Genomic DNA, 56,868 nt, shown 5'->3' on the forward strand with positions numbered 1-56,868 from the left:
GTGCTCGATCACTTCGGTCGGCTACGTGGGGAAAAGCGCCGCGAGGAACTCCTCGAGCGGTTCCCCGTTCCGCTCGATCGGCCCGTGGCGACCTACTCGAGCGGCAACGAGCAGAAACTCGCCATCGTCGCGGCGTTCATGCACGAACCCGACCTGGCGATCATGGACGAACCGACCTCAGGACTGGACCCGCTCGTCCAGAACGAGTTCTACGAACTGCTCGACGCTCGACGGGACGCCGGCCGGACGAGTTTCTTCTCCTCGCACATCCTGAGCGAGGTTCGTCGCGTCTGCGACCGCGTCGGGATTATCAGAAACGGTCGGCTGATCGAACTCGACACCGTCGACAACCTGCTCTCCGAGGGGGGGACCGTCGTCACCGTCCGACTCGCCGAGGAGCCACCGGCCGACGCGCTCGAGTTCCCCGGCGTCGCGACGGTCGATCGGCTGAACGGCGAGTACCGGTTCGTCCTCGCGCGGGAGTTCGACGCCCTGATCGATCGGCTGGGCGAGTACACGGTCCTCGATCTGTCGGTCCGCGAGGCGTCCATCGAGGACGTCTTCATGCACTTCTACGGGGAAACGGACGACCGCGACGGCGACGCGGCCGACACGCCGACGAGCGACGGCGGTTGACCAACCCGCCCTCTGCTGGTCGCGCCCGCTGACCACGTCACCATCGATCGGATTTCAGCGCCGACGGACCCACCAGATCGCCGCGAGCACGAGAACGAGCCCGACGGCGATGAACGGCCCGACGGAATCGACGTCCGCGTCGTCGTCCTCCTCGACGATCGCAACCGGTACCTGGACGGGATCCGCGCTCGCTCGCTCGCCGGATCCGGCGTCGTAGGAGAGCGAGAGCGCGACGCTGGTCGTCGTCTCAACGGCGTCCGAGGACGACTCGAGACCGAATCGAACCGTTTCCGACTCGCCGCCCTCGAGCGCTCCGACGTACGCCGTCGGCGACTCGCTCGATAGGGGCGGGCCGGCCTCGATGGTGGCCGTAACGCCCGTCACCCGTTCGTCGTCGACGTTCTCGATTCGGACCGCGTAACTCCGCTCTCCATCGATCGGGACGCCGTCGCCGACGGGAGTCACGTCGAACGACGGGGCGTCGGTGATCTCGACCTCAAGCATCGTCGGCCCACTCGTCTCGACGATTTGGTCCGATTCGGCGGGCGCACTGACGTTCTGTCTATCGATTTCTCTCGAGTCGGCATCGACGCGATACTGCGCGGTGGCGAACAGCGGGTACGTTCCGGGATCGACCCTCGTCGCGACGACATCGACGCCGACGGTCGCCGCCTCGTCCGGCGAGAGATCCTCGACCGCGATCGATCGAGTCGGTCGGGGCGTGGCGAGCGGTCCGAACGCGATGGCTCCGTCGGACGCTTGGAGCGACACCACGATATCGGTCGCCGATCGGTCGCCGTCGTTCGTTACCTCGAGTTCGATCGAGCCACTCGTCCCGGCGCGGATCGATTCGTTCTCCGCGACGGCCACGGTGACGGCTCCTTCGGGACCCTGCACAATCTGCGTATTCGCCTCGGGGGCGGCCTGTGGCGACCCGGACGAGGGCGTGTCATTCTCGGCTGACGGCGGGAGCACGGTCTCGTTTTGAACCCCCACAGGGGGCGATACGAGGCCATCTTCTGTCGGAGCCCCTCCTTGTCCGTCCGCCGACGTCTGATTTTGTGATTCGATCTGTGTCGGCGTCCCCGTCTGCGCTCCGACCGGACCCATCACAGCGACGGCGCCGAGGAGGAGTCCGCAGGTAAGCAAAAACACGCCCGTCGTTCGGAGCGCTCGAGACCGCCCGCTCCGTCTCGTCGCAGACCCCCGCATGTCCCTGCCGAAACGACTGAGCGACCGATAAATCGACCCGCTCGTTCCCCGGTTTGAAAGCCCGGTTACCGGATCGTTACCGCGACAACTCCGCGTTACCTCTACGATTTCGCCCACGTATATGAGCCCTGCCGTTGTCGGGGGACGGAACGGTCCACACCCGATGCTCGAGCTCACTTCGTTCGAAGCCGGTCGACGGGTCCGCGGGTCCCTGCTACTGGCGGGCGCGATGGTCGCGCTGATCGTGCTCACCGTGGCGCTCTTTCCGTCGATCCAGGAGACCGGCGCCGACCTCGACGCCTATCTCGAGTCGCTCCCGCCCGAAGCGACGCGCGCGTTCGTCGGGAACGTGACGACGCTCACGACGATCGAGGGGTATCTGGTCTCACAGCTCTACCAGTTCGGATGGGTGATACTGCTCGCGATATACTACGCGTACGCCGCGGCCACGACGGTCGCCGGGGAAGTCGAACGCGGAACGATCGGGCTCACGCTGTCGCTGCCGGTGACGCGGTCTCGAGTCGTCCTCAGCAAGTTCCTCTCGCTCGTTCCGAGCGTCGCGGTCGTCAACGCGATCACGTTCCTCGCCGTCTACGCCGGCGTGGTGTTCGTCGGCGAATCGATCGACGTCACGGATCTGTTCGTCATACACGCGTACTCGACGGTCTATCTGCTCGCGTGTGCGGGCGTCGGCCTGCTCGCCTCGGTCGCGTTCGACTCGATCCGGCGAGCGCAGACGGTCGGCGCCGGTGCGGTGTTCGCGCTCTTTTTGCTCGATACGTTCACGTTCGATACCGACTACGAGTGGCTCGGTGCCGTCGCGTTCTCCCGGTACTTCGATCCGGGCGGAATTCTCGTATCCGGCGACCGATCGTGGTCCGATCTCTGCGTCCTCCTGAGCGCCGTCATCGTCCTCGTGATCGTCAGCGCCGAGTACTTCGAACGCCGCGACCTTTCCAGTTGACAACCCGTGAGCGGACTACATGTACATCCGATCCTCCGGAAAGTCGCGGCTATCGACCGATTGCTGTCGTTCTTTCAGCGCAGTGAGTCGAGACGTGAGCTCTTCGTAATATCGCTTCATTTCATCCGATTGCCGGCGCAGTTCCCGTTCGTCGACCTCGATCGGATAGCAGGTTTCGACGCCCTCGAGAAGTCGAAGGGCGGCCTCGAGGTCGGGTCCGGGAAGGTGGACGGGCGTGACGAAGACGCCGACTGACGGCTGTCTCGCCTCGAGTCCGTCTCTGAGTAACTCGCCGGCGACCCCATCGAGGACGCCCCCAGGGAGCGGATCGATCTGATCACTCTCCCCATCGTCCCAGTGTGACCGTCTGAACGATGGAGTCGCGGCGTAGAAGACGTGATGTTCCGCTTCGGCGTGGGGAAACGGCGTCCCGTGAACGACGCAGATTTCGTCGATGTCGTGACCTCCGGCCCACTCCAGGAGGGCACCCACGAACCGATCGGCGACGGTGACGGGGATGAAAACCTCGCTCACGAGTATCGTCATCGGCACGTCGTCGACGCGGTACAGCCGAATCGGGCGACGGGGGACGCCGCCCTCGATCGGGGTGACGCTCGGGACGTTCGAAGTTTCGATAAAGCCGATCTGTGTCGTCTCGAGGTGGCTGACGAGATAGTCGACCACGGTGAGGTTCGCCGCCCCGATGTCGGCGAGTCCGACCAGAAGGATGTCACTCGAGTCGATCGCGGCGGCCGTGTGGACATCGAAGGACGGTTCGCGAGTCATACGCCGCGTTCGTTACTGAGTAACATAGCTGTCTAGGCCGTTGTTCCGTCGTCTGTTCCGAAATCAGAGCCGTCGGTTTCTGTCGCGCGATTTTCGCCCCGTTCGCCGACGTTCTCCGAGAATTCGTCGAGAGTGTGGTTTCGGTCGCCGTCGACGCGGTCGCGCTCCGGGCCCACTAGAGCGGGAAGGATCGTTCGGATGAACGTCACGATGAACAGCATCAGGAACGGACCGAGAAAAACGCCCGACCAGCCGAAAAGCGGCGGGCCGAACAGGTACGCGAACATGACCAGCCCGGTGTCGAGCAACCGCCCGGAGAGGTACGGTCGGATGTACGTCCGGACGAGGGTGTCGAACGCGACGATCATAACTACGAGAAACGCCAGCGGGAACCAGAGGAGTCGGGGGTCGACGGCGATCGCTTGCACGGCGAGGATAGCAGCTATCGTGAAGTACACGACCGAACGCCCGACGAGCGGCACGAGCGTGAAGAGACCGGTAACGACGGCGAAAAGCACCGCCGAGGGAATCGCCATATCGGCTGGCGCGAGGAGATTGAATCCCGTGTAAAGCAGCGTCGTGAGGAGTATGACCACGAAGATGGTCATCGTGTACCCGAAGTAAACCGAGCTGAGGCCGCGATCGATCTTAGAGAGGTACGCCGCTGCGGCGCTTCCCTCGCCGAACACGTTCGACTCGAACCACGCCGCGATGTCGCGATCGCTAATCAACAGGAAGAACGCGATCAACAGCGATACGAACGCGTTGAATAGGACCGCACCGATGCCGCCGAGTATGCCGCCGACCGTGCCGAGCAGGTTCTGAACCGACGGTTGCTGTATCAGTACCACCGTCGTATCGTACACCTCCGTCGGCGTGTTCGGGAGATCCGAAACCTGAACCGGGAGCTGCGAGACGATTCTGTCAATCGGCAGATCCGCAATCGCCGTCACGAGTTGCCCAAGGGCGACGAGCAGGAGGACGCCGACCACGCCGATGATCGGCACGATGATCACGAGCAACGTCAGGGCAGCGACGAGCGTCGGCGAGTCGATTCGTCGCTCGAGTCGTCGGGTAATCGGCCGCGCCACGTAGTAGACGAACAGCCCGAAGACGAGCCACGGGAGATAGCGATTGACCACCAGTCCGACCACGGCCAGTAACGCGAGCCCCAGAATCCACCAACCGCGGCGCTGCCGTGTCGACCAGTCGTAGCTGTTTCGTACTCGAGAATCGTTCCGGACCATGTTTTTGTCTGCCACGCAGAGCGTATTAACGGGGTTGCACTTTCGATATGATAAGAAGGGAGCATCCGTTTCCGCCCGATTATGCAGGCATGAGACTGCGTCAGACCCGTCGAACACATGATCCAGTGGACGGTTATCGACCCAATCGTCGTCCGTCGTGGCTGCGCTCTTAGAACGTGGCGGCGATGCGCTTGCCGGCGGGCGTCGGCCCTCCTCCGTCCATCGCGTACCTCGTAAGGATCGAACTGATTGGACTACTTTTCCCTACTTGAGCAGGAGCTACAATCAGATACTTCGAACAGAGGCGAGACCACTCGATCCGACGGAACAAGATATGTGTCGTGTATCACCGAAGGATACTAGACTGTACACTTCAGGTTCGCGTTCGTAAAATAGACACTGGATTGTGAGGTCCGCAGTTGTCAAATTCACTATTGATAGGGTCCTTTTTCTGCCTTCACGTCGAAACTGACAGTGATGTCTTCGTCGCTCGGTGCTTGCGGGGTCGAGGGACGGTCGAGACGATCTCGCCCTCTCTGAGTCCGCCAAGATAGTGGCTGGTTCCTCGAGCGTCGGTCTTAGTTGCTAATAATTCATTGGTGCCGCTACTTTCCGTGTTCTGTTTAGTCGGCGGCGTACGGCGTGTCACCGTCTATGTTCTCCGGATAATACTTCTCTACTAGGTCTTTGACTTCGGCGATGGTCGGCACTTCTTCGGGATCGGGCTTTACGATCTCCGTGGGAGCAATTTGGAAGATATTTTCGCCGATTAGTCGCTCATCCTCCGTGTACGGCCAGAAGATGGCGTGCCGGTTCTTTAACACGTACGTAGCATCAGGGTTGTCGATTTCGACATCTTGGTAATACCATGCATCCAGATCTTCCTCGTCAAGGATTCGCTGGCCGGTCTTGATTTCGATCTCAGTTGCGAACTCGGCGAGTCCGTTGTCGTTGACGAATAATTCGTGGTTGCCTTCGTCGATGAAGAGGAGATTCTCGTCTATGAGACCTTTATAGAAGCCCTTAACGTCTTCCGTGCCGTCGAGCCTCAGCACCTCGTTGCCATCGCGGATCTGGTACTGAGGGTTGTCGATAATCATTTCGGGATCGAAGATGCGTTCCCAGTCCTTGCCAGTCTCGAATGCGCCGTGGTGCACGTAGTTCCAGAGGATCTTACTCCGGTGTGGGTCCGTTTCTGCTTCCGCTGCTCGCTTGATGTTTCCAAGGTGGTTGTCAAGCTGCTCGAGGTAGAGTTTCATCCGTATTGCTTTTCTATTCTTCATTCTAAATATCTTATTGCCGCTTCAATCATGATTCGTTGGATATAGCTGGCGGAGTTTGATGCGAGCTTCGTCAGTCGTGAACTACCAGTCAATCGTGGATTCGTTCCTGTTGCGTTCCCACGCAGCGAACTCCGATCGTCGATTTCGGTCTCCCCCCAACCATCAACGAGATGAGCGTTGACGATGCTCGAGGAACGCTCGAGGGGATTTTTCGTGACACCCATTACGACGATCCAAGTGAGGAATTTGTCGAAGGGATGCTCGCGCCCTGGGACTCCCAGGCGGCAATCATTTCGCTTTCGTGCAACGCCATCGGTACCAACACCAGTCATACGACTGAGACCGATACGAGCGAGGTTACGACTCGAAGACGACATCCCTGACGCCGAACTCGTCGAGTTAGACGAGGCGAGTCACTGGGTCATTGCCGACCGACCCGACGCCTATGGTGATCGACTCCGCGGATTTCTCGAAACGCCCTAATGGGAGTTCACCGTCCCTCTTTCTCACAAATCTTTCTAAATCCGCGTCATAGCGCTCGCTAGGTGAATTTGCAAGCATCTTCGGAACTCAGCGACTTGCTCGGTCCTCAAACTGGCTCAACTAGGTAGCGCCTGCTGATTCAAAAGAGCTGATGTAGACGCTGTAAATATCACTTCTGGAGCCCGCCCATGCACTTGCAGCCCAAGCATTAGTCCCTGTTGTTATAGCAGCCTGTTGTATGGAAGCGCACAACCTCGATGATTCGACTGCTATTGTTACCGGCGCAGTGGGTGATATTGGCGGAGGTATTACGCGTGAACTAGCAAAAGCTGGCTGTAATATCACTATCGCGGACATTGGTATTTCAGAGCAAGCGGCCAACAGTGATTCCAAACCCGATAATCGACAACACGCACGTGAGCTCGCAGACGATCTCGAATCGTTAGGCGCGGAAACACTGCTTGTTGAGTGTGACGTTACCAACGCAGAGCAAGTCGAGGAGATGGTCGAAACAACAGTTGATGAGCTTGGAACTCTCGATATCCTCGCGAGCAATGCCGGAATTATCACCTACTCACCCGTAGAGGAGATGGACGAGGATGCATGGGACTCCGTCATGGACGTCAATGCGAAGGGAATCTTCCTCTGTGCGCGTGCAGCGATCCCTCATCTCAAAGACGGCGGCGCGATTATCAACACCGCCTCAATTGCGGGTGAAATTGGATCGGAAGGGATTGGACACTACTCAGCGTCAAAACACGCTGTGATTGGGCTCACGAAGACGCTTGCTCTCGAGTTAGCAGAGGACGATGTGACAGTCAATGCGCTGTGTCCCGGTATCGTCGACACGCCAATGTGGCGTGACGTGCTCACGCCCGCCAGTGAGGAAGCTTACGAGGACACCATTCAACGGTCCATACCACTTCACCGAGATCAAAAGCCAGAGGATATGGGACGTTTGGTAGTCTTTCTCGCCCAGAATCGCAATATTACTGGAGAAGCGATTAAAGTCGATGGTGGTATCACTCAGGACGTGCTCTAAGACAGTTGACTATCCTGATGTGAGATTGATTTATAGGCGGTTCAGACGACAACCCCTGTACCCTTCTCAAGGATCAACGACAGTTCCTTATCGAGACTGTTGGCGACAAAAGCAAGCAGGTACACTTCTTTTAGTTCGTTGTCTGCTGGGCATGGTTGCACACCTTCACCAACAAATACTTGTCCTAATCCGAGGAGATCGCCTAAACATTGACCAATGGTTCAAATCATCGAGAAATAAATGCCGTTTCCTGTCTATCTCTCCCCTTTCCAGTGATCCACCACTGACAACCGGACCAACACTTCCCACGATAGGCAGTCTTTGATGGCCATGACGGTCATTGTTCGTTGTGGCGATACCGGTACACAAGTTCAGACCAGAAGTTGTCGAAACAATGGATTGAGAGACCGAACTCGGTCGTCATTGTCCGTAATACCTGTGCGTACTCAGAAACCTCGATGTCAGCGAGGTCCGCACCTGCTCGAGCGCTTACTCAGAGATCAGGTGAGCCGACCTGATAGCCACACGGCGAGCAGATATGCTCCGTTGGCCCGCGACTTGTGACTCGAGTAACCGGTGTGTCACATCACGGACAGCGTGGGAGTGACGAGACCTCGTACTCGTCTGTATCCGGTGGCTGGTCGCTCCTTGGTCCCTCCAGTGCAGCTTTTTGGGAGCGCCGGCTAGTTGATAGCGGTACGGCTGTCGTGCGAGACGTTTATATCTCGGTATAAGCAACGCAAATATAGTTTTCTAGCCGCATCGCTGCTACACATCAGCAGATTCAGTATAGAAAGGTGCAAAGGCAAGAAACTAGATAGAATTCATACTATTATAGTAAAATATGATGGGGTAGATGCTTTAATTGTCCTCAGATATGTGGAAATCTGGAGGTTCAGAACGTGGTGCTGCTTCCGTAAGGAACCCGATCGAGGGACTCGCTACAAATGCAATGAGGGATGCAAGAAATATGGGTGTGATGCTTGCACCGTCAGTTAAGGCGATCGCTATCAGGGCTGATGATAGCGGTGTTCCAGTCACCACGGAATTGAATGCGGCCATCCCTGCGAGCATCGCCAACATCGGTGGTAGACCGGGAACAATTAATGCTGCAACTTGACCAACAAGTGCGCCCATAAACATATGTGGAATGATTAGTCCTCCAATCCAGTTTCCGTGAATCGTCACTGCCGCAGCAACCATAACTGCACCAAGGGTTAGCAGGAGTGTTGGCACTGAAAAGCTGCCCTCCAGTAGAGTATTCATCTTTGTTCCCCCGTAGAAATACGAGAGTGGGACAAGCCATCCAAGGATCCCAATAATAGTACCTGCAATCGTTGTGCGAATATATATTGCCACAGATAGATTTCGAAATGTCGTTCCGATTTTAGAGAATAAACGTGAATACACAAGTCCAAACGGGATGCAGACAACTCCAATACCGATCGCCCAGCTTAATTTTCCAAGTGTAGGGGGAACGAGTGAACTTGTATTCCATGCTGGAAATAACTCCATTCCTCCAATCGTTGCTTCAGTTAGATAACCTGCAAAAGATGCAACAAATGTTGGGATGATTGCTTCATAATATTCTAGCCCACGCTTATGGGGAAGTTCCAACCATAGAAGTGCGCCGCCAATTGGCGCTCCTAAGATGGCCCCAAACCCTGCACCCATGCCCGCTAAAGTGAGTAGCTTTGTTGAGTTCTCGAATCCGAATAGCTCTGAAACGTACGTTCCAAACGAGCCACCGACAACTGACATTACACCTTCTGGTCCAGCATTTTGCCCTGAAACCAAGCCGATTAGGCCAACAGGGAGTATGGGTATGTTCTCTTCGAGTTCAACACGCCCTTCACTGTGAAATTGCTGGACAAGTGCAGAGAGAGCGCCTGGATAGAACGTTGAGTAGAGTATTATACCGATGAGTATTCCTGCGCCAATACTAACTGGGACACGCCAATACGTCGCAGTCAATGTCATCCAAAGATGATGCTTGATAAATAGCCAAGTGACACGAAATGCGGTTGCCACGAGACCAACACCGATTCCCAAGATAGCGGCAACCACTAGCATATGCTGGAATCGCTGCTCTGTCAAACGGGGATGTTCCATTATGTGGAGATAGGAATAGGGACAAGGCGTGATTTGCGTTTTCTTCTATACTCTCCGAACCATTGTGATGTTTTATATGACACTATCTACTAGATTGTTCTAAGGATATCATCGTTGAATAGCAAGAACGGGGATTTCTCCGCCTCGAATCACCTGTTCTGTGATACTGCCCATGAGGAATCGACCAACACCTGAGCGACCGTGTGTGCTCATTATAATCATATCGACATTGTGCTCGTCGGCATAATCGAGAATTACCTTATCTGGGTCACCGACCTTCACAGCACCGACTGTTTCAATATCCCGCGAGAGGCCCTCTTTAATGATTTTTTGAGTTGCCTCTGTGCCATCTTCTTGGAGTGTTTCAAGTTTCTCATCACCTTGGCCAACGATAGACGCACTTTCACTATGCTCAACGACGGCTAAAACGTGGACAGTTGCATCGTAGCGCTCACCGAGACTATAGGCGTGCTTGGCCGCATCCATCGCAGCCTCGCTGCCATCAGTTGGGACAAGAAGGGTATCGTACATAGTTTATATTCCCATGGGTGGGAACTAATAGACTGCTACAGAGAATCGGTTCATTTCAGGGAGGAACTCCGTTGCTCCACCCACCAATATCTTGAAGGATTGCATGGAGGCCTGTGAGTAATGCGACGCCGACAATAAGCGCCCCAATTGCTGGTAGAGAGGGGAAGGTGTCAAGATAGCGATTGCTGCTGTAACATAGGCAGTTACGACTTGAGAAGTAAATCGAACGAGAACGATTGCTGTTAACCGTTAGCGAAAGTCATCTCGCAATAACGCGGAGTGATTCGATAGACTGAGGGGTAACAGTCGTTGGCCCAACCCCTTGGGCAAGTAGTAGATAGCGTTCTCCTCTGTCTCAAAGTTCGAACGGACACAACGTATCGAACACTCCTCGACGAACTCATCGCAATTCCCTGTATTCGGAACGCTACCAATCTCACTGAACTGTCTGCTCCATCAACACTGTGCAAAGCGTTCGATAGACTCGATATGGCTATCTGGCGAGTGCTGTTCAATCTCTCTGTTTGACTGCTCCCGACCAACGGCTTTGCGGGGATTGATGCTCGAGATTCGACCTCTCTCGAGGATTCCAACCTCGGACAGCGGTGGGAGACTACAAACCCTAATATCCCAAACGTGGTCGGGACCTCCGCCTTCAGATGGAGGACGTCAATCACAGTTCGTTCGTAGAGTCACCGTATTCCCTGACGTGTAAAGCAGACCACGACTGACAGGAACAGACCTCGTCGCAGATGTCTCAGACAGAGCCCACAGCTCGCTACCGTCCTCGATACTCAACCCCATAATCCGGTCGGTCGTCGGAACGACGACCGACTCCCCGACGACTAATGGCGAGCCGTCGACCTCGAGAGTCCGCTCCCAGTGGACATCACCATCCTCCACGGCAAGTGCAGACACAGTTTCCTCATCCGCGCTGAAGACACGGCTATGCCCGATTGCCGGTGAGAACAGACCACCATCGGACATCGCTCTCGACCACTGTCGGTCTCCACTGGCAGCATCGAACGCCGCGAGTTCGTAGCGGTCGTAGCTCGCGAGGACGACGTCCTCCGTGCGGACGAGCGGTTCCGGGATGTTTGGCCCCGTAATTTCCCACTGTGTCTCACCGGTCTCGCGGTCCAGCGCATAGATTCCCTGCGCGGCAGAGCCATCTGCCGTGATGTACACGGCGTCGTCGTCGACGGCTGGCGGTGCAGGGATGCTTGCACGCTGGTGATCGTCACCAAACGTCCGCGTCCACTGCGTGTCGCCGGTGGATGCCTCGAGAGCGGTTACATCTCCCTGATCGCCCGTGGCGACGAGGAGGTCGTCGGCGATAGTCGGTGGGTTGGGCCGGCCAGCTGTATCATGTGTCCAGGTGGTTGTCCAGCTAGCGGTGTCGAGTGCGACGAGCGCGCCGCTCGAGGGCTCGGTATACTCCCCGAGTACGGGCGTAACAGCGACCGAACCTGCGAGGGCTGGCGGCCCAGTTGGACGGCGAGTGAGTTCGTGGGTCGTATCGGAGGACCCGTCGTCGAGTTGGACGGTGGTCAGGATGCCAGTGTGCTCGCCGGACGTGCGGCCGACGACGACAGCCATATCGGTTGTGGCAACGAGTCCAGTGATGTCGATATCGTCGGCAAGGGTACTCGTCCAGTAGTCACCGCCAGCTGTGAGCGTCGGCTGATCGGGAACGGCGTTCGTATTTTGCGGCGAGGCACGTGTCTGTGACCACTGTGCCACGCCAGGATCTGTCGGCGTACACGAGTTGATCTGGCAGCCTGAAGTTGTCACGAGAGCCGTCGCAGCCGAGGCCGCAAGGTATTCGCGGCGAGAGAGGGAGGGCATCCCATCGAAACGTCGGATACGGAACCCATAGGAATTTCGGAGGTCTATCGATGGCCGATTTACTCGGAGACAGCTGCTGTTTTTAGGGAAGAAATGGGTGAGCACGGCCATAGGCTCGTGATCCGATGACCACACACACAACGACGATCCGTTTCCCGACCGCGAGTTGAATCCCGATGCGATCCTCGAGACCGCGTTCGAAGACCTCCTGTTCACCGACGACACGTAACGACCCGGGAAGGGTACAGACCGAGTGCGTATCTCGTGGTGTCGAACGAACTCGAAAAAGCCGTCGACAGCAGGATCGAGGTCAGAACAGGTTCCGCAGGGTCATGACGAAAAAGAGCCCGATCACGGCCTCGGAGACGAGCCACGAGTTGTCGTTCATCCAGTCGCGAATCCGGGGAAGCACGGCTTCCGCGCGCTCGCCGAGTGCGAAAACGGCGAGGGCCGGAAGCGCCAGAACGAGAAGCGTGAGCAGGACGAACCCCGCCGCGTCGGTCACCGGGTCGTCGTTCGCCGCGAGGTAGGTGCCGACGCTGACCGACGTGACCACGTCGGTCGGAAAAAATCCCAGCAAGAGAAATCCCAGACGGAACGAGAACCGGGGCGTCGCACTCGTCAACGTCCCCATCCACTTCGGGGGTTTGGATACGTCGCGCGTTCGGTAGGTGTGGACCGCCGCGTAGACGAGGAGGACGAGAACGAGGACGTAGAGTAGCTGGTGTGCGCTCGAGCCGAGCAGACCGCCACCACCGCCACCGACACTACTGCCGAGAAAGTAGACGATACTGACGACGAGACTAATAGAGAGGGCCGCGCCGAAGACGTAGGCCGCCGAGTTCGCCCGCCAGCGCTCGCTCGTGGCCAGGAAGATCGTGGAGAGTAACTGCGGTCCCGCGACCATCACGACGACCAGCGGAAGCACTTCGAGGAAACTCATCGGTCGTATCCGGTCGAAACGGATCCGCCAAACCGCTCGAGAGCCAGATTTTGGAACGCGCCAGCGGTATCGGATACCATCGTGATTTCGTTTCGAATAGTAGTAGGAAGCCTAACACAATGAAAGCTACATCAGTCGAAGGAGAACGTCTCACAATTCGACGGGTACGGGTGCTATCGACGTTCGCCGTCTGACCGTTCGTGGTTGGGAGCCCAGCAGTTCGAAACCGGCTCGGACCACCGAGTCAAATCACTCGCCGTCGATCCACGGCGTTCAGCTCGGACGCGGGCATACCCAAATCGGCCGCTTGCCCACCCAACTCGGACGCGAGACGGGTCACGCCGGGTCGACCGAGACAGTGGTTACGTCGCGGCGAAGGAACGGATCGGCGACCGCCGCGGGAACGTACAGCGTCCCCGCTCGAACGCTCTCGGCGAGCCGCGCGGTGACGCGGATCGAAACGTCGCCGCTCGAGACGACGACGGTCTCGTCGGCGTCGACCCCGATTTCGCGGGCGTCGGCCGGATTGATGCGGAGTTCACTCGATGTCTCCGCGTCGTGCGAGCCACTCGAGCGGCCGCCGGTCACCAACCAGAACCCGTCCGTCGAACCTCGCACAATCGGCGGCTGGGCCGATCCGAACTGGGCCCGTCCGTCCGGGGTCTCGAAGGTCTCGCGGTAGAGCGCGCCGGGGCTACCCGCCGGCCACCGCTCGCCCTCGAGTCCGAGGTCGTCGTAGCGAAGGCCGGCGTACGGCGGTGCGATTCGGCGGAGTTCGCCGAACGCCTCCGATACGTCTTCGTACTCGAACGCGCTCGGATTCTGTGTCAACTGACCGCCCAGTTCGGCGAGTATCCTGAAGTCCGACCGCGCTCGCGCTGGCGGCGTGGCGATGGGTGAGAGCCGCTGGACGCGCCGCTCGAGGTTCGTGAACGTCCCTGCCTTTTCGATGCCAGCGGCGGCCGGAAGCACGACGTCCGCGTGCTCGGTCGTCTCGTTGGCGGCCAGTTCGACGACGACGAGCGTCTCGAGCGCCCCCAGCCGTTCGCGAACCCACTCCGGGTCGCGCTTGGAAACGCCGGGGTTCTCGCCGACCACGAGCGCCCCGCGAACGTCGTTGCCGAACGACTCGAGGAGTTCCGTCGCCGTCTTTCCCGGCGTTGACGGCGGCTCGACGCCCCACTCCGAGGCGATTCGAGCGCGGGCTCGCGAATCGGTCACCGGTTGGTGACCGGGGAGCCGGTCGGGAACGCACCCGGCGTCCGTCGCCCCCTGTTCGTTGGCGAGCCCGCGCAGGACGTATAGACCGGCACCTCGACGCCCGAGGTTCCCCGTGAGCAAGAGCAGGTTGAGGAGCGCCCCAGAGGCGTTCGTCTCGCCGGCCGAGTTCTCGATACCGGTTCCGACGAGTCCGGCGACCCGGTCTGCAGCCGTTATCCGATCCGCGATCTCCTCGAGCGCACTCGACTCGACGCCCGCGGCCAGACGCGTTTCGTCGCGCTCGAGGTCGGTGATAGACGCTTCGAACTGTTCGAATCCCCGCGTCCGATTCTCGACGAACTCCCGGTCGATTCCCGCCCCGTCGTCGACGATTCGCGCGCTCAACAGATCGAATACCAGCGCGTCAGTCCCCGGTCGAGGAGTTAGATGGATATCGGCGAGTCGCGTCGTCCGGTTCCCGACGGGATCGACGTGAACGAGCGTCGCTCCGTCGGTGACCGCCGGCCTAACGAAGCTGTTGAACGCGATCGGCTGTCGTTCGGCGGGGTTGGCACCCGCGACGACGATCACGTCGGCGTCGGTGAGGTCCTCGAGACCGTTCGTCGTCGCCGGCCAGCCGACCCGCTCTGAGAGCGCTCGAGTGGTCGAGACGTGACAGAGCCGCGAGCGGTTATCGACGTTGTTCGTCCCGAGGATCCTCGCGAGTTTCTGGAGGAGGTAGTTCTCCTCGTTCGTACAGTGGGGCGCACCGAGAAACGCCAGCGCGTCGGGGCCGCGAGCCGCCAGTATCTCCTCGAACGATTCGGCGATCCGCTCGTAGGCGGTCGGCCACGAAACCGGCTGCAAGTCGCCGTTCTGGCGAATCAGCGGGTCCTCGAGTCGATCGTCCGGTGTCTCGAGTGCGCCGATTCCCTTCCGGCAGAGCCGACCGTTCGGATTGGCCGGCCCGACGACGCCGTTTGCGCGCACGCCGTTGGGCCCGGCTTGCAACCGACAGCCAACGCCACAGCGCGGACAGACGGTGTTCGGTTCGTTCGATTGGTGGTCGGGCACGGTGTTGCTATCGTCTTCGAAGGCGGCGCCCTTGTGCCTTCAAGATCGCGACGACGTACCCGAGTCCGGCGCGGACGTCTCGGTTCGTGAGCTGTTTCAAAAACTCGAGAACGCCCACGGGCTTTGCGTTTCGCTCCGCCTCACCGACGGCTCCGAGAAGGCTGTTCAGCCCCCTCGCGGTGTCGTCGTCGATCTCGAGGGTCGAGAGGGTCTCCCCGAGGGCGACGAGGTCCTCGAGGTGGCCGTCCCGCTGGAGGGCGAGAACGACATCCAGTGCCTCGACGATGTCGCTGCCGTCCGCCTCGAGCGTCGACGAGAGTTCCTCGACCTCCGCCGCGGAGAGCGAGTCGCCGAACCCGGTCGCGATCGTCGCGAAGTCCTCGAGGTGGCCCCCTCGCTGGAGGGCGAGGACGGTCTCGAGGGCGGCCGAGAGGTCGTCGGCGTTCTCGCCGAGATCCGTCGCCAGTTCGGCCGCCTCGTCGGTCGAGAGGCCGTCCGCAGCTTCGATGAGGTTCGCCGTCGAAGACGTTATCCGGTCGAGTTCGGCGTCGTCGGCGCTCGCGGCGATCAAAATTGCGGTCGTGAGCGCGTCGTCGAGTTCGTCGGTCCCCTCGACGAGTTCGGCGAGGTTCCCACCGTGGGCCTCGAGCGCCTCCTGCAGCGCCGCTTCTCCGCCGGTGTCGGGTTCCTCTTTGCGTGCAGCGTTCGTCGCCGAGTCGGGGTAGGAAGACTGTGGCTTTGCCATCTCAGTCGTCACCCGTGCTGGCTTCGAAGTCGGGGGTTCGAATCGGTTCGGACTCTCCCTCGTATGGGCTGATGTTGACGGCCGAGACTTTGAACTCCGGCGTCGCTGCGGCGGGGTCTAAGTGCTCCTCGTCGGTGAGCTGGTTCACAGCGCTCTCGGCGAAGTGGATCGGAACGAAGACGTTCTCCGGGCCGACCCGGTCGGTCACCTGCGCCGGCACGACGATCTCGCCGCGCCTGGATTCGACGGTCACCATGTCGCCGCCTTCGATGCCGTAGTTCGCGGCCGTGTCGGGGTGAATCTCGATGAAGTCACTCGGCATGTACTGCATGATTCCCTCCTCGCGGTGGGTCATCGTCCCCGTGTGGTACTGGTAGAGGACTCGGCCGGTGGTAAGCGTGAACGGATACTCGTCGTCGGGCGTTTCGGCCGGTTCGCTGTAGCCGATCCCCTGCAGGTTCGCCTTTCCGTCGTCGGTGTTGAACTCCTCCTCGTAGAGGCGTTCGGTGCCGGGGTGGTCCTCGTCCCAGCAGGGCCACTGGAGTCCGCCCTCGGCCTCGACGCGCTCGTGGGTCACGCCGCCGTACAGCGGCGTCAGGGAGTTTACCTCCTCCATGATCTCGGCCGTCGAGTCGTAGTTCCAGTCTCGCCCCATCCGGTTTGCAAGGTCCTGCAGGATCTTCCAGTCGGGACGGGAGTCGCCCTTGGGCTCCATCACTTGCTTGACCATCTGGACGGTGCGGTCCGTGTTCGTGAACGTCCCTGTCTTCTCGACGAACGAACACGCGGGGAGGACCACGTCTGCGTACTGGGCGGTCTCGTTGACGAAGAGGTCCTGAACGACGAGGAAGTCGAGATTCTCGAGGACCTCCTCGGCGTGATTGACGCCGGGTTCCGACACCGCCGCGTTCTCGCCGACGATGTACATCCCGCGGACGTCGTCGTCGTCGGCCGCGAGGAACATCTGGGTCGTGTAGTAGCCGTACTCCGGGGATATCTCGCAGTCCCAGGCGTCCTCGAACTTCGCGCGGATCTCGTCGTCGGCGATGTCCTGATAGCCGGGGAAGTTGTCCGGGAGCGGGCCCATGTCGCCGCCGCCGCCCTGGACGTTGTTCTGGCCGCGGAACGGCGAGACGCCCGCGCCGGGTTTGCCGAGGTTGCCGGTGATGGCGGCCAGGTTCCCCATCGCGATGACGTTCTCGGTCCCGTGGGAGTGTTCGGTGAGGCCGAGCGTCCAGCCGAAGACGCAACTGTCGGCCTCGGCGATGGTCTCCGCCGCGGAGACGATCTCCTCGTGGGGGACGCCGGTGACCTCCTCGACGCGCTCGGGCGTGAACTCCTGGACGGCCTCTCTGACGTCCTCGAAGCCCGTCGTTCGGTTCGCGACGAACTCCTCGTCGTAGAGGTCGTTTTCGATGATGTACCGGGTGATGCCGTTGATCCAGACAGCGTCGTAACCCGGTTTGACGCGGCTGTACTGAGTAGCGTACTCGGCGATCTGGACCTCTCGCGGGTCGAACACGACCAGATCGGCCCCGTCTCGGACGTTCTGTTTGATCCGGGTCGCGAGGACCGGATGCGCCTCCGTCGTGTTCGAGCCCGTGAGCAGGATGCAGTCTGCGAGCTCGAGGTCCTCGGTGCTGATCGACGCCGCGCCGTAGCCGTAGGTCTGGGCGAGCCCCGCCACCGTCGAGGAGTGACAGAGGCGGTTGCAGTTGTCGATGCTGTTCGTCTCGAGGACCTGCCGGGCGAACTTGCCCATCAGGTAGTTGTCCTCGTTGGTCGCCTTCGAGGAGGCGATCATCGACAGCGCCTCGCCGCCGTGTTCGTCCTTGATCGAGCCGAGTCCCTCGACCACCCGCGAGAGCGCCTCGTCCCACGTAGCTTCACGGAACTCGCCGTTCGCGTCGCGAACCAGCGGCGTCGTCAGCCGGTCGTCGGAGTTGATGAAGTCGTAGCCGAACTTGCCTTTCACGCACGTCGAGATGCCGTTGACCGGCGCGTCCTCCTCGTCGGTCGGGCGCGCAGCGAGGATCTCCTCGCCGTCGGAGTAGAGGTCGAACCGGCAGCCGACGGCGCAGTAGCCACAGGTCGTGTCGGCGACGTTCAGTTCCTCGAGTCGCTTGTCGCCGATCGACTGGGCGATCTCGAACAGCTTCCCCTCCGGGAGCGTTTCGGCGGCGACCCCCTCGGCGACGTGTTCGACGTTCTCGAGCGCCTGAGATTTCGCGCGTTCCATGTAGCCGGCGACGCCGTCTAAGTCGTCGCTCATGGCCAATCACCGTCGCGGTCGAACGCCCAGTCATCTGTGTCGTCGGTCCCGCGTGTGTCGTCGGCCCCACTCTCTGCGGAGGAAGCCGATTCACCGTTGGTCGTCTCTTCGGTCCGTTTTTTCGGGGTCATCGGCCCCTTGATCGCGCCGGAGTTCTCGTAGCTCTTGCCGACGCTGTTTTTCTGCGTGAAGCCGGGGAGGGGAATCGTCGTCGCGTCTTCGATCCCCTTCTCGACGAGCGAACCGGTCGGGCAGACGGTCGCACAGTGACCGCAGGAGACGCAGGTCGAGTCTTCCATCGTTTCGGCTCCGTTCTGGAAGCCGATGCGCGTGTCCTGGCCCGATCCCTCCATTCGAAGCACGCCTTCGACCTGCACGTCGTTGCAGGCCTCGACACAGCGGTTACAGAGGATGCACTTGTTGCGGTCGATCTGAATGAACGACGAGGAGTCGTCGAGCGGTTCGTACTCCTCGCGGTCGTCGAGGACGCCGTAGCGCGGTTCCTCGACCTCCTGTTCGATCGCGGCGTCCTGTAGCTCACAGCGGCCGTTCTTCCCGCAGGTCGTACACCGCAGGTTGTGATCCGACAGCACCAGATCGAGGTTGACATCGCGCGCCTGTGAGGCGTCCTCCGCGTCGGTTCGTATCGTAAGGCCGTCCTCGGCGGGGAAGCTACAGGCCGGAACGGTGCCGTGTTCGTCGGTTTCGACCATGCAGGTTCGACACTCGCTTCGCGGACCGATCCCCTCTCGCCCGTAGTGACAGAGCGCGGGGACGTACTCGTCGGTCTCGACCGCTTCGACGGCATCGATCAGCGTCGCCCCCGAGTCGACCGACACCTCGGTGCCGTCGACAGTGACCGTCGCGGGCGCGTCGCCGCCGACCGACGGATCGGTCGCGGTTCCCGGTGCGATTTCCTCTGTGAGCGGCGGTACGTCGACTGTTTCCTGGCGTTCTGAACTCATGTGATCATCCCTCCACGGGGTCGAGACAGCTGCCGGCCGGACACTGTCCCTCGGCGTGCGCTTCGAACTCCGATTCGAACTCCTCGAGTGCCGTCCGGGCCGGCCGGCCCGCCTGCACGCCGAACGAGCAGAGACTCGAGGTCGTCAGTACGTCGGTCAGTTCCTCGATTCCATCCGTATCGTACTCGCCTTCGTACACGTCTCGCAGGAGCCCGACGAGTTGTGTCGTGCCCTCGCGACACGGGACGCACCGTCCGCAGTTTTCCTCGGCGGCATACTGCGTTCGCTGACCGACGAACTCGACGACACAGTGGTCGTCGGTGAGCAAGTGAACGACTCCCTCGGTGCCGAGGTCGGCGGCCGACAGCGCGTCCGGTCCGACGCCCACGTCCAGATCGCTCGTAATGCCGCCGAACGTCCCGCCCACGGCGGCCGCCTTGAACGTCCCAGAAACGTCGACGGCGTCGACGGCGGTCTCGAGCGTCTCCGTCTCCGGAACTTCGACCGTCGCGGTGGGCGTATCGTCGCTCGTCACTGTCACTAGGCGCGTTTGCGGGACGGATCCCGTCCTGAGTGCCACCGCGAGGTGGGCGACCGTTCGCGGGGTGTGAACGAGCGTCGGCTGGCCGAAGAGTCCGACCTCGTCGAGGCCCGGCGGTCGAATCCGAGCCTCGAGTCGGTGGTTGCCTTCGATCGCTTCGATCGCCATCGACGGCTCGGCCGCCCGGTACGCTGCGGGACCTGTAGCGACGTCGATATCGATCGGCGCGTCCGGATAGTTTTCGATCGCCTCGCGAACCCCCTCCACGGCGCGGTCGTCGTCGGCGGACGCGTAGACGACGATCCGTTCGGCGTCGACGGTGCGAGCGAGCGCAACAGCCCCCTCGAGCACGTCGAAGGGGGCGCTCGAGAGCAGGAGGGCGTCCGCGGGGTTCCCGTGGGCGTTGACGACCACGGCTTTGTCGCCGTCGCCGGACCGGACGGACCGCCACGTCTCGCCCACCGGGTCGTCGTGACAGATGTCGCCCCAGCCTCGCCCGCGGAGGGTCGCTCCCGTCTCCAGTACCGTCTCCGGACTCGAGTCGACGAACCCTCCCGCAGCCTCGTGGTCGGCCGGGTCGGTCGGCCGACGCCAGCCGCAGGCACCGAGGACCTCCCGGTCGCCAGCACGAAGGCCCGGTAGCTGCGCGGTCGGCAGACTCGAGGGATTCTGCTCGTGCTCGACCACGGCGTCCGGTTCCGCCGACACGACGTCGCCGGTTTCGTCGACGCTCGAGACGACCGCCTCGAGCCGTTCGACCGAACACTGTTCGTAGAAGGCAGTGGTTCCCGCACGCGTAGCCACAAGGAGAGGTTCCAGAGCCGCTATCCCCGTCGATCCGACGCTCACGACTGTACTGTCGGTTTCTGAAACCGAACGCAAAAGATCCTGATCCGGGTCAGAACCGGAAATCCGAATTACCGGTCCGTTACCTGATATGATAGCAGTCATTTGATGCCGTCTTTTTGAGTAACGGCGACGCATTATCATAAATTAATGGGGTAGGACACATCTGCAATAACTGAAGCTATACTGGTAATATCACTTACAACTGAAGCTATATTAGTAATATCACTGTCTAGTTGAGCCAGTGTGAGGAACGAGCAGGTTATTGAACTCCTTATTTAAAAATGTTGCCAGACCTGCTTAGCGATGGAATGACGCCGATCGAGGAGGTGCAGAACTAGACAGTGTGCTGGTAATAGCCGGTACAAATGAAGTTTTGGGAATAGGGTATTTGTGCAATGGATGGTGTCATTTATTCTACCTCGTTTTCCATAATGATTGATGACACCAATAACAGCCAACAAGAATCGATGGCTGATCGCAGCGTCCGCGATCGCGATCCACCTGTCGATCGGGAGCATATACGCGTACAGCATCTATCAAAACCCGCTGAACGAGACGCAGGGCTGGAGCACCTCGAGCGTGACGCTCGCGTTCTCGATCGCGATCTTCGTGCTCGGGCTGACCGCCGCCTTCCTCGGTAAATACGTCGAGAAGTACGGGCCTCGAGCGGCCGGATTGGCGGCGGCAGTCCTGTACGGTCTCGGAATGATCGGCTCGGGGCTCAGCATACGGCTCGGGAGCCTCCCTCTGTTCCTTTTCACCTTCGGCGTCGTCGGCGGGATGGGACTGGGGATCGGATACATCTCCCCCATCGGGACGCTCGTCGAGTGGTTCCCGGATCGGCGCGGAATGGCGACCGGACTCGCGGTCATGGGCTTCGGGGCGGGTGCGCTGGTGACCGGCCCGCTCGGGAATTTTCTGATACAGAACGCCGGCGTCGCGACGACGTTTTTCGTCCTGGGCGGGCTGTACTTCGTCCTGATGTCGCTCGGCGCGAGCTACCTCGCCAAACCGCCGGACGGGTGGCTTCCCGAGGGGATGGAAGACGAGGAGAACGCACACGAGAAGGCAAAGAGCGCGCTCTCGGGTCTCGACAGTCTCACAGCAGCGCAGGCGCGAACGACGCCGCGCTTCTGGATGGTGTGGCTCATCGTCTTCATCAACGTCTCCGCGGGGATCATGCTGCTGGCCTACGCGTCGCCGATGCTCCAGCAGATCGGCGGCGCGACCGCAACGACCGCCGCGTTCATCACCGGCTACATCGGGATCTTCAACGGCGGCGGTCGGATCGCCTGGTCGACGCTCTCCGACTACATCGGTCGGACGAACACCTACGGCGCGTTCATGGTCATCCAGATAGCGGCTTTCTTCGCCATGCCCCAGCTTACGGGCGTCTGGATGCTTGCGGTGACCATCTTCGTCGTCATCACGTGTTACGGCGGCGGGTTCGCCTGCCTCCCGGCGTACCTCAGCGACCTCTTCGGAACGGCGGAGGTGAGCGCGATCCACGGCTACGCCCTCACCGCGTGGGGCGTCGCGGGCGTCGTCGGCCCACAGGTCGCCTCGCTCGTCCTCGAGTCGACCGGCACCTACACGAACGCGCTCTACGTCATGAACGGGGCGCTCGTCGTCGGATTGATCACGGTCCTTGCCCTTCGGTGGCGGATCGGACGGCTCAAAGAGAGCAGCGATGCCTCCGTCGGTGCCACTGCGTCGACTGACTGACGGCGATTGCCACCTGGGGAAGCGGATCGGCCTCGAGTCGTGTTCGAAAACAGCGTGCCGGCGAGGCCGCACACACTGTCGATTCGCGATCGCGCTGGTGATCGCGTACGGCCGCGATCTTCGGTCCGGTGATCCCGACGACCGCGAGAAGCCGGAGGAACGCCCCCCGCCAGCTACCTGATGGGTTCTGGACAGCTCGATATACTTCACTCCCGGCTCGAATCGCCAGTGTGGCCCGGACAATGAGTCAGCGGTGCCGTTCGCCGCATCTTGACTGTCTATAGCCCGTCTTCTCGATGTGTGCGTCCCACAACATCAAGCAATCTCTGAACCCGTGAAATCAAGCTACGTCTAGCGATTCACCACGGCTGTTCCTGTAAATATCACTTCGTGTGGTGTCCAAAGTCAAGCAAAGCGAAGCTTTGCGTACATCGTGGGATCGGAGATCCTGCTCAATCCACCGCTGGATCATCGGGATCCTTTTCATGGACCCATACCGTCGAAATTCGGGTTCCCTCGACGCTCGTCACTTCAATGACGTGACCGTCGACCTCGACGCGGTCGCCAGGTTCTGGCGCGCGGTTGAGTTGCCCGAGCACTAGTCCACCGATCGTTTCGACCTCCTCGCTTTCGAAGTTCCCAGCCAAAGCATCGGTAACGTTCGACAATTGGACTCCTCCGTCAATGTCGTACCCCTCATCGTCACGCTGGCGTATCGAGGGTTCGCGCTCATCGAGATCGAACCCGTCCCGCAGGTCTCCGACGAGAGCCTCGACGATATCTTCAACTGTCGCAATCCCCTCGAGTGCTCCCCACTCGTCGATGACTGCGGCCATCTGCTGGCGATCCTCCCTGAATTGTATCAGGAGATCGCTAATTGCCATCGTCTCCGGGACGACGGCAATCTCACGGGTAATGTCACCGACTGTCTCGGCATCCCCACTGTCCACCTCTGCTCGCAACACATCCTTTACATCTACGAATCCAATCACTTGGTCACCGTCGTTCGCATCAAGAACCGGATAGCGCGTGTGTCCGGCCTCTAAGACGATCGAATGAAGCTCGGATAGTGTGGCATCCGCTGGAACGCTCACAACGTCCGGTCGTGGGACCATGACCTCCCGCACCACGGTGTCGTCAAGATCGAAGACGCGCTCGATCATCGTCACTTCTGCCACGTCAATGTCTCCGCCCTCGCCGGATCGGGTTAGTACCCGAAGGAGCTCCCGCTCACCGAGCGTCTCATCCGTTTCGGAAGCGGGTGGCACACCGAGCGATCGCGTGAAGGCGTTGGCCGCCCCGTTGAAGACGACGATTCCCGGATAGAGTATGTAATAGAAGGCCTTCATGGGCGGGGCGAGGAACAGCGAGAGTCGCTCGGTCTTGGCAATTGCGAGGGTCTTCGGTGCGAGTTCACCGAAGACGACGTGGAGAAACGTGATGATACTAAATCCGATTGCGAACGCGACGAGATGGATGATATTCGGAGGAAGAGCCGGTTCCAGTATGGGCTCGATGAGCGCTGCCACTGCGGGTTCGCCGACCCATCCCAATCCGAGTGAGGCGATGGTGATACCGAGTTGCGTCGTGGCGAGATAGTTGTCGAGATTCGTCATCACTTCCTGGAGCGTCCCCGAGCCGGGCCGTCCCTCCTCTGCGAGCTGATCGACCGACGTCCCGCGAATTCGAACGAAGGCGAACTCCGCAGCGACAAAAAAGCCGTTTAATACCACGAGAATCAGCGCTAAGACGAGTTGTGCCACCGAGAGCGCAACGTCTACCATCGGCGCTCCCGCAAAGTACCAGCGTTCGATTGGAGTGTGTCCATATCTACACATCTCGTCCCGTTCACTAAAACCCTCTAACGAGAGGATTCCAACAGGACCTCCGCAATCAACTTTTGTACTGGTATCCGTTCCTCGTCCCGCCACTAGGGTTTATTATGTAAGCGGTCCCATCTTTGTTCACAGTAGGATGGTAACATTTGCCACGTTAATAAGAGCCACTAGCCGGATCGGGGTGCACTGATCGTGGAGTTCGACGGGACGTTCACCATCGAGGACGTGTCGATGGAGGAGGTGTGGCTGGCGCTCTCGGACCCGGTACTGATCAAGCAGTGCCTTCCGGGGTGTCAGTTCATGACTCGAGTCGAAGACCCGGACGACGTCGACTTCGAGGCGCGTCGGGAGAGCGAACCCGACGACGATCCGGCGACGCTGCCGGAGGCCGACCTCGAGGACATCTCGGAACGAGCCTTCGAGGAGGGGGCCCACTACGCGGCGTTGCTCCAGCTCAGCGTCGGGAGCGTCAAACCGAGCTTCCAGACGGTCGTCACGATCGACGAACGCGAGTTCCCGGTGATGAACGCCTCGGGCGAGGGGAGCGCGAGCGACTCCTCGTTCGAGATGGCCTCGGGGATGACCCTCGTCGAGACCGACGAGGGCGTCGACATCGAGTGGCACGCCGAAGCCGACGTGTTCGGCACGATCGCACAGATGGGACAGCGCGTCATCAGTCCGGTCGCGAACAGAGTCGTCAACCGGTTCTTCAGCAACGTCGAGGATCGGCTGACTGAAGTCGCCGACGAAAACGACGGCGGCGGTATTCGCGACCGAATTCAGGATCTACTATAGCACCATGAACACGCCAGACTCGCACAGCCCGGCCGTCCGGCCGAAACACCGACTCCGTCGCTTCTCGCCGACTCGTCGCCACACCGGTCACACCCAGGTATGGCAGCACACGACATCACACTCACGGTAAACGGGACAGAACACGAACTCACAGTACAGTCGCGGGAGTTGCTGGTCCACGCACTCCGGGACCAACTCGAGTACACCGGCCCGAACGTCGGCTGCGAGAGCACCACGTGCGGGGCCTGTACCGTCCACATCGACGGCAAAGCCGCCAAATCCTGTACGGTCCTGGCGGTTCAGGCCGACGAACAGGAGATCACGACCGTCGAGGGGCTCGCCGAGGACGGCGAGTTCCACCCCATTCAGGAGGGGTTTCAGGAGGAACACGGCCTGCAGTGTGGCTACTGCACGCCCGGTATGATGATGACCGCCACCCAGTTGCTCGCGGAGAACCCCGATCCCGACGAGGACGAGATCCGCGAGGCGCTCGAAGGGAACCTCTGTCGGTGCACCGGCTACCAGAACATCGTCAACGCGGTCGAAAACGCCGCGGAGCAGATGGACGGCGCGACCGCGCGGGGGGACGATTGAGATGAGCGTCGAATCCGTCGATCCCGACGAGGTCGACGCCGCCGACATCCTCGGCTCGGCCATCGAGCGCCGCGAGGACCCCGCCCTACTGACCGGCGACGCGGAGTACACCGACGACATTCAGCTGCCGCAGATGGCCCACATGGTGGTCAAGCGGAGCCAACACGCCCACGCTGCTATCAACGACGTCGATACCGCCGCCGCCGAGGAGATGGACGAGGTCGTCGCGGTCTTCACCGCCGAGGACATCGACGTCCCCGGGAACCTCCCGGTCGGGTGGCTGCTCGACACCCTAGAGCAGGTCGACCACCCGATTCTCGCGCGGGATCGAGTTCGCTATCAGGGCGACGCCATCGCCGTCGTCGTCGCCGAGGAGCGCTACGCCGCCCACGACGCCGTCGACGCCATCGACGTCGACTACGAGCGCCGCGAGGCGGTTACCAGTCCTCGAGCGGCCCTGAACGGCGCGGCCGACCTCCACGACGACGCGCCGGGAAACACCGCCTTCGAGTGGGAAATCGGCGACGAAACGAAGACGGAGCAGGCCTTCGCCGACGCGAGTCACACCGCGAGCGTCGACCTCGAGAATCAGCTGTTGATTCCGAACGCGATGGAGCCACGCGGTGCCGTCGCGGACTACAACCCGTCGACAGAGGAACTCGAGGTCGCGATGACCACCCAGAATCCACACTTACACCGCCTGCTCATGTCGGGGGTCATCGACCACCCCGAACACAAACTGCAGATCCGCGCGCCGGACGTCGGCGGCGGGTTCGGGAGCAAGATCCACCACTACGCGGACGAGGCGCTGGCGGCGTGGACGGCGAAGCAACTCGAGCGCCCGGTGAAGTGGATCGCGACGCGCTCGGAGACCTACCTGACCGACGCACAGGGTCGGGGCCACGAAACGCACGGCGAGATCGCGATGGACGACGACGGGGACATCGTCGGGCTGAAAATCGAGACGGACGCGAACCTCGGCGCGTACCTGTCGACGTTCGCCCCGGCGGTTCCGACCTACCTCTACGGTACCCTCCTGTCGGGCCAGTACGACATCCCGGCGATCCACTGCGAGGTCACTGGCGCGTTCACGAACGTCCCGCCGGTCGACGCCTACCGCGGCGCGGGACGGCCCGAGGCGTCCTACGTCGTCGAACGGCTGATCGACCTCGCCGCAAGCGAGATGGAGATGGACCCGGCCGAGTTCCGACGACAGAACTTCGTCCCCGACGACGCGTTTCCCTACGAGACGCAGGTCGCGGTCGTCTACGACAGCGGCGACTACGAGAAGACACTCGATCGGGCCCTCGAGATGCTCGACTACGAGGACTTCCGCGAACGCCAGGCCGAGGCTCGCGAGGACGGCAAGTATCTCGGCGTCGGCTTCTCGGCGTACATCGAGGCCTGCGGGCTCGCACCGTCGGAACTGGCCGGCCAACTCGGCGCGCAGGCGGGCCTGTGGGAATCGTCGCTGGTGCGCTTTCACCCGTCCGGAACCGTCACCGCGTTCTGTGGCACGTCGGGCCACGGCCAGGGCCACGACACCACCTACGCGCAGATCGTCGCCAACGAACTCGGCATCGAGTACGACGACGTGGACGTCGTCGAGGGCGACACCGACGAGATTCCACACGGCATGGGAACCTACGGCTCCCGGTCGGCCGCGGTCGGCGGGAGTTCGCTCGTCAAGAGCGCCCGGAAGGTCGTCGAGAAGGCGAAATCCATCGCTGCTCACCAGCTCGAGGCCGACGAGGACGACCTCGAGTTCGAAGCCGGTGAGTTCCGCGTCGCCGGGGCGCCCGACCGATCCATGCACATTCAGGAGATCGCCCAGCAGGCCTACCTCGCCCACGACATGCCCGGAGAGATGGAGCCGGGGCTCGAGGCGACCAGCTTCTACGACCCCGACAACTTCGTGTTCCCGTTCGGGATGCACGCCGCTGTCGTCGAAGTCGATCCGGACACCGGCGAGCTCGAGTTCGAGCGGTACGTCGCCGTCGACGACGTGGGCAATCAGATCAACCCGAAGATCGTCGAGGGACAGATCCACGGCGGCGTCGCTCAGGGTATCGGGCAGGCCCTCTATGAGGGTGCGGAGTACGACGACAACGGGCAGCTGCTGACCGGTTCGATGCAGGACTACGCCGTTCCGAAAGCCGAGCACATCCCGGAGATGGAGACCGATTCCACGGTGACGCCGTCGCCGCACAATCCGCTGGGCGTCAAAGGCGTCGGCGAGGCCGGCACGATCGCCGCACCCCAGGCCGTCGTCAACGCCGTCGTCGACGCGCTGGAACCGTTCGGCGTCGATCACATCGACATGCCGTTGAAAGACGAGAAGATCTGGCGGGCCGTCCACGAAAACGGAGGTGAGGAGTGATGTTCCCGGACGAGTTCGACTACCACCGCGCGGAGAGCGTCGACGACGCGCTTGATCTGCTGGCGGAGTACCCCGACGCGGAGGTCCTCGCGGGCGGTCACAGCCTGCTCCCGACGATGAAAAACGGGCTCGCGAAGCCCGACGTCGTCGTCGACATCGGCCACATCGAGTCAATGCAGGGAATCGACAGAAACGGCGATGCGACGAGCATCGGCGCGTTGACGACCTACGCCGAGATCGACGACGACGAGGAGCTCTGGGCGGACGCGACGGTGCTAACGGAGGCCGCGAGCGAGATCGGCGACACGCAGGTCCGCAACCGCGGGACGATCGGCGGCAACCTCGCCCACTCGGACCCGGCGTCAGATCTGCCGGGCGCGGCCATCGCGAGCGACCTGACGCTAGTCGTCGAGGGGCCAGACGGGGAGCGCCGGATCGACGCCGACGAGTTCTTCGTCGCGATGTACATGACCGACCTCGCGGAGGACGAACTCCTCACCCGAATCGAGGTGCCCCGTGGCGACGGCGCGACGAGCGGCGCGTACGTGAAAAAGCCCAGTCCGTCGTCGGGGTACGCGCTCGTCGGCGTCGCCGCCCAGGTGCAGGTCGACGACGGGACGGTCACGACCGCCCGCATCGGTGCCAACGGGGTGATGGACCACGCAGTCCGCCTCGAGCCCGTCGAAGACGCGATCGAGGGCGAGCGCCTGAGCGACGACGCCGTCTCGGCGGCGGCCGAACGCGCCGCCGACGATCTCGAGGAAGCGATGATGATGGACGACCTTCAGGCGTCGTCGGAGTTCCGCTCGCACCTCCTCGAAACGTACACGAAGCGGGCGCTCGAGCGGGCCGCAGAGCGCGCCGACGCGACCGTCACAGCGTGATCCCCAGCGCGCGGTTCGGAGGGGTGGTCCGTTCGAAACCGTCGGAAGGGGCGCCAGATCCGGAGGCTGCGGCGGATCGGCGCTTTCGCCACCAGCCTCGACATCGGCGTGAGCGGTCGCACGAGAGGTGGGAGACGTGAGCGACGATACTGGTTTCGAAGCGGAGAGCGACAGCGACGGCTTCGGCGACGTGACCGAGGCCGAGCTTCGAGCGGCCTTCGAATCGACGGAGTACGTCGCCGAAGACGACATCGTGACGACGGTCCTGCTTTCGCTCCGACTCGGTCGCCCGCTGCTCGTCGAGGGCGATCCCGGCGCGGGCAAGACCGAACTCGCGAAAGTGCTCGCGGACGGGTTCCACACCGACCTCATACGGCTGCAGTGTTACGAGGGCCTAGCCGCTGAGAACGCGCTCTACGAGTGGAACTACACGAAGCAGTTACTCGCTGTGCAGGCCGACGAGGCCGGCGTCGACGGGAGTTCGTCGGTGTTCACCGAGGAGTACCTGTTGGAACGCCCGCTGTTACAGGCGCTCTCGAGCGAGGGCGAGCGTCCCCCGGTCTTGCTCATCGACGAGGTCGACAGAGCCGACGAGGAGTTCGAAGCGCTGTTGCTCGAGGTGCTGTCTGACTTTCAGGTGTCGATCCCCGAACTGGGGACCGTACAGGCGACGACGCCGCCTATCGTCGTCATCACCTCGAACCGCACGCGGGGGTTGAGCGACGCGCTGAAACGGCGCTGTCTGTACCTGCACCTCGAGCCGCCGGACTTCGAGAAGGAGCGGGCGATCGTCGAGCGGAAAGTCCCCGAACTGGACGGCGCCGTCGCGACGGAGCTGTGTGCGATTACCCAGCGACTTCGGGAGGAGCCGTTCCGCAAACAGCCGGGCGTCGCGGAGACGCTCGACTGGGCGCGGGCGGTCGCGCAACTACGGGCCGAAGACGGTGACGAACCGCTCTCGACGGTCGACATCGAGCGGACGATCGGCTGCCTGCTGAAAGAGGTCGCGGATGTTCAGCGGGTCGACGAAGGGTTGCTCGAGGCGCTCGCCGAGGCTGCCCGAACTGCGCGGGCCGAAGAGTGACTATGTATGAGAACGGCGATCACGACAACATCCCGGACATCGCCGGCGTTCGAGACGAAGTGGTAGACGCGCTCGTGACGTTCGCCCGCACGCTCAGGCGAGCGGGCGTCGAGGTCTCCGCGAACGCCGCCGTGGTCGGCGCGCGGGCGCTGGTCACCGTCGGCTTCGACGACGAGGCCCGGGCCCGCGCGGCGCTTCGAGCGGCGATCGTCACCCGCCAGGGCGACGTCGAGACCTTCGATCGCATGTTCTCGGAGTTCTGGCGGCGGCTCGACGCGTCGCTGCAGACCGACGAGGGTGGGGCGGGCGGCGCGAGGGGAATCGACGACGATCTCGACGGCGCGCTCGCCCCGCTCGCCGAAGCGAGCGGGACGCCGGCCGAGATCGAACTCGAGGACGAAACGGAATCGTCGGACGAGCGGGCGAGCGGGAGAGACACCGCGCTCGTCTCGAGCGCGCTCGCCGCCGGTCCGGCCGACGAGGGGAACGGCGAGGCGGCGGCGGCGACCTACAGCCCCGCCGGGCGGCCGGAGACGGTGACGGTCGAGGGGAGCGGACTCCGCGAGGAAGATTCGACGCTCGAGGACGCCGTCGACCGACTGGTGGGAGCGCTCGCGACCCTGCGCGGTCGACGGTGGGAGCGAGGCCAGCGGGGTCGGCGTCCGGACGCGCGACGCGCCCTCCGTCGGAGCGTCGCGACCGGCGGGGCGATCGCCTCGATGCCCGGGCGAACGCGCCGGGAGCGGGGAGTGCGCGTGCTCGCCCTCGTCGACGTCTCCCGATCGGTGTTGGACGCGGTCGACCGGGCGTTCCTCCTGCGATTCCTCCGGACGCTCGCGTCGCGGGTCCGGCAGGACCGGGTGTTCTTCTTCGACAGCGAGATCCGCGACGTGACGGCCGCGTTCGACGCGCCGACGGTCGCCGACGCCCTCGCCGAACTCGAGCGCTCCGAAACCAGTTGGGGTGGCGGGACCCGCATCGGCCACGCCGTGGGAACGATACGGACCGATCACCGCGACGCCGTCGATCGGCGGACGGTCGTGTTCGTCGTGAGCGACGGCCTCGAGACGGGCGACGTGGGCGACCTCGAGCGCGACGCGGCGTGGCTCTCGGCCCAGGCTCGAGCGGTCCTGTGGCTGAACCCGCTGGCTGCCAGCCCGGCCTACGAGCCGGCGGCGGCGGGAATGGCGGCTGCGCTTCCGTTCGTCGACGGCCTCTTCGCGTTCACCGACGCGGACGACGTCGCGGAACTGGCGCGACAACTCGATCAGTACGACGCTGGGAGCCCCATCGGGTACAGATACGATCCGCGGCGGCCGTGATTCCGGTGAAGACGAGCGATCACTCGAGCGCCTCGAGGCGACGCTGTCACGCTCCAGGCAGCCGTCCTTCGAGTCATACCCCCAACAACTATCAACAATCACGTGGATGCAGGGAGTACGACGGATGGCAGTACTTGACATGACCCTCCTCACCGTGTTAGCAGTTCTGATCGGATTAGTGACGACCTGTCTCGCCTGTCTGGAACGCACACAGGTGCGACGGGCATGGGATGAACTCGGGCAGCGCCTTCGAGGTGTGGCCCCCTACCTCGGTGTCGCCGCGCTGTTTTTCGTCCTCAAGCGTTGGACACACGAACAGAGCGTGCAAATCTCCCGCGAGCTCGACTGGGATCTCACCGCCGAAATATACGCAATCGAGGGCGAGTTCGTCGCCGTGATGCAAAACACCATCCCGGACGAAACGATCGCGTTCTTCTCCGCGATGTACATGTTCGGGTTCCCGTTCCTGCTCGTCACGGCTCCGATACTGTACCTCCTGGCATCCTCACAGCGCCGCCTGAAGGAACTGCTCATCGCGTACGTTCTCAACTACGTCATCGGAACGCTCTTTTACACGCTGTTTGTGGTGTACGGGCCGCGGAACCATCTCTCGAGCGTCAGCGGGCTGATGTACGACTTCTACCCGCAGACGCAGGATCTGACCGCGGCCGTCTCGTCGAACACGAACGTGTTCCCGTCGCTGCACACGTCGCTCGCGATCGTCGTGTTGATGCTGGCCTGGCGGAGTCGTCGGGAGTACCCCCGATGGCTCGGGATCTCGGGCTTCGTGGTCTCGTGCGTCGTTATCTCGACGATGTACCTCGGCATTCACTGGGTGGTCGACGTCGTCGCCGGCGTCGTCCTCGGCGTCGGGAGCGTCTACATGGCTGACTGGATCGTCGACCGTATGGAGCGGGGACTCGGGCAGTCGTCGGGACTCGAGGAAGAAAGCGTGTCCTCGGAGGTGAGCGACTGAGCGGCGACGCTCGAGTCTCCGCCCGTTCTCAGGAACTATCGCCGCTCGCGAGTCGCGGCCCGAGGACGGAAGTGATTGTGCAGAACTCAGCGAGCCGTCAGAAAGTTCGATCCGCTCGGTACGCGAACAATGCGGTGTGGGCTGATCGATTACGAATCGACGTCTTCTGGCTCGTCCTTTCCGAAGACCATCTCTCGCGCAGAGAGTTGGTAATTCTGTTCCTGATACGTGCGCTCGACGGCCTGGAAGTAGTTGACGACCGTGACGAGCACGACGCCGCCCACGGTGTTTCCGAGGAGGACGGGGAGAACGAACTCCGTCGCGCCCGTGAGAAGCACTTCTTTACCTCGGAAGACCAGAAACATGAGTTCGGTCGAGGAGACGACGACGTGATAGAGATTGCCGAGCGGGATCGCGAGGAACGCGATGTACACCATCACGAGCCGAGAGATGGTGTCCTGTGAGGCGTAATCGATCCAGACGACGCCCGCCACGATCAGGCCGGCAAAGGCCCCCTTGAAAAACAGCGACCAGCTACCCGTTTGGATACCGGTTTCAGAAATAGCGACCGCGGTCTTCATCACGTCATTCGAAAAGACGCCCGTCGTCGCGAGGACGAGCGCACCGAGGCTTCCGCCGAGAAGGTTCCCGACGAACACGACCGACCAGATGCCAAACAACGCCGGAATACTTGCCAATCGCTCGAGGACGAGCGCGACCGGCGGGAGCGTGTTCTCGGTATAGAGTTGGTAATCCCCGAGAATAATGTAGATGAACCCGAGCGGATACAAAAGCGCCCCGACGATCGGTGCGCCCTCGCTCGCGTGAGTCACCGACACGTACAGCATGAACGTCACCGTGATCGCGAATCCGGCGGCCAGCGCGCTGAAAAACAGCTCTCGAGTGCCGGTCGAGATCTCCTCGTCCGCGGCGGCGACGATTCGGTGAAAGATTTCATCGGCGGAGAACCGATCGCGAACGACCGCGCCCGCCGCGGGCGCACCGCTTCGAGACTGTTCGACGACGTCACGAACCGACTCGTCCCCGGGCGGTCCCTCGCTCTGTACGTCGCCATTTCCGGTCTCGTCGGTCGACTCGCCGTGAGTCGACTCGGTCGAGACCGGTTCGCTCGAGTTCATGGTGGCGAATTCGAGAAGGGGCGAATAAAAGCATCGGCATCTGTCGACCGTAGCGTACAGCGTGTGATTTCTGATGCCAAGCGAAACCTTTGGTGCGAAGCGAAACGGTTTGGACCAGTTGAGTGGAAGTCCATGGTTCGAACATCGGATCGGTCGATCATTCGAGGACTGGCGGCTCAGTGAATCCGATTCGTGAGACATAGATTCAGCTAAGTCGGTCTCGTCGAGGCTCTATCTACGTACCCTAGCTAAATATAGATATATAGCTATCATAGTAGGGTACTTATTTAGCAACTAGCGATGATTCAGTGATGTCGAAAGACACCACTGGGACGTCGTTCGGAATCGAACGGCGAAAATTTTTGGCCGGTGCAAGTCTCGCGGGCGTAACGGGGCTGTCCGGTTGTATTGGAACGTTTGCTGGCGCGGCAAAGGAGGTGAGAATTGCTGGAAGTTCGACCGTGTTCCCGATTACCTCGGTGATTTCGTCATCGTTTACCGAGGATCGAAACGACGTGTCCGTCTCGATTAGTATGACGGGAACAGGGGGTGGGTTCTCGAACTTCTTTTGTCCCAATATGACGGACATCAACAATGCAAGCCGCCAAATCGCCGAGGCAGATATAGAACAATGCTCCGAAAACAGCGTCGATCCGGTCGAGTTCACGGTCGCGACGGACGCGTTGACGGTGGTTGTCCACCCCGAAGCCGACTGGATCGACTGCGTGACCGTCGAAGAACTCCGCGAACTCTGGCGTGACGGCGGTGCCCAGCGCTGGAGCGACGTTCGCGATGAATGGCCCGACGAAGAGATCGAGTTCTTCGGCTCCTCGACGACATCAGGGACGCACGAATACTTCGTCGAAGCGATTCTCGGTGAGGACGACACCCACCGGACGGACTACAGGGGTACTGAGCGCGACCGTTCGATCGTCCAGGGTGTGCGGGGTAGCAAATTTTCCATCGGATACTTCGGATTTGCTTACTACAGCGAAAACCCCGACCAGATCAAAGCACTCGGCATCGATGACGGCGATGGCTGTACCAAGCCGTCACTCGAGAACGCAAAGAATGGCAGCTACAAACCGCTTGCGCGAAATCTCTACATCTACGTTGCGAAAGAATCGCTCAAACGGCCCGAAGTCCAAGATTTCGTTCGATATTACCTAGAGCGCTCGTCGACGGATCTCGTCACCGAGGTCGGATACGTCCCGGTCACGGAGGACGTTCGCGACGATAACCTGGCGAAACTCGAAGACGCCATCGACGAGGTGACTGCCTAATGAGCGCACAAGACATCGTTCAAGAGGATACTCGTTCGATTCGCGGAATCGCGTTCAAATACGTCTTCGCAGTGTGTGCGTTCCTCTCGATTCTGACTACCATCGCGATCGTCATCACGCTGCTGATCGACGCCGTGGACTTCTTTGCGGCCGTTCCGCCCCTCGAATTCTTCACGGAGACGGAATGGATACCCGCAGAGGGTACCTACGGCATCTGGCCACTAATTTCCGGAACGATTACGATCACGATCGGCTCGGCATTAATCGCGCTCCCGATCGGGCTACTCACGGCTATTTATCTCAGTGAGTACGCCTCTGATCGCCGTCGAGCATACCTCAAACCCGCACTCGAGGTACTTGCAGGTGTCCCGACGGTCGTCTACGGCTATTTCGCGTTGGTGTATATCACACCCGTGTTTGACCGATTCCTCCCGATCGGGACGTTCAATGCGCTGTCGGCATCGATTATGGTCGGTATCATGATTATCCCGATGGTCTCCTCGATCAGCGAGGACGCAATGAGTTCGGTTCCCGACTCGTTGCGGCAGGCGAGTTACGGCCTCGGGGCGACGAAGTTCACCGTTTCGACATCAGTCGTCGTTCCGGCGGCACTCTCGGGGATTCTTTCGTCGTACATTTTAGCGCTCTCTCGAGCTATCGGCGAAACGATGATTGTGGCGGTCGCCGCGGGTCAGACGCCACGAATGGCCGATCTGACCAATCCAGCCGGTATGTTCCTCGAGTCGGTACAGACGATGACAGCAGCAATGGTTCAGATCGGGGCCAGCGACGTTGTCGGCCAGTCGACTGAGTACAAGAGCCTCTTCGCGATCGGATTGACGCTGTTCGTCATCACGTTTGCGATGAATGTCTTTAGCGAGTGGGTTTCCTCTCGCTATAGGGAGGTGTATCGCTAATGTCGACTGACACCGACCACACCGACTCCGGCCACTCTGGATTCGGTCGCGTCAGTCGGACGAAAGACGTGGCATTCCGATGGCTCACGTTCGGAGCGGCGCTCTTCGGTATCCTCGCACTCGCAGTGTTACTGGCGAACGTCGCCGTCGATGCCGTTGGTTGGTTAGACTGGGGCTTCCTCACCGGGATGCCGAGCTTCAGTAACCCGTATCAGGCTGGCTTCTTCCCAGCTATCATCGGTTCGATTGCACTGATGGTCCTGATTGCAGTGATCACGTTCCCGCTCGGCGTCGGCGCGGCGATCTACCTCGAGGAGTACGCGAGCGACGGGTACCTGACACAGTTCATTCAGCTAAACATTTCCAATCTGGCTGGCGTTCCATCGGTCGTCTACGGGCTGCTCGGACTCGGTCTGTTCGTCGGCCTCTTGAACATCGGATTCGGGACATTGCTCGTCGCGGGCTTTACCGTTTCCTTGCTCATCCTGCCGATCGTCATCATCTCAGCACAGGAGGCCATCCGATCGGTTCCGGATTCCCAGCGCCAGGCCAGCTACGGAATGGGAGCCACGAAGTGGCAGACGATCCGTAACGTCGTCTTGCCACGAGCAATACCCGGGATTCTCACGGGGACGATCCTCGCGCTCGGCCGAGCGATCGGCGAGACAGCACCGCTCATCATGATCGGTGCACCGACGGCCGTCTTCGGCATGCCGAACAGCCTCCTCAGCAAGATCAGCGCGATGCCCATGCAGATCTACACGTGGGCTGACCAGCCCGAAATGGAGTTCCAGTACGGCGTCGTCGCAGCGGGCGTGGTGACGCTGTTAGTGATCCTCCTTTCGATCAACTCGATCGCAATTCTCATTCGAAACCGATACCAACAGAGGGATTCATAATGACACAAGATTCAACCACTTCCACGGAAAACGAACAGCTCGACGGTCAGCAAGCCACACCAACGCCGGGAACCGATGGTCTCGGCGAGGAAGCGGACGAGCCGAGTCAGGGGACCGACACCGAACGAGTACTCCTCGAGGCACGCGACCTCGACGTCTACTACGGCGACGATCAGGCGTTGCAAAGCGTCGACCTGCCGATTCCGGAAAAGCAGGTAACCGCGCTGATCGGTCCGTCGGGATGTGGCAAGTCGACGTTCCTGCGGTCGGTCAACCGAATGAACGACCTAATCGACATCTGTCGAGTCGAGGGCGACCTCGAGTTCGACGGCAAGAACGTCTACGACGACGACGTCGATCCGGTCGCGCTCCGGCGGAAGATCGGCATGGTGTTCCAACAGCCCAACCCCTTCCCCAAATCGATCTACGACAACGTCGCCTACGGCCTCCGAGTGCAGGGCGAAGACGACGGCGACGTAGACGAGCAGGTCCAAAACGCACTCGAGCAAGCGGCACTCTGGGACGAGGTGAAAGACCAGCTCGACTCGTCGGGGCTCGATCTCTCTGGCGGGCAACAACAGCGCCTCTGTATCGCTCGTGCGATCGCCCCTGACCCGGAGGTTATTCTGATGGACGAGCCCGCGAGCGCGCTCGACCCGGTCGCGACCTCGAAGATCGAGGACCTCATCAGCGATCTCGCAGAGGACTACACCGTCGTCATCGTCACCCACAACATGCAACAAGCCGCGCGGATCTCCGATCGGACGGCGGTCTTCCTGACGGGCGGGAACCTCGTCGAGTTCGACGAGACCGCGAAAATCTTCGAGAACCCCGAGAGCGACCGCGTCGAGGATTACATCACCGGCAAGTTCGGCTAGTCGCGTCGAAGAGTGCTCGAAGGGAATCCCGACTCACTGGCGGGAGACTGGTCACAAAATACTAGTGTGGGACACGGAATCATAGGGTGAGCCGATGGAATCACCCGAACTCGCCGCGGTAACCGTCTTTACCGTCGGCACGCTCGTCGCCTGGTCACCGCTTCTGAGCATCGAACGCCTCCGTGCGCTGTTTTCCGCTCCGACTGCGTATTTCCCGCTCAACTACGCTATTGTCGGCTGTGGCCTCTGCGTGATCCAGTGTATCTCCTATCTCGGTGTCCTCGTTCTCACCGTGGGAACCGACATGGTCACCGGCAGCGACGTCGCGACGATACTCGGCGGCGTTTTCGCGGTGAACCTCCTGGTTCCAACCGTCGGAGCGCTCGTCGCGGTCTCTGTGCTGTCCCCTCGGGGGCACTGGTCACCCGACGGAACCGGGATAGGCGGACGAATCGCGCTCGCGCTCGGCGTACTCTGGTACGCGGTCGTCACCTCCGCGCTCTTCGTTCTGATCGGATTCGCTGTCGTGGTCACGAACCTCCCGACGTGATACAGAGCGGGTGAAACTCCTCGCGGCTGGGAACGTGACCATCATTTATGTGTATTTCTCGAGGATATAGAGACGATGTACGATCGAGTTTTACTCCCGACCGACATGAGCCCCGGCGTCGACCGAGCGATCGAGCACGCAATCGACGCCGCAGAGCGGTACGACGCCGAGTTGCACGTGCTGTACGTCGTCGACGCCGACGCCTACAGTTCCTATCCGGACGACGAGTACGTCCACGAGTTCGAAGGCCTCGAGCACGCGCTCGAGCAGGCCGGTCGCGACGCGGTCGAGTCGATACTCGACCGGGCGTCCGCCGCTGGGATCGAGACCGAAAGTGCGATCCGACACGGGATTCCACACGAGGAGATCCTCGAGTACGCAGACGAGGGCGGAACTGACCTCACGATCGTCGGGACCAAGAACCGATCGGGAGACTACCGCCGACTGCTCGGCAGCGTCGCCGAACGCGTGACTCGACTCTCGGACGACCCCGTTACCATCGTGAAGACGCCCGTCGACGAGAAGTGACTAGCGCGACGATCTCGAGATCGATACGTCAGAGTGGACAAAATATTTATCAGTTCCCGAGAGACTCGAGCGTGTATGGTACACTGCCCTGAATGCGAGAACGAGATCACCGACGAATCGGACGTCGAGTTCAACGACCTGGATTCGAAGATGGAGGGACTCTTTCGGTCTTCCAAGCGCTTCTACGTGGTCGGCTGTAACAACTGCGGTGCGGCGATCGGCAGCGGCGTCGCCGGTGGCGGCGGCTAATACGGACGCCTCGAGCGAGCGAACCAGAATCGTCTGCGGTCTCGAGGATTGATCTGACGAGTTGCTACGAGTACGTGCTCAACTCTGTCACATGCCACTGTGGTCCGCTATCCCTCCTACTGGAACCGTAGGACACCGAGTGGCCCCGACGGTGTCATAGAACGGTCCGCATACCTTCTTCGCGACTACCCGACGAACCAGAATCGTCGCTGGTACCCTCAGTGGCCCCCGGAAACGAGATGGAGGCCGACGATACCGACGAGGATCACGCTGATAAAGCCGACTCGAGCGAGCGTCGCAGGTTCGTCGAACAGGACGATCCCGAGCGACGCGGTCCCGACGGCACCGATACCGGTCCAGACGGCGTACGCCGTGCCGATAGGGAGGTCCTTGACGGCCTGTGCGAGCAGGACCATACTGATAACGAGGGCGGCGACGGTGCCGAGCGTCGGCACCGGCTTCGAGAGTCCGTCCGAATACTCGAGTCCGATCGCCCATCCGATCTCGAACAGGCCGGCCAATAGCAGAAGATACCACGACATCCTGGCTCTCGGCTACTCGTTCACCCGAACTATAGCTTCTGTTATCGACCGACTCGTGGAAGTCGTTGATCGAACCCAGTGGTAGTCGCTCTTTCGGTGTCGGTCTGCACTGGCAACCGAGAGTGTCGAATCGACCGCAAGCAACGGACTTCGACGGGGCTCGAAACCTGAGATCGATACGAACCGTCCACAGCAGGCCTCGTCGTTTTTATGACTGGGGGACTTCTCGAGACACATGGCATCCGAGAGTTTCAACGAGAGCACCACGTTCGAGATCGGTGGCGACCTCACGATCAATCGATTGGGATTCGGAGCGATGCGGATTACAGGCGATGAGATCATCGGTCCCCCCGAGGACGAGCAGGCGGCGAAAGAGGTCGTCCGCCGCGCCACCGAGATCGGGGTTGATTTCTTCGACACCGCAGACTCCTACGGCCCGGGGGTCAGCGAGCGACTCCTCGGCGAGGCACTCGAGAGCGGCGACGACGTGGTCGTCGCGTCGAAAGCCGGGTTGCTCCGACACCGCAACGGAGACTGGCTTCCCCACGGAGACCCGGACTACCTGAAAAATCAGGTTCTGTGTAGTCTCGACAGGCTCCAGACCGATTCGATCGACCTGTACCAGTATCACCGACCGGACCCCGAGACCGACTTCGAGGCGTCGGTCCACGCGTTCGCCGAGATGAAAGACGCGGGTCAAATCGACCACGTCGGCCTGTCGAACGTCTCCGTGGAGCAACTCGAAACCGCGATGGACATCGTCGACATCGCGACGGTCCAGAACGAGTACAACGTCGGTAACCGGGACGACGAGGACGTTCTTCAGGCGTGCGAGGAGAACGGGATCGGGTTCATCCCCTGGGGGCCGATGTACGCGATCGACGAGGACGACGTCGCCGACGTGCTCGAGGACGTCGCCGAGACCCGCGACGCAACTTCCCGCCAGGTCGCGCTTGCCTGGTTGCTCCACCACTCGGACGTGACACTGCCGATCCCCGGCACCTCGAGCGTCGAGCACCTCGAATCGAACGTCGCCGCCTCGCAGCTATCGCTGACCGACGACGATCTAGCCGCCCTGAACGATATCGACCCACAGAACTGACCTGCAGTACAGTCGCGGACGGACTCGAGCGTTCTCGTTCAAGTCGTTCTTGTCTACGCTATACCAAAATCACTCAAGCTACTGTTGTATAGCGATCCACCAAAGCCCTCGAGAAAATCTCCGTCCAACTCTCTCGCCCTGGGCGTCTTCGCTCTCGAGTCCGATCGGATCGATGCACGATACAGGGCCGGGCCCGTATCCGGCCATAATCGGCACCTGACTCGAGTAGAGGACATACCATCAGTAATACTAACATTATTGTTGGGAGACGTATTAGAACTATCAAAGGTGGGTGAAGAGAAGATGGGGAGCGAAGACACATACAAAACAGTACACGGGGCGTTGAATCGACTCGATGAATTAACCGATCCAATCCGGTTAGATCGGGATAAGCACGAAATCGATGCGTATCTGTTCGCCATAGAAAGTATGGCTAAAACCGCCATGAAGAAAGACGACCTCCGAGAAGCGCATCGGCTGCTCGACCTCCGAGACAGCATCGACGTTTCCGACGAGGAGGGACAGATCGTCGAGGTTCCTCGGTCCGATGCTCTCCGGCTGTCGGTGACGCTCCATTCGTACCGCGAGAAGCTTCTGGACGACGGTGATGAGGTCAGTGCGTCGGACGTGGAGCAATCGGCCGCCATCATCGATCGGAAGCTCGAGCAGAAGTCCGGCGAGACGGAGAGAGAAGAGCAATAGGACATCCTTACAGTTGGTAGATCGTCGAGTGAACTGACTCACACATCGCTCGCTGCCGGTATCGAGGGCCATCGATTACGCATATAACGCGCGGATCGATGGGTCGAAACCCCTAGTGCTTGATCAGTGATCGTACACTCTCTTCGCAGAGTTTTCGCGAAATTTCAGCCAGTCATAGCCTTTCTCGCCAGCCGAGCTGTGTGTCGTGGCGTTTCTCGGTCGTACTTCCAATTCCCTATTCTGACGGTCGAAGCCGACGCTATCCAGCAGTTCACCAAGATCCTGATTTCTATAATCGGTTGCTTTTGCTCTGTGTATAGTCCTCTCAAGGGAGTGAGTACGGGTTGTGCATTCAGAAAATCCGATCGCACTGGTCTTGATAGAGAGCCAACACGACCCAAAAACATCAAAGTCATACTGCTTGGATCTCAAAAATGTCACCCAGTGAGATCTTCATTGCTGAAAATAGCCGTGATTGCTATGGGAATGTTGCTATTAGTATTCGCTTACAGTTATGGAATAACCACTTGTACAGCAGTTAGTAGTGGTGGAGAAATAGCCCAGCAACAGTGTACCACGAACCAGCTACATCAGTTAGGAGCTGGAGTTCTTCTTGCTGGAGGGGTGGGGCTCATCATGTTTGGGGCTTGGAACGAGATAAAGACCGTCTACCGGGCTCTTAATTAGTAAAGGAAATTGGCAGATTGGGACGCTATATCCCCGTTCATCAGTGAGAAGAGCCGCGGTCGCGACAGCGAACCGTGACTCTTGCAGTTATCAGTGGATAGTAGCGCGATTTCTTCATTCAGATATGTGATTGAATATAAACCAGGTAATTCGGCAACTACGTGTACGTACTTATCGAAAATAATTACATAGAAACGGCTAATGTTATGCTATGGACGATACTCGGATTATTCAGGTGGCAACTCTCTGGTTTGTTGTCCTCATCTACATACAGACAGGCTCTGGTGGCGGTGGCGCAATTAATATGGCCATCGGGTTCATTGCTCTTCTCCTCATGTATATTCTTCCGCTCACTCTCGTTATTTTTGTCATCCTACAACTCATCGATAGATAGACCACCTCTACTTACCGTGATTTTCACGCCTAACTCTGAATAAAGAAACCGTATTACCAACTACTGTTATTGATGTGGGTAGTCACTTCGGAATCGAACACCACGCTCGTTCACTCGAGTGGACCGTCCATTGATACCGCTCGATCACACGACCGTCTCACCATCGGTGTCAGTTCCCGGCCGAGTGCAGAAAACGAGGAGAGGCCGTCGAGCGCTACCAGGGACTTTCGACCAGGGTCACGGAATCCGTTCCGGACAGGCCGTGTTCGCCCGAGTCGTCGCGCTCCCACTCGAGGCGACCGCTCGATTCGTCGCCGTCGAAGCCGGTGTCCTCGACTGGGAATTTTAGCACCAGATCGTCGGTTCCGTCGCCCGTGACGTCGCACTCGAACCCGTCGTTCAGCGGGCGCGCGCCGTCGCCGTCGCGAACCACATCCGGCGCACCGAACCGATACCGAACCGGTTCGTCCGTCGGATCGAACGACGACGTTGCTTCGACCGCGACCAGCACCACTCCGCAGTCGTCGTACTCGATTTCGTTTTTATCACACCACGGTTGAATCTGGATCTCCAGACCCGATTCGAAGTGGGCCGCCGCCTGACCGGTCAAGGTCGGTACGGCGACCGCACCGGCGGCCGCACCGAGCGCGATACGGCCGAACGTTCGTCGGGAGGTCGTCGCACCGTCGTCGTTTGCGTCTTCTGTCGCCGCCTCGAAGTAAGTTTTAGGAGGCATGCAATTAATTCGTTCTCGGTGGAAACTATAGGTCGTTCTGGTGCGACTATCGAACCGCCAGTCAGAAGACGCACCGTTCCGGCCAGTTCCCCGCGATCAGTGAGTGGCGAGGACCGTGGCGACGACGTAGGTGCTCCCGGCCATCAGTGCGAAATGCGGGGCAAACGCCTTCAGCGCCAGTTCCTTCGATTCGGTCATCGTGCGCGCGACTTGCCACGCGATCACCGCACTCCAGAGAACCGCGAGCCAGAGCCAGCCGGTGACGAAGAACGCGTCCCACGCCGCAACGATCTCGGGACTCGCGCCGGCGGGAAGGTCGAGGGGGATACCGAGTCCGCCCGCGAACACGTTCAGCGTCTGGCCGCCCGACTCGAGCAACCCGCCGATGGCGTGGCTCCCGAACGTGAACATGATCCCCAGCGGCGCGTAGGCGAGCCCGAACTTCGTGAACGACATCGTCCAGTCGATCCCACTCCAACTACTCGCGAGTCGATTGACGGCGGTAAACGCCAGAATCGTCGCGATGATGCTCACGGCGTAGGCGGCGGTCGGGGCGAGGACGCCGGGGAGGCTTCCGACGAGTGCGGTCTCCTCGACAGGGCCGCCGAGGACGTGATCGATCGGGAAGACGGCCCAGATCACGAGCGCGACGAGCGCCTCGTCGACGAGCGGGATGCGTTCGGTCAGCACCTTCGCGCCCGGCCAGCGGAATCGAAGCTCCACGTCCTCGTCTGGGTTTTCGGTCGTACACTTCATGCAGGCGGTACACCGGCGGTCGGTACTGAGAAAGTCGCTCTTGTACTCGAGGGTCGCACACTGAACGCCGGTGTCCGTGTTCTGGGCGACCTCGAGCGGCGAGAACTTCGAGGTGACGCTCATGACGCCCGTCGCTGGGCAGACGTATCGACAGAACGCCTGTCGCTGGTAGACGAGACTGACGGCGACCGCGACGCCGAGGATGACGAGCCAGTAAATCGGAATGAGACGCGGCGAATAGGCGACGCCGACCTTGTACATTGGCCACCGCGCCATGGCGAACGACAGGGCTGTAAGCGATAGGACGGATATCGGGAGGCCCAACACGACCCACTTTCGCGTATACATCGGGAAGTGACGTTGTAGGCCGAACCGCTGGGTAAACCGAACGATCGCACCCATCGGGCAGAAGTAACACCAGATTCGACCGAGAAAGACGAGGCTGAGAATCATGACCGGCGCCCACCAGAAGCCGAAGAACGCGACGTTCCCGAAGTTGGTCGCCGAATCCGTCGGACCGACTGCGGCCCGGTAAATCGCGTAGAAGAAGATCGCGACGGTGAGCAAGTTCACTGCATGTTGGACGTTCTTGTTCGTGAACAGAAACCGCATCACGCGGTTGTTCGTCAGTGTGATACTAGCACTCGAGTTCTGTTGCTCGGCGGTGGTTCGGTTCGACCGTTTCTCTTCAGTTGCCATCACCCCACGTTTCCGGCACCGTATTGTGATTATTCTGGTGCATAAGTCGAAAAAACGAACGCCACGTCTCCCGCGAAGGATCGACCCCATTCGAAATCGCGACCAATGAGGTCACGGTCAGTGGACGACCACGCCGAGGGAGTCACGGGAGGCTCGCGCCGGTGAACGCCAGCAGGTAGACGACGATGGCGACGAGCGTGAGTCCGAGGACGATCATCACGAACCGGAAGGCTCCCTCTGGAGTGTAGATGGACGATATTTGGAGATCCATCCGCGTTACTACGTCGACCACGTACAAAAACATCGGGCGAGATTCTGTCTCGCGGCCCCTGTAGACAGCCGCCTCGAGTGGTCCAGAAGGTGACGACCTCGGACGATTCCGGGTGATAACCGCCTCAGGCGGCCCCGATAGACGACCGGCTCAACGGACCGGGCGACGCTACGATCGACGACCGTCTCAACGGTCCGGGCGACGCTACGATCGACTCGCGTCCCGTTCGATCAGTCGCGCGGCGAGATAGGTCACGAACGCGAGCAGAATCAGCGGGAAGATCGTCAGCGCGTGGGTCATGACGACGGGGAGCAGCTCGAACTCCCACGGCGAGACGAGCTCGAAAAGTATCACGAAGTACGCGAGGATCGCCACCGGAGCGAGGTTGATCGAGGCGTCGATCGCCGTTTCTCGGGAGAGCCACTCCAGCATAGCCGCGTGTTCGGTCCCGAATCAGATAAACCGTGTTCATCGTTCTCCGGAGTCGAACCGATCGCGGTCTCGTTTCGGACAAACGCTTATAGGGGGCGTTGATGAAGGGGGCTGATGGATGCGGAGCCTACAGCGTGCCCTCCTCGCTGCGACGCTTTTCCTGCTCTCGGTAGCCGCGATTCCGACCGCGTCCGCTGCGAATTCGGTCACGAACGAGTTTATCAGCAACCTCAACGAGCAGTTGCTCTACCTCGCCGTTCCGATCGCCGTGCTGGTCGAAGGCATCCTGATCTACACCGTCTGGCGGTTTCGTGCGAACGGTGACGACGACGGGACGGAACCGGAGCCGACCCGGGAGAACCGACAACTCGAGATCACCTGGACGGTCGCGACCGCGCTCGTGTTGCTGTTCGTCGGAACGGCCTCGTTCACCACGCTGGCACAGCCGAGCGTGTCGTCGATCATCGACGATCCCCAGAGCGACGACGGGCCGCCCGACGCACCAGCGGACGCCGTCGACGTCGACATCGTCGCCGAACAGTGGGAGTTTACGTTCGAGTATCCGGACGAGAACGTGACGACCAGCGACGCGCTGGTGCTCCCCGAGAACCAATCCGTGTACATGTACGTGACGTCGACGGACGTGATCCACTCCGTCCACGTGCCAGCACTGGGGCTCAAGCAGGACGCGATCCCCGGCGAGACACATCTCCTCCGAACCACGGCGACGGAACAAGGGGAGTATCGACTGTACTGCGCCGAACTGTGCGGGCAGGGCCATCCCGAGATGTTGTCCACGGTCCGGGTCGTCGACGAAGACGAGTACGAATCGTGGCTCGAGGAACAACGATCGGAATCCAGTGATGATGGGAACTGAACGAATCGGCGACTCGAACCGATCGATGAATCGGTTCGGGCACGTGATCGCCGCCGGCGTTTCGGCGACCGCGGTCATGTCGTTGTTGCTCTTGCTTTTGGAGGTCCAGACCCGCTCGGAGATGAACCTCTTTTCGGTGATCGCACGGTTCATCGGGACGCCGAACGATCCGACCGTCGGTTTCGTGCTGTTCGCCGTCGCCGGCTCGGTCGGCTGGCCGCTTTTGTTCCTCGCGCTCGAGCCCTACCTCCCTTTCGGGCCTGATCCCGCCGCCCGCGGCGTCGTGTTCGCCTCGATCCTGTGGATCCCCTTCGTCGTCGCGGGACGCGGGAACGTCGACGGGCCGCTGCTCGTCCTGTTCGGGGCCTACACCCTGTTCGCCCACTGGGCCTACGGGTTCACCCTCGGGGCGGTGTACGCGCGCCTCTCGAGTCGACCCTGATCGCGAACTCCCGGACGAGTGGGTCCTGGTCTCGAATCCTCAGTCGAATCGGCTCTAATCGCGAACCCACGGTCGAACGGCACAAACCTTTATTCGCCGTTCGTTGAAGGCGCACATAGCCGCCGGGTACGGACGGCGCTCGAACCGTCTCGCCCGGCGCGAACAAACGATGTTAGATACGATCCCCGGAATCGCGTTCGCCGCGATCATCTTGACGGCGCTGGCAGGGTACTATCGGTTTCGTAGTGATCGCCCGCCCAGATCGTTCGCCGACGGCGGGGTCGCGTCCCCCACGATTGGCTTGACGGGCACGGCGAAACCGACCGGGCTGACGCGCTGGTTCACGACCGTCGATCACAAGGACATCGGATTATTGTACATCCTCTTTGGAACCGTGGCGGCGCTGTGGGGGATGACGGACGCGATGATGATGCGCAGCGAACTGCTGGTGCCCGAAAGCGCCATCTGGAACGTCGAGACGTACAACGCGGTGTTTACGACACATGGCCTCACGATGCTGTTTTTCTTCGTGACGCCGGTGTTCACCGGGATCGCCAACTACGTGTTACCGCTGTTGCTCGGAGCGGACGACCTCGCGTTCCCGCGAATCAACGCGATCGCGTTCTGGTTGCTCCCGCCGTCGCTGCTCATGGTTCGGGGCGGGCTAATCACCGATATTATAGGCATGGTGCTCGGCGTGTTGCCGGTCGACGTGACCGTCTTCGAGGCGCTCGAGCCGGTCGCGATGGGCTGGACCATGTACACGCCGCTGTCGGTAGAGATGGCCAACCCGCAGATCAGCGTCGCGGTGCTCGGCCTGCATCTGAGCGGCATCGCCACGACGATGGCGGCGATCAATTTCATCGTTACCATCTTCACGGAGCGGCCGGACGACCTGGGCTGGGACAGACTGGATATCTTCTCGTGGAACATCCTCGTCACAAGCGGGCTCATCTTGCTCGCGTTTCCGCTGCTCGGTAGCACGCTGATCATGCTGTTGCTCGATCGCAACTTCGGGACGACGTTCTTCGCGGTCGAAGGGGGTGGTCCGATGCTCTGGCAGCACCTGTTCTGGTTCTTCGGTCACCCGGAGGTGTACATCCTCGTGTTGCCCGCGTTCGGACTGGTCAGTCTCATACTGCCGAAGTTCTGCGGTCGCCGGCTGTTCGGCTTTCGCTTTATCGTCTACTCGACGCTCGCGATCGGGATCCTCTCGTTCGGCGTCTGGGCCCACCACATGTTCGCGACCGGAATGGACCCCAGACTGCGCTCGAGTTTCATGGCCGTCTCGTTGGCCATCGCGATACCGAGCGCGATCAAGGAGTTCAACTGGATCGCGACGATGTGGAACGGGAAGATAAATCTCACCGCGCCGATGATCTGTATCCTCGGCGGCATGAGTACGTTCGTCGTCGGTGGGATTACGGGCGTCTTCCTCGCGGCGGTCCCCGTCGACCTCGTGCTCCACGACACACATTACGTCGTCGGCCACTTCCACCTCATCGTCGTCGGCATCATCCCCCTCGCGATGATGGCGGCGAGTTACTACTGGTACCCGCTGATCACGGGCCGGATGTACAACCAGCGACTCGCGCGGATACAGTCTGCGCTCCTGATCGTCGGCTCCTTTATCACGTTCATCCCGCTTTTGATTCTGGGATACATGGGAATGCCGCGCCGGTACGCCGTCTATCCCGTCGAGTTCATCACGCTCAACCAGATCGCGTCCATCGGTGCGTTCGTCCTCGGCGCCAGCGTGATCCTCTGGGTGATAAACATGATCCAGTCGCTTCGCACCGGGAAGATCGTCCGGGACGCAGACGTCTGGAACCTCAAAGCAACCGGCCAGTTCACCCGCGAGTGGCAGTGGTTCGAGGACCGACTCGAGCAACGCGACGAGCCGGCGGTCTCGGTCGATGAGGGCAACGAGAGCGACGGGGGCAACGAGGGCGATGGGACGCCCGACGGCGGATGACTCAGTACCGGCGACTCGGAGGGGAGGTTCCTCACACCGAGTGCTGGGGGATGTGTGCGAATCGCTGCATCACGTGTCCGAGAACGTAGCCGTAGACCCAGTGAGCCGCGAGCGAGAGCCCGAGGAACAACACGCCCGCGTACTCGCCGGGCCAGAAGGCGATCACGAATCCGGTCCACATGATGGTCGCGAAGGTGATCGCGCGAGTGGCTCGGGGCTCTCGAGGCGGTAAGAACGCCCCGGCGACGACGAAAAGCAGCGGCAACGCGATCGTTCCGCCGGCGACGAAGACGAGGGTTCCGAGAAAGAGGTTCGGCTCGAGGCCGACCGTCTGGCCGAGTTGGGCGATGTCGACCAGCGACTCCGCCTCGAAGAGGTCGAGAAACGCCGGCGGGACGAAGAGGATCGGCATCATCGCGAGCAGGCCGATGGCCCCGCCGGCGAACGCGGCGAGAATGACGCGGGGGGTGATGTCGAGTTCGGCGTCGAGGTCGTCCGCTCGATCCACAGGCGCTCCAGAGACCGCCTGTGCTTGCTCCGGAGTCGCGTTCGACGACGATTCGTCGCGGTCGGTCATCTCCAGTGAGGACACACGACGATGCGGGTAATAACTGTCGGGCACCGACGTCCGGACGATGCTTACGGACACCGGGTTCCATTCGGCGGTTGGTTTTAGTTCACCGGCGTCGGACGACGCGTATGCCCCGAAAAGAAACGATCGGACTGCTGTTGGTGGCTGTAACGATCGGCGTGTTCGTCAGCGGGATCCTCTCGGCCGTTCTCTAAACGAATAGGGACTGCCGCCTCGAGACGAGAGCGACTGCACCTCGAGACGGGCTGGGACTACCCGCCTCGAGACGGAAACGGGCGTCTCGGCGACCCGACGGTCGTTTCAGAACTCGATATCGGATCCGTCGGAGACGCGCTCTCTCATTACGATCGGACCGACGGAACCCGCGAGAACCAGCACCACCGCGCCCGCGAGGACGATGGCCGCGCGAACGGCGATCCCGTCGGTCGCCGTGGCATCGACCATCGTCGCGGGCGAGATCGTCCCGGCGACGGCGATCCAGACCGCCGCGGCGAGGCCCGCGATAACCGCGCCGATGATCCGTAACGGTCGCCACCGATCCGTGGTGTAACCAGCCTCGTAGACCATTCCCGCGCCGCTCGCGCCGACGGCCAGAACGCCGGCGATGGCGATCGCGACGAGTCCGAACAGCACGCCGGCTTCCGTCGCCACGATTCCGAACGCCGCAACGATCGGCCACGGGCTCGAGCGCCGCTGGTCGGTCGGCTGGTCCATGGGCCGAGTATGACTCGAAGCGATATGAAAATACTCCCTCGGGCGGTCGTCTCACGACCGTTTCGGCGTTACTGGGCGGGTCTTTTTGAGAAGAGATCTCGTATGTACCGGCATGGTGTCCGCCGTCGACGGCGACCGAGGCGAGGGAACTGACGACGAGCACGGACACGTACCGCCGGCAGAAGACGACTGGCCGCGGGGCTTCGGCGAAGCGAGCTGGTGGCCGCTCGTGACGGCGGTGGGAATCGCCGGTCTCTACTTCGGCGCCGCCTTCCTCTTGCTCTCACGCGGGGCCGAACCGCTCGTCGGGCCCGCGCTCGGCGGAGTCGTCCTCGTCGGCGGGGTCGCTATCTTCCTCGGCGGGCTGTACGGGTGGACATACCACGGGTTCGTCCGGACGTACTGGACGCGGCCCTCGAGGCCGGAAGCGGGCGGCGTCGACCTCCGGTGGGGAATGGTGCTCTTTCTCGCCACGGACGTCATGACGTTCAGCGCCGGCTTCGTCTACTACTTTTTCATCCGAACGGGCCCGTGGCCGCCGGGCGAGCTCCCGTCGCTCGTCTCGTCGATCGTCCTCGCGAACACGGCCATCCTGGTCGCCAGTAGCGTGACGTTACACGTCGCCCACGAGGCGATCCGTGAGGGGAATCGCCGTCGGTTCCTCGGCCTGCTCGCCGTCACGGTACTGCTCGGTCTCGTCTTCGTCGGCGGCCAGGCGTTCGAGTACTACGAGCTACTGGTCGTCGACGGCATCGGTGTCACCGACGTCTTCGGCAGCAGTTTCTTCGCCCTGACGGGACTCCACGGCCTCCACGTCGCGCTGGGCGTGATACTGCTCGGCATCGTCCTCGTCCGGGCGGTTACCGGCCAGTTCTCCGCCGACCGCCATACCGCCGTCTCGACGGTCTCAATGTACTGGCACTTCGTCGACCTCGTCTGGATCATCCTCGTCGTGACCCTCTACGTCGGGTCGGTGGCGTAAATCGTCGCTCGAGGACGACCATCACCACTCGACAGCGGAACACAACAACCCGACGGAATCACCGCTAACCGACGTGCGAACCACCGCAACTCGGCAGTAACACCGCCAACCGACCGCCGAAACGAACGCCGACCGAGGCGGGCTTTCTATACGGCCGAGGTCGTACGGTAGGTCACGGTATCTCTCATGACGGCCTGCACGCTCTGTGGACTCCCCACCGGCGCTCGAGCGGTTCGCGAGGCCGACGTCGAGGGGGAGTTTTGCTGTCGCGGGTGTCTCGAGGTCCACCGCGCCGTCGGCGATATGTCGACGAGCGACGAGGCGGAATCGATCGCCTCGAGAGAGCCAGTCAGCGACATCGGGGCGACAGCGTCGCACGCAGAGCAGAGTCCGGCGAACGGGACCGATCAGGGCGAAACGTTCGGTCAGCGCGGCCTGATCGGCCAGCCGGATCAGACCACCGCGACACTGGCCGCCTCGAGCGATGCCGGTAGCGATGGCGCGCTCGAGTACGAGACACGCGAGGTCGAAGCGTCCGAATCCGGTCCCGACTCCCCCGAGGACGGATACGAAACGGCCTTTCTGTCCCTCGACGGGATGCACTGTTCGACGTGCGAGCAGTACCTCGAGAGCGTCGCGACGGGGACCGACGGGATTCTCGAGGCGAGCGCGAGTTACGCGACCGAACTGATTCAGGTGCGGTACGATCCGACCGTCATCGACCGCGACGAACTGGCGGCCGCGATCAGCGGCGTCGGCTACCGCGCGAGCCATCCCGACGAGGAACGCGACGACGACGGGTTCGACCTCGGCAAGTATCGGACGGCACTCGCCGTGCTTCTCGCGATGCCGGTGATGGCCCCGTACGTGTTGTTTATCTACCCGACCTATCTGGGCCTGTATCCCGAGTCGTTTCTCTACGGTTCGACGATCCAGACGATGGTCTTCGCTCCACTGGCGCTCTGGAGCACGCTCATCGTCATCGTCCTCGGCTATCCGATCTTCAGGAGCGGCTACGTCAGCCTCGTCGTCGGACGGCCGACGGTCGACGTGCTCCTCTCGGTCGCCGTCCTCGCCGCGTACGCCTACTCGTTCGGGGCACTCGCGATCGGGTCGCGGCACGTCTACTTCGACGTGGCGGTGATGGTGTTGGTCGTCGTCACCGTCGGCAACCGCGTCGAAGGGAAGCTCAAACGCCGCGCGCTCGGCACGAACATGTCCCTCGCGACGACGCGCGAACCGACCGTCGACGTGCTCGCGGACGACGGATCGACCCACGAAGTCGACCGCGACGCCTGTGATCCCGGCGACCGGGTCATCGTCACGGCCGGCGACCGAATCCCGTTCGACGGAACGGTCGTCGACGGGACCGGCACAGTCGACGAGGCGTTCATGACGGGCGAATCGATGCCGCGGGCAACGTCGACCGGCGACTCGGTCGTCGGCGGGTCGATCCTCACCGACGGCACGCTCGTCGTCGAGATCGATGACACCGTCCGCACCCTGGATCGGCTCGTCGAACTAACTTGGAACGTCCAGAGCTCCGAACGCGGTGTCCAGCGCCTCGTCAACACGTTCGCCGTGATATTCGTCCCGCTGGTCGTGGCGATCGCGGCGGTCGCCACCGCGTTCTGGCTAGCGACCGGACAATCGGCCAGCGAGGCGCTGCTCATCGGTTTGTCCGTACTCGTCGTCTCCTGTCCGTGTTCGCTCGGGATCGCCACGCCGCTGGCACTCGCGGCGGGAAGCGCTCGAGCGGCCGAGCACAACGCGGCGGTGCTCTCGACGACGGTCCTCGAACGGATCTCGGACGCCGAAATCGTCGTGTTCGACAAGACAGGGACGCTCACCACCGGCGAGATGAGCGTCGAGTCCGTCGTCGCGGACGACCCAGAAGCAGTTCTCGAGCGAGCGGCAGCCGTCGAATCGCGCTCGAACCACCCGGTCGCCGCGGCGATCGTCGACGCCGCGCCGGCGGTCGATTCGTCGGTCGACTCGTACGCCAGCGGGCCGCGGTGGGTCGGGGCGACCGTCGACGGAGAGCGCGTCGCAGTCGGGCATCCGTCTGCGTTCGACTCCGAAACCGAACGCGGTCCGGGCCTGGGTTCGGAATCGGATTCGGGATCGGGTTCAGATTCGGAATCGGCGGGGCCGGATTCAGGTTCGGATTCGGAACCGAGTTCGGGTTCGTGGGACGTTCCGGATCGCCTCGCCGACGCGGTGGCGTCCGCGCGCGAGAACGGATTCCGGCCCGTCGTCGTCGGCTGGGACGGCGTCGCTCGTGGCGTCGTTTCCATTCGAGACCAACCTCGAGAAAACTGGCGGTCAGTCGTCAGCACGCTCGCGGCCGACGACCGGCGGATCGTGGTCCTCACCGGCGACGACGAGCGCGCGACGGGGTGGCTTCGCTCCCACCCGGATATCGACGACGTGTTCGCCGGCGTGCGCCCGGAATCGAAGGAAGCGATCCTCCGCAGGCTCCGCGAGGGGGGCACGACGGCCATGATCGGCGACGGCACGAACGACGCGCCGGCGCTCGCGTGTGCCGACATGGGCATCGCTCTCGAGGAGGGGACCGACATCGCGGTCGACGCAGCGGACGTGGTCGTCCGGGATGCCGACCTCGAGGCGATTCCAACGATCCTCGAGATATCGCGCGGGACCCGTCGACGGGTCCGCCAGAACCTCGGCTGGGCCGCCGGGTATAACCTCATCGCGATTCCGCTCGCGGTGACCGGGCTGATCAATCCGCTCATCGCCGCGCTGATGATGGCCGTCAGTAGCCTCATCGTCGTTTTCAACTCCGGACGCGGATCGGTTCGTAACTGAAACGGTTCGTCGACGACCCGTTCGGAATCCCGACGACGACTGTGGACGGGTCACGTCGACGCTCGATTTCGTTCCATCCAGTTTAATAGTCAGAAGTTTTGATTATTTCTCAATGCCCTCTCCGACTAGTACCGACCAACAACAGGAACAACAGGAGGTGCTCTCGATCGTAAACCGGTACTACAGACGCGAGCGTATCAGTAATGTGCTCATGGCCGTGGCCGTCGCCTCACTGTACCTCGGCGTGTACTCTCTCACGTCACTGCTTCCAGCGGCCGCCACGGCAGCCCTCTTGGTCGTCGTCGCACGCGCACCGATTCTGCAGTCGCGCGGCAGGTTTCGACTGAAAACCGACGACAGTCAGGAGACCATCGTCGATGCGTTCACCGGCCCGAAACCGCCGGTACTCGCATTTCTGTGGGGCCTTGCAGACGAGGTAACCTCCAACGGGAACACGGTGAAATATAAAACATACTACCTTTTCGGCCTGCGCTCCGTCGAAATGGTTGTGCAGAGACAAACCGAAACCACACCGGACGGCAACAAACGTATCACGTTGGACGTTACAGCAAACGGAAAGCCGTGGGCGACCTACACGTCGATACTCCACGAGCAACCCGATCACACCGCCATCGATGTCGAGTACACGTCGAACCGACGCTTCGACCTGCGGGATCTCCCCAAGCAGTTATTGGCCCGACGATATCGCGATGCGACACTCGAGGCTCAGGGATACACGGTCGAGACGCGTGAGTCACATTTCGGTCTGTAGCCTCGCTTAAGCTCCCGCCCTGTCCGCACGCGGCCCCAGAGTTAAAACCGGAGTCGCATTCCTCCCCGTAAAAATAGCGGGTTGATACGAAGCTCGAGACTACGGGCCCTTCAGGGCTTGGGCGAGGCTTTCTGTAACGACGTTTCGGCGATGTTTTCGCCGTAGTCGGCACAGCGCGACAGCGAATCGAGGACGAGACCGACGGACTGGGCTCGAACGGGGTCGACGTCGCGAAGCATTTCGTCGATCTGGCGGTTGTGTTCGTCGATATCGAGGACGGATCCGAGCGCATCGTGGCCGAGGGTGGTCGCCTTGGACTCGTCGTCGGTCAACAACGCGTCCATCGACTTTTCGATGATATCGGCTGCGTCCCGATACAGTTCGAGGAACCCGTCCGCGATTTGGTCCGGGAGGTCCCCGAGTTTGAGCGCGAGTTCGCTGATCTTGACCGCGTGGTCGGCGATTCGCTCGAGTTGGCGCGAACTCGAGTGGTAATCGAAGCAATCCTCCCGCGGAACGCCGAGTTCTTCGGCTGCTCGAGGCGAGCGAAGCGTCGCGCGGAAGATCCGAGAGACGGTGAGCCAGAGTCGATCGATGTCGTCGTCGCGTTCGATCACGTCTCGCGCGACGTCGTCGTCGTTCTCGACGAGCGCGGTGACCGCGTCCTCGAGCATCGACGTGGCGATCAGTCGCATGCGCGTGACCGCATCGAGTATTGACAGCTCGGCCGAATCGAGGAGGTCCTGTACGACGACCGCATCCGACTGTTCCTGCACGACTTCGACGCCGATCAGCCCCTGAATCGCGTTGCGAATCGATCGGCGCTGTTCGGTCGAGATCTGACCCGCCTCGAGCCGGATGATATCGAAGCCACTGACGTACATCGTCAACACGGCTCGAACGAGTCGTTCGCCCTCGAGACTCGAGATGTCGAGCGACCCCTCGTCGTGATCGACATCGGTCTGGGGTGTGACGATCAAGGTATCGTCCTGGGCGTAGATCTCGACGGTCATCCCACTGGTGACCTCGTTTTCGGTCGCCCAGGTTTTCGGAAGCGAAACAGTGTAGGTCGATCCACCAGTCACCTGAATCTTCCGCGTCTCCATGTAAGTGACGGTGGACGGACAGAACATAAATAAGTACCTATCTATAGAATGGGAAAATACGGAGTATACGTCTTCTAACGTATTATTACCCCATAGAGAGCAATATCATATGGGTCGGGAACGGTGAGGAATATTGTTATATATAGAGATACGTACCCGACTGTTGGATTGCCAATTCGATAGAAACGGCCGACTGTCACAGCCAGTGGGTACCGTTTTCACTGTTCGTTACGTTCGCCTCTGTTCGGGACACTATCGAAGGGGGAAACTGTATTCTCTGGACATGGCTATACAGAACTCCTAGAAAGGGAATTGTAGCGCGTCGGCGTATTCCGCGGTGGATGACACCCGATACCCCCGATACCGGCTCGCTCCACACCACCGGCGCAGAGACTATCGCAGCGACGCCGTCGGAGGAAAGCCACCTCGCGGAACTCCGCCGCGATCACGACCGACCGTACTCCTGTCCGCTGTGTGCGTTCGTCGACGACTCGCGCCAAACCGTCTACGAACACCTGTTGAGTAGTCATCGAAAGCGCGCGATCACTACTGCGCTTTTCGAGAACCACCTCGATCCACAACGATAACGCGCTTGCCGTCAGGAACACTATTGGTCGGCTATCGCTTACCGGTAAGCGCCCTAATTCGTCAAACTCACCAAATACGTCGCATTCAGAACTGGTCCATACTGCTCAATAGAGCAACTAGAAGCGGCTATGTACCGGTCGAGTGTCTTCTCGAGTACGCAGGTCCCAACCATGAACGAATCCTCGAGCGAGTACCACACCGACAGCGTCCGCGAGCGACTGAGCATGGCCTCTGGATACTCGACCCGGTCGATCGACCTCGACGCGATCGTCGTCCGGTACGAGACCCAGGCCGATCGGTGTACGATAACACCCAGAGAGTGTCCCGAGCGGGATCGTCTCACCACGTGGCTCTCTGCGGACGTCGACGCGTTCGTCGATCTCGCGGACGCCCGATGACGGAGAGATGACCGGTTTCGGGCGGTAATTCGAGAGAAAACAGCGGACACGACGGTGTCGAAGACGGATCTTTAGGGGATTGTTTCGAGAGACGGAGCCACTATGCAAAACGAGCGTCGGAACTAAATCCGGCTACCGTAAACACTATGGCCCATTTGAGATTACATAGTAATACGAACCATGGGCAACAACGAGAACGACAAGCCGGTGCTGATCGCGGGGGCCGGACCGGTCGGCATGAGCGCCGCGCTCGCGCTGCACGCACGAGGTATCGAGACGGCCATTCTCGAGGCCGAATCGGCGGACCGGGACCGAGACGGGAGCCGCGCAATCTACGTCCACGGATCCACCCTTCGAACGCTCGAGCGCGTCCACCCCGGACTCGGGACCGATCTGGTCGATGAAGGACTCGTCTGGCCGACTCGGCGGACCCTCTATCGCGGCGACGAAGTCTTCAATCGCACCTACGACTCGCCCGGCGGCAGCGGCGACATCCCG

53 protein-coding genes and 3 pseudogenes (2 of these 56 running past the window's edge) are annotated in these 56,868 nt (G+C 61.3%); 32 read left to right on the forward strand and 24 right to left on the reverse strand.

Annotated elements, in window-relative coordinates:
* On the forward strand, positions 1-636 hold the 3' portion of the coding sequence (locus BM348_RS14195; protein ID WP_092905704.1) for an ABC transporter ATP-binding protein. The gene continues 306 nt to the left of window position 1, outside the view; only the last 636 of its 942 coding nucleotides appear in the window; its start codon lies beyond the left edge, outside the window; it ends in the stop codon at positions 634-636.
* Between the two features lie 54 nt (positions 637-690).
* Here the strand turns inward: BM348_RS14195 and BM348_RS14200 are convergent, their stop codons facing one another.
* Positions 691-1,848, reverse strand: a complete 1,158-nt coding sequence (locus BM348_RS14200; RefSeq protein ID WP_245779465.1) for a COG1361 S-layer family protein — start codon at positions 1,846-1,848, stop codon at positions 691-693.
* A gap of 163 nt (positions 1,849-2,011) precedes the next feature.
* Between BM348_RS14200 and BM348_RS14205 the strand changes: the two genes are divergently transcribed.
* A complete protein-coding gene (locus BM348_RS14205) occupies positions 2,012-2,812 on the forward strand; it encodes an ABC transporter permease subunit (RefSeq protein WP_092905706.1) in 801 nt (266 codons plus the stop codon).
* A gap of 15 nt (positions 2,813-2,827) precedes the next feature.
* On the opposite strand, the gene BM348_RS14210 is transcribed toward BM348_RS14205, so the two are convergent.
* The 3 genes from BM348_RS14210 to BM348_RS14220 form a co-directional block, all read right to left on the reverse strand.
* Positions 2,828-3,598, reverse strand: a complete 771-nt coding sequence (locus tag BM348_RS14210; protein ID WP_092905708.1) for a proteasome assembly chaperone family protein — start codon at positions 3,596-3,598, stop codon at positions 2,828-2,830.
* Positions 3,599-3,630: 32 nt separating this feature from the next.
* On the reverse strand, positions 3,631-4,845 hold the full coding sequence (locus BM348_RS14215; protein ID WP_092906374.1) for an AI-2E family transporter: 1,215 nt from the start codon (positions 4,843-4,845) through the stop codon (positions 3,631-3,633).
* A 623-nt stretch (positions 4,846-5,468) separates the two neighbouring features.
* Positions 5,469-6,104 carry a hypothetical protein gene (locus tag BM348_RS14220; protein ID WP_139231195.1) on the reverse strand — a complete coding sequence of 212 codons (636 nt, stop codon included), beginning with the start codon at positions 6,102-6,104 and terminating at the stop codon, positions 5,469-5,471.
* Between the two features lie 194 nt (positions 6,105-6,298).
* Between BM348_RS14220 and BM348_RS22295 the strand changes: the two genes are divergently transcribed.
* Positions 6,299-6,511: a hypothetical protein gene (locus BM348_RS22295; RefSeq protein ID WP_342714176.1), complete on the forward strand. Its 213-nt coding sequence runs from the start codon at positions 6,299-6,301 to the stop codon at positions 6,509-6,511.
* Between the two features lie 338 nt (positions 6,512-6,849).
* Positions 6,850-7,653: an SDR family NAD(P)-dependent oxidoreductase gene (locus tag BM348_RS14230; RefSeq protein ID WP_092905712.1), complete on the forward strand. Its 804-nt coding sequence runs from the start codon at positions 6,850-6,852 to the stop codon at positions 7,651-7,653.
* An 861-nt stretch (positions 7,654-8,514) separates the two neighbouring features.
* Here BM348_RS14230 and BM348_RS14235 read toward each other — a convergent pair.
* Both BM348_RS14235 and BM348_RS14240 read right to left on the reverse strand, forming a co-directional pair.
* Entirely contained in the window at positions 8,515-9,633 is a 1,119-nt protein-coding gene (locus BM348_RS14235; RefSeq protein WP_217642022.1) for a chloride channel protein, read from the reverse strand.
* Between the two features lie 240 nt (positions 9,634-9,873).
* Positions 9,874-10,296 carry a universal stress protein gene (locus tag BM348_RS14240; RefSeq protein WP_092905716.1) on the reverse strand — a complete coding sequence of 141 codons (423 nt, stop codon included), beginning with the start codon at positions 10,294-10,296 and terminating at the stop codon, positions 9,874-9,876.
* A gap of 342 nt (positions 10,297-10,638) precedes the next feature.
* Between BM348_RS14240 and BM348_RS14245 the strand changes: the two are divergent.
* Positions 10,639-10,821: pseudogene (locus tag BM348_RS14245) on the forward strand (IS5/IS1182 family transposase); the annotation flags it as partial.
* Positions 10,822-10,965: 144 nt separating this feature from the next.
* On the opposite strand, the gene BM348_RS14250 reads toward BM348_RS14245, so the two are convergent.
* From BM348_RS14250 to BM348_RS14280, 7 genes are all read right to left on the reverse strand, one after another.
* Positions 10,966-12,039, reverse strand: coding sequence for a PQQ-binding-like beta-propeller repeat protein (locus tag BM348_RS14250; protein WP_217642023.1), 1,074 nt, complete (start codon positions 12,037-12,039; stop codon positions 10,966-10,968).
* A 415-nt stretch (positions 12,040-12,454) separates the two neighbouring features.
* Positions 12,455-13,087, reverse strand: a complete 633-nt coding sequence (locus tag BM348_RS14255; RefSeq protein ID WP_092905720.1) for a GAP family protein — start codon at positions 13,085-13,087, stop codon at positions 12,455-12,457.
* 336 nt (positions 13,088-13,423) lie between these two features.
* Entirely contained in the window at positions 13,424-15,361 is a 1,938-nt protein-coding gene (locus BM348_RS14260) for a molybdopterin oxidoreductase family protein (RefSeq protein WP_092905722.1), read from the reverse strand.
* 7 nt (positions 15,362-15,368) lie between these two features.
* Positions 15,369-16,106 carry a DUF1641 domain-containing protein gene (locus tag BM348_RS14265; RefSeq protein WP_092905724.1) on the reverse strand — a complete coding sequence of 246 codons (738 nt, stop codon included), beginning with the start codon at positions 16,104-16,106 and terminating at the stop codon, positions 15,369-15,371.
* Position 16,107: 1 nt separating this feature from the next.
* The gene (gene fdhF, locus BM348_RS14270; protein ID WP_175507198.1) at positions 16,108-18,378 is read right to left on the reverse strand and encodes a formate dehydrogenase subunit alpha; all 2,271 of its coding nucleotides are present in this window, start codon (positions 18,376-18,378) and stop codon (positions 16,108-16,110) included.
* Positions 18,375-19,343: a 2Fe-2S iron-sulfur cluster-binding protein gene (locus BM348_RS22435; protein ID WP_092905727.1), complete on the reverse strand. Its 969-nt coding sequence runs from the start codon at positions 19,341-19,343 to the stop codon at positions 18,375-18,377. Before BM348_RS22435 ends, fdhF begins: the two co-directional genes overlap by 4 nt.
* A gap of 4 nt (positions 19,344-19,347) precedes the next feature.
* Positions 19,348-20,688, reverse strand: a complete 1,341-nt coding sequence (locus BM348_RS14280; protein WP_245779466.1) for an NADH-ubiquinone oxidoreductase-F iron-sulfur binding region domain-containing protein — start codon at positions 20,686-20,688, stop codon at positions 19,348-19,350.
* 483 nt (positions 20,689-21,171) lie between these two features.
* Between BM348_RS14280 and BM348_RS14285 the strand changes: the two genes are divergently transcribed.
* Positions 21,172-22,458, forward strand: a complete 1,287-nt coding sequence (locus tag BM348_RS14285) for an L-lactate MFS transporter (RefSeq protein ID WP_092905731.1) — start codon at positions 21,172-21,174, stop codon at positions 22,456-22,458.
* Between the two features lie 452 nt (positions 22,459-22,910).
* On the opposite strand, the gene BM348_RS14290 is transcribed toward BM348_RS14285, so the two are convergent.
* Positions 22,911-24,242, reverse strand: coding sequence for a hemolysin family protein (locus tag BM348_RS14290; RefSeq protein ID WP_092905733.1), 1,332 nt, complete (start codon positions 24,240-24,242; stop codon positions 22,911-22,913).
* Positions 24,243-24,488: 246 nt separating this feature from the next.
* On the opposite strand from BM348_RS14290, the gene BM348_RS14295 reads away from it, so the two are divergent.
* The 7 genes from BM348_RS14295 to BM348_RS14325 all read left to right on the forward strand — a co-directional run bounded on the left by BM348_RS14295 (position 24,489) and on the right by BM348_RS14325 (position 32,331).
* Positions 24,489-25,091, forward strand: coding sequence for a CoxG family protein (locus tag BM348_RS14295; RefSeq protein ID WP_092905735.1), 603 nt, complete (start codon positions 24,489-24,491; stop codon positions 25,089-25,091).
* A gap of 99 nt (positions 25,092-25,190) precedes the next feature.
* A complete protein-coding gene (locus tag BM348_RS14300; RefSeq protein WP_092905737.1) occupies positions 25,191-25,685 on the forward strand; it encodes a (2Fe-2S)-binding protein in 495 nt (164 codons plus the stop codon).
* A 1-nt stretch (position 25,686) separates the two neighbouring features.
* Complete coding sequence (locus BM348_RS14305; protein ID WP_092905739.1) at positions 25,687-28,065, forward strand: xanthine dehydrogenase family protein molybdopterin-binding subunit; 2,379 nt, start codon at positions 25,687-25,689, stop codon at positions 28,063-28,065.
* Positions 28,065-28,949: an FAD binding domain-containing protein gene (locus BM348_RS14310; RefSeq protein ID WP_092905741.1), complete on the forward strand. Its 885-nt coding sequence runs from the start codon at positions 28,065-28,067 to the stop codon at positions 28,947-28,949. Before BM348_RS14305 ends, BM348_RS14310 begins: the two co-directional genes overlap by 1 nt.
* Positions 28,950-29,085: 136 nt before the next feature.
* A complete protein-coding gene (locus BM348_RS14315) occupies positions 29,086-30,033 on the forward strand; it encodes an AAA family ATPase (RefSeq protein ID WP_092906376.1) in 948 nt (315 codons plus the stop codon).
* A gap of 2 nt (positions 30,034-30,035) precedes the next feature.
* Positions 30,036-31,355: a VWA domain-containing protein gene (locus BM348_RS14320; protein ID WP_092905743.1), complete on the forward strand. Its 1,320-nt coding sequence runs from the start codon at positions 30,036-30,038 to the stop codon at positions 31,353-31,355.
* A 124-nt stretch (positions 31,356-31,479) separates the two neighbouring features.
* A complete protein-coding gene (locus BM348_RS14325; RefSeq protein WP_092905745.1) occupies positions 31,480-32,331 on the forward strand; it encodes a phosphatase PAP2 family protein in 852 nt (283 codons plus the stop codon).
* A gap of 179 nt (positions 32,332-32,510) precedes the next feature.
* Here the strand turns inward: BM348_RS14325 and BM348_RS14330 are convergent.
* Positions 32,511-33,470: pseudogene (locus BM348_RS14330) on the reverse strand (formate/nitrite transporter family protein); the annotation flags it as partial.
* Positions 33,471-33,781: 311 nt separating this feature from the next.
* Here BM348_RS14330 and BM348_RS14335 point away from each other — a divergent pair.
* The 7 genes from BM348_RS14335 to BM348_RS21420 all read left to right on the forward strand — a co-directional run bounded on the left by BM348_RS14335 (position 33,782) and on the right by BM348_RS21420 (position 38,774).
* On the forward strand, positions 33,782-34,753 hold the full coding sequence (locus BM348_RS14335) for a PstS family phosphate ABC transporter substrate-binding protein (protein ID WP_092905749.1): 972 nt from the start codon (positions 33,782-33,784) through the stop codon (positions 34,751-34,753).
* Complete coding sequence (pstC, locus tag BM348_RS14340; RefSeq protein WP_092905751.1) at positions 34,753-35,670, forward strand: phosphate ABC transporter permease subunit PstC; 918 nt, start codon at positions 34,753-34,755, stop codon at positions 35,668-35,670. The genes BM348_RS14335 and pstC overlap by 1 nt, the downstream gene beginning before the upstream one ends.
* A complete protein-coding gene (pstA, locus tag BM348_RS14345; RefSeq protein WP_092905753.1) occupies positions 35,670-36,569 on the forward strand; it encodes a phosphate ABC transporter permease PstA in 900 nt (299 codons plus the stop codon). The genes pstC and pstA overlap by 1 nt, the downstream gene beginning before the upstream one ends.
* Positions 36,569-37,447 carry a phosphate ABC transporter ATP-binding protein PstB gene (pstB, locus tag BM348_RS14350; protein ID WP_092905755.1) on the forward strand — a complete coding sequence of 293 codons (879 nt, stop codon included), beginning with the start codon at positions 36,569-36,571 and terminating at the stop codon, positions 37,445-37,447. The genes pstA and pstB overlap by 1 nt, the downstream gene beginning before the upstream one ends.
* Positions 37,448-37,541: 94 nt before the next feature.
* Positions 37,542-37,997, forward strand: coding sequence for a hypothetical protein (locus BM348_RS14355; protein WP_092905757.1), 456 nt, complete (start codon positions 37,542-37,544; stop codon positions 37,995-37,997).
* A 75-nt stretch (positions 37,998-38,072) separates the two neighbouring features.
* Complete coding sequence (locus BM348_RS14360) at positions 38,073-38,525, forward strand: universal stress protein (RefSeq protein ID WP_092905759.1); 453 nt, start codon at positions 38,073-38,075, stop codon at positions 38,523-38,525.
* A 75-nt stretch (positions 38,526-38,600) separates the two neighbouring features.
* Positions 38,601-38,774: a hypothetical protein gene (locus BM348_RS21420; protein WP_175507199.1), complete on the forward strand. Its 174-nt coding sequence runs from the start codon at positions 38,601-38,603 to the stop codon at positions 38,772-38,774.
* A gap of 218 nt (positions 38,775-38,992) precedes the next feature.
* Here BM348_RS21420 and sugE read toward each other — a convergent pair whose 3' ends face one another.
* Positions 38,993-39,316 carry a quaternary ammonium compound efflux SMR transporter SugE gene (sugE, locus tag BM348_RS14365; protein ID WP_092905761.1) on the reverse strand — a complete coding sequence of 108 codons (324 nt, stop codon included), beginning with the start codon at positions 39,314-39,316 and terminating at the stop codon, positions 38,993-38,995.
* Between the two features lie 235 nt (positions 39,317-39,551).
* Here sugE and BM348_RS14370 point away from each other — a divergent pair, with 235 nt between their 5' ends.
* Positions 39,552-40,418, forward strand: a complete 867-nt coding sequence (locus BM348_RS14370; protein ID WP_092905763.1) for an aldo/keto reductase — start codon at positions 39,552-39,554, stop codon at positions 40,416-40,418.
* Between the two features lie 429 nt (positions 40,419-40,847).
* Positions 40,848-41,120 carry a hypothetical protein gene (locus BM348_RS14375; RefSeq protein ID WP_245779467.1) on the forward strand — a complete coding sequence of 91 codons (273 nt, stop codon included), beginning with the start codon at positions 40,848-40,850 and terminating at the stop codon, positions 41,118-41,120.
* 19 nt (positions 41,121-41,139) lie between these two features.
* Here BM348_RS14375 and BM348_RS21860 read toward each other — a convergent pair.
* Positions 41,140-41,343, reverse strand: a pseudogene (locus BM348_RS21860) (IS5/IS1182 family transposase); the annotation flags it as partial.
* Positions 41,344-42,018: 675 nt separating this feature from the next.
* Here BM348_RS21860 and BM348_RS14380 point away from each other — a divergent pair.
* Positions 42,019-42,201: a hypothetical protein gene (locus BM348_RS14380; RefSeq protein ID WP_092905765.1), complete on the forward strand. Its 183-nt coding sequence runs from the start codon at positions 42,019-42,021 to the stop codon at positions 42,199-42,201.
* 214 nt (positions 42,202-42,415) lie between these two features.
* Here BM348_RS14380 and BM348_RS14385 read toward each other — a convergent pair whose 3' ends face one another.
* The 4 genes from BM348_RS14385 to BM348_RS14395 form a co-directional block, all read right to left on the reverse strand.
* Positions 42,416-42,937: a hypothetical protein gene (locus tag BM348_RS14385; RefSeq protein ID WP_245779468.1), complete on the reverse strand. Its 522-nt coding sequence runs from the start codon at positions 42,935-42,937 to the stop codon at positions 42,416-42,418.
* Positions 42,938-43,033: 96 nt separating this feature from the next.
* Complete coding sequence (locus tag BM348_RS14390) at positions 43,034-44,392, reverse strand: 4Fe-4S binding protein (RefSeq protein ID WP_092905767.1); 1,359 nt, start codon at positions 44,390-44,392, stop codon at positions 43,034-43,036.
* Between the two features lie 142 nt (positions 44,393-44,534).
* The gene (locus tag BM348_RS22215) at positions 44,535-44,663 is read right to left on the reverse strand and encodes a hypothetical protein (RefSeq protein WP_281244702.1); all 129 of its coding nucleotides are present in this window, start codon (positions 44,661-44,663) and stop codon (positions 44,535-44,537) included.
* Positions 44,664-44,867: 204 nt separating this feature from the next.
* Positions 44,868-45,095: a DUF6684 family protein gene (locus BM348_RS14395; RefSeq protein ID WP_092905769.1), complete on the reverse strand. Its 228-nt coding sequence runs from the start codon at positions 45,093-45,095 to the stop codon at positions 44,868-44,870.
* 118 nt (positions 45,096-45,213) lie between these two features.
* Between BM348_RS14395 and coxB the strand changes: the two genes are divergently transcribed.
* The 3 genes from coxB to BM348_RS14410 all read left to right on the forward strand — a co-directional run bounded on the left by coxB (position 45,214) and on the right by BM348_RS14410 (position 48,389).
* A complete protein-coding gene (coxB, locus tag BM348_RS14400) occupies positions 45,214-45,972 on the forward strand; it encodes a cytochrome c oxidase subunit II (protein ID WP_092905771.1) in 759 nt (252 codons plus the stop codon).
* The gene (locus tag BM348_RS14405; RefSeq protein WP_245779469.1) at positions 45,962-46,414 is read left to right on the forward strand and encodes a DUF6789 family protein; all 453 of its coding nucleotides are present in this window, start codon (positions 45,962-45,964) and stop codon (positions 46,412-46,414) included. Before coxB ends, BM348_RS14405 begins: the two co-directional genes overlap by 11 nt.
* Before the next feature lie 169 nt (positions 46,415-46,583).
* Positions 46,584-48,389, forward strand: a complete 1,806-nt coding sequence (locus BM348_RS14410; RefSeq protein ID WP_092905773.1) for a cbb3-type cytochrome c oxidase subunit I — start codon at positions 46,584-46,586, stop codon at positions 48,387-48,389.
* Positions 48,390-48,420: 31 nt separating this feature from the next.
* Here the strand turns inward: BM348_RS14410 and BM348_RS14415 are convergent, their stop codons facing one another.
* Positions 48,421-48,966: a DUF6789 family protein gene (locus BM348_RS14415; RefSeq protein ID WP_092905775.1), complete on the reverse strand. Its 546-nt coding sequence runs from the start codon at positions 48,964-48,966 to the stop codon at positions 48,421-48,423.
* Between the two features lie 315 nt (positions 48,967-49,281).
* Positions 49,282-49,695 carry a DUF7541 family protein gene (locus BM348_RS14420; RefSeq protein WP_092905777.1) on the reverse strand — a complete coding sequence of 138 codons (414 nt, stop codon included), beginning with the start codon at positions 49,693-49,695 and terminating at the stop codon, positions 49,282-49,284.
* A 112-nt stretch (positions 49,696-49,807) separates the two neighbouring features.
* Between BM348_RS14420 and BM348_RS14425 the strand changes: the two genes are divergently transcribed.
* From BM348_RS14425 to BM348_RS14435, 3 genes are all read left to right on the forward strand, one after another.
* A complete protein-coding gene (locus BM348_RS14425) occupies positions 49,808-50,677 on the forward strand; it encodes a cytochrome c oxidase subunit 3 (protein ID WP_092905779.1) in 870 nt (289 codons plus the stop codon).
* Positions 50,678-50,863: 186 nt separating this feature from the next.
* Positions 50,864-53,506 carry a heavy metal translocating P-type ATPase gene (locus tag BM348_RS14430; RefSeq protein WP_245779470.1) on the forward strand — a complete coding sequence of 881 codons (2,643 nt, stop codon included), beginning with the start codon at positions 50,864-50,866 and terminating at the stop codon, positions 53,504-53,506.
* Positions 53,507-53,717: 211 nt separating this feature from the next.
* A complete protein-coding gene (locus BM348_RS14435) occupies positions 53,718-54,278 on the forward strand; it encodes a hypothetical protein (protein WP_217642024.1) in 561 nt (186 codons plus the stop codon).
* Between the two features lie 110 nt (positions 54,279-54,388).
* Here BM348_RS14435 and BM348_RS14440 read toward each other — a convergent pair whose 3' ends face one another.
* Positions 54,389-55,384, reverse strand: coding sequence for a phosphate uptake regulator PhoU (locus tag BM348_RS14440; RefSeq protein ID WP_092905783.1), 996 nt, complete (start codon positions 55,382-55,384; stop codon positions 54,389-54,391).
* A gap of 341 nt (positions 55,385-55,725) precedes the next feature.
* Between BM348_RS14440 and BM348_RS14445 the strand changes: the two genes are divergently transcribed.
* From BM348_RS14445 to BM348_RS14455, 3 genes are all read left to right on the forward strand, one after another.
* On the forward strand, positions 55,726-55,971 hold the full coding sequence (locus tag BM348_RS14445) for a hypothetical protein (RefSeq protein ID WP_092905785.1): 246 nt from the start codon (positions 55,726-55,728) through the stop codon (positions 55,969-55,971).
* A 171-nt stretch (positions 55,972-56,142) separates the two neighbouring features.
* A complete protein-coding gene (locus tag BM348_RS14450; protein ID WP_092905787.1) occupies positions 56,143-56,370 on the forward strand; it encodes a DUF7511 domain-containing protein in 228 nt (75 codons plus the stop codon).
* A 180-nt stretch (positions 56,371-56,550) separates the two neighbouring features.
* A protein-coding gene (locus BM348_RS14455) for an FAD-dependent monooxygenase (RefSeq protein WP_092905789.1) crosses the window boundary here: on the forward strand, positions 56,551-56,868 show its start. 915 nt of this gene lie beyond the right edge of the window; the window shows 318 of its 1,233 coding nt (coding positions 1-318); the start codon lies at positions 56,551-56,553; its stop codon lies beyond the right edge, outside the window.

The sequence above is a fragment of the Halostagnicola kamekurae genome (assembly GCF_900116205.1).
Taxonomy (GTDB): domain Archaea; phylum Halobacteriota; class Halobacteria; order Halobacteriales; family Natrialbaceae; genus Halostagnicola; species Halostagnicola kamekurae.

Bases quoted from the DNA above. Each gene is read 5' to 3' on its own strand.
- pstC (WP_092905751.1), top strand. From the start codon at position 34,753: ATGAGCGCACAAGACATCGTTCAAGAGGATACTCGTTCGATTCGCGGA.
- BM348_RS14430 (WP_245779470.1), top strand. From the start codon at position 50,864: ATGACGGCCTGCACGCTCTGTGGACTCCCCACCGGCGCTCGAGCGGTT.
- BM348_RS14355 (WP_092905757.1), top strand. From the start codon at position 37,542: ATGGAATCACCCGAACTCGCCGCGGTAACCGTCTTTACCGTCGGCACG.
- BM348_RS14415 (WP_092905775.1), bottom strand. From the start codon at position 48,966: ATGACCGACCGCGACGAATCGTCGTCGAACGCGACTCCGGAGCAAGCA.
- BM348_RS14215 (WP_092906374.1), bottom strand. From the start codon at position 4,845: ATGGTCCGGAACGATTCTCGAGTACGAAACAGCTACGACTGGTCGACA.
- BM348_RS14320 (WP_092905743.1), top strand. From the start codon at position 30,036: ATGTATGAGAACGGCGATCACGACAACATCCCGGACATCGCCGGCGTT.
- sugE (WP_092905761.1), bottom strand. From the start codon at position 39,316: ATGTCGTGGTATCTTCTGCTATTGGCCGGCCTGTTCGAGATCGGATGG.
- BM348_RS14220 (WP_139231195.1), bottom strand. From the start codon at position 6,104: ATGAAACTCTACCTCGAGCAGCTTGACAACCACCTTGGAAACATCAAG.
- BM348_RS14325 (WP_092905745.1), top strand. From the start codon at position 31,480: ATGGCAGTACTTGACATGACCCTCCTCACCGTGTTAGCAGTTCTGATC.
- pstB (WP_092905755.1), top strand. From the start codon at position 36,569: ATGACACAAGATTCAACCACTTCCACGGAAAACGAACAGCTCGACGGT.
- BM348_RS21420 (WP_175507199.1), top strand. From the start codon at position 38,601: ATGGTACACTGCCCTGAATGCGAGAACGAGATCACCGACGAATCGGAC.
- BM348_RS14240 (WP_092905716.1), bottom strand. From the start codon at position 10,296: ATGTACGATACCCTTCTTGTCCCAACTGATGGCAGCGAGGCTGCGATG.
- BM348_RS14395 (WP_092905769.1), bottom strand. From the start codon at position 45,095: ATGCTGGAGTGGCTCTCCCGAGAAACGGCGATCGACGCCTCGATCAAC.
- BM348_RS22435 (WP_092905727.1), bottom strand. From the start codon at position 19,343: ATGAGTTCAGAACGCCAGGAAACAGTCGACGTACCGCCGCTCACAGAG.
- BM348_RS14205 (WP_092905706.1), top strand. From the start codon at position 2,012: ATGCTCGAGCTCACTTCGTTCGAAGCCGGTCGACGGGTCCGCGGGTCC.
- BM348_RS14305 (WP_092905739.1), top strand. From the start codon at position 25,687: ATGAGCGTCGAATCCGTCGATCCCGACGAGGTCGACGCCGCCGACATC.
- BM348_RS14405 (WP_245779469.1), top strand. From the start codon at position 45,962: ATGGGAACTGAACGAATCGGCGACTCGAACCGATCGATGAATCGGTTC.
- BM348_RS14390 (WP_092905767.1), bottom strand. From the start codon at position 44,392: ATGGCAACTGAAGAGAAACGGTCGAACCGAACCACCGCCGAGCAACAG.
- BM348_RS14200 (WP_245779465.1), bottom strand. From the start codon at position 1,848: ATGCGGGGGTCTGCGACGAGACGGAGCGGGCGGTCTCGAGCGCTCCGA.
- BM348_RS14385 (WP_245779468.1), bottom strand. From the start codon at position 42,937: ATGCCTCCTAAAACTTACTTCGAGGCGGCGACAGAAGACGCAAACGAC.
- pstA (WP_092905753.1), top strand. From the start codon at position 35,670: ATGTCGACTGACACCGACCACACCGACTCCGGCCACTCTGGATTCGGT.
- fdhF (WP_175507198.1), bottom strand. From the start codon at position 18,378: ATGAGCGACGACTTAGACGGCGTCGCCGGCTACATGGAACGCGCGAAA.
- BM348_RS14265 (WP_092905724.1), bottom strand. From the start codon at position 16,106: ATGGCAAAGCCACAGTCTTCCTACCCCGACTCGGCGACGAACGCTGCA.
- BM348_RS14370 (WP_092905763.1), top strand. From the start codon at position 39,552: ATGGCATCCGAGAGTTTCAACGAGAGCACCACGTTCGAGATCGGTGGC.
- BM348_RS14375 (WP_245779467.1), top strand. From the start codon at position 40,848: ATGGCTAAAACCGCCATGAAGAAAGACGACCTCCGAGAAGCGCATCGG.
- BM348_RS14310 (WP_092905741.1), top strand. From the start codon at position 28,065: ATGTTCCCGGACGAGTTCGACTACCACCGCGCGGAGAGCGTCGACGAC.
- BM348_RS14285 (WP_092905731.1), top strand. From the start codon at position 21,172: ATGACACCAATAACAGCCAACAAGAATCGATGGCTGATCGCAGCGTCC.
- BM348_RS14210 (WP_092905708.1), bottom strand. From the start codon at position 3,598: ATGACTCGCGAACCGTCCTTCGATGTCCACACGGCCGCCGCGATCGAC.
- BM348_RS14435 (WP_217642024.1), top strand. From the start codon at position 53,718: ATGGCCGTGGCCGTCGCCTCACTGTACCTCGGCGTGTACTCTCTCACG.
- BM348_RS14440 (WP_092905783.1), bottom strand. From the start codon at position 55,384: ATGGAGACGCGGAAGATTCAGGTGACTGGTGGATCGACCTACACTGTT.
- coxB (WP_092905771.1), top strand. From the start codon at position 45,214: ATGCGGAGCCTACAGCGTGCCCTCCTCGCTGCGACGCTTTTCCTGCTC.
- BM348_RS14335 (WP_092905749.1), top strand. From the start codon at position 33,782: ATGTCGAAAGACACCACTGGGACGTCGTTCGGAATCGAACGGCGAAAA.
- BM348_RS14230 (WP_092905712.1), top strand. From the start codon at position 6,850: ATGGAAGCGCACAACCTCGATGATTCGACTGCTATTGTTACCGGCGCA.
- BM348_RS14450 (WP_092905787.1), top strand. From the start codon at position 56,143: ATGAACGAATCCTCGAGCGAGTACCACACCGACAGCGTCCGCGAGCGA.
- BM348_RS14380 (WP_092905765.1), top strand. From the start codon at position 42,019: ATGGACGATACTCGGATTATTCAGGTGGCAACTCTCTGGTTTGTTGTC.
- BM348_RS14255 (WP_092905720.1), bottom strand. From the start codon at position 13,087: ATGAGTTTCCTCGAAGTGCTTCCGCTGGTCGTCGTGATGGTCGCGGGA.
- BM348_RS14300 (WP_092905737.1), top strand. From the start codon at position 25,191: ATGGCAGCACACGACATCACACTCACGGTAAACGGGACAGAACACGAA.
- BM348_RS14235 (WP_217642022.1), bottom strand. From the start codon at position 9,633: ATGACATTGACTGCGACGTATTGGCGTGTCCCAGTTAGTATTGGCGCA.
- BM348_RS14290 (WP_092905733.1), bottom strand. From the start codon at position 24,242: ATGGTAGACGTTGCGCTCTCGGTGGCACAACTCGTCTTAGCGCTGATT.
- BM348_RS14410 (WP_092905773.1), top strand. From the start codon at position 46,584: ATGTTAGATACGATCCCCGGAATCGCGTTCGCCGCGATCATCTTGACG.
- BM348_RS14445 (WP_092905785.1), top strand. From the start codon at position 55,726: ATGACACCCGATACCCCCGATACCGGCTCGCTCCACACCACCGGCGCA.
- BM348_RS14425 (WP_092905779.1), top strand. From the start codon at position 49,808: ATGGTGTCCGCCGTCGACGGCGACCGAGGCGAGGGAACTGACGACGAG.
- BM348_RS22295 (WP_342714176.1), top strand. From the start codon at position 6,299: ATGAGCGTTGACGATGCTCGAGGAACGCTCGAGGGGATTTTTCGTGAC.
- BM348_RS14420 (WP_092905777.1), bottom strand. From the start codon at position 49,695: ATGGACCAGCCGACCGACCAGCGGCGCTCGAGCCCGTGGCCGATCGTT.
- BM348_RS14360 (WP_092905759.1), top strand. From the start codon at position 38,073: ATGTACGATCGAGTTTTACTCCCGACCGACATGAGCCCCGGCGTCGAC.
- BM348_RS22215 (WP_281244702.1), bottom strand. From the start codon at position 44,663: ATGGATCTCCAAATATCGTCCATCTACACTCCAGAGGGAGCCTTCCGG.